General features: G+C 49.6%; 30 protein-coding genes. 10 read left to right on the forward strand and 20 right to left on the reverse strand.

Features of this window, described 5'->3' with window-relative positions; genetic code table 11:
* The first annotated feature begins 496 nt into the window (after positions 1-496).
* From HY774_08515 to HY774_08525, 3 genes are all read left to right on the forward strand, one after another.
* The gene (locus HY774_08515) at positions 497-1,150 is read left to right on the forward strand and encodes an SGNH/GDSL hydrolase family protein (GenBank protein ID MBI4748520.1); all 654 of its coding nucleotides are present in this window, start codon (positions 497-499) and stop codon (positions 1,148-1,150) included.
* 180 nt (positions 1,151-1,330) lie between these two features.
* Positions 1,331-2,311 (forward strand): hypothetical protein, encoded by a 981-nt coding sequence (locus tag HY774_08520; protein ID MBI4748521.1) that lies wholly within the window; start codon positions 1,331-1,333, stop codon positions 2,309-2,311.
* A gap of 121 nt (positions 2,312-2,432) precedes the next feature.
* Positions 2,433-5,801, forward strand: coding sequence for a CHAT domain-containing protein (locus HY774_08525; protein MBI4748522.1), 3,369 nt, complete (start codon positions 2,433-2,435; stop codon positions 5,799-5,801).
* Between the two features lie 12 nt (positions 5,802-5,813).
* Here the strand turns inward: HY774_08525 and HY774_08530 are convergent, their stop codons facing one another.
* From HY774_08530 to HY774_08580, 11 genes are all read right to left on the reverse strand, one after another.
* On the reverse strand, positions 5,814-6,662 hold the full coding sequence (locus HY774_08530; protein ID MBI4748523.1) for a hypothetical protein: 849 nt from the start codon (positions 6,660-6,662) through the stop codon (positions 5,814-5,816).
* Positions 6,655-7,443: an AAA family ATPase gene (locus HY774_08535; GenBank protein ID MBI4748524.1), complete on the reverse strand. Its 789-nt coding sequence runs from the start codon at positions 7,441-7,443 to the stop codon at positions 6,655-6,657. Before HY774_08535 ends, HY774_08530 begins: the two co-directional genes overlap by 8 nt.
* Before the next feature lie 252 nt (positions 7,444-7,695).
* Positions 7,696-9,156, reverse strand: coding sequence for a hypothetical protein (locus HY774_08540; protein MBI4748525.1), 1,461 nt, complete (start codon positions 9,154-9,156; stop codon positions 7,696-7,698).
* Positions 9,157-9,664: 508 nt separating this feature from the next.
* Positions 9,665-10,543: an ABC-2 transporter permease gene (locus tag HY774_08545; GenBank protein ID MBI4748526.1), complete on the reverse strand. Its 879-nt coding sequence runs from the start codon at positions 10,541-10,543 to the stop codon at positions 9,665-9,667.
* A 40-nt stretch (positions 10,544-10,583) separates the two neighbouring features.
* On the reverse strand, positions 10,584-11,510 hold the full coding sequence (locus HY774_08550) for an ABC transporter ATP-binding protein (GenBank protein MBI4748527.1): 927 nt from the start codon (positions 11,508-11,510) through the stop codon (positions 10,584-10,586).
* A 349-nt stretch (positions 11,511-11,859) separates the two neighbouring features.
* The gene (locus HY774_08555) at positions 11,860-12,720 is read right to left on the reverse strand and encodes an ABC transporter permease (protein MBI4748528.1); all 861 of its coding nucleotides are present in this window, start codon (positions 12,718-12,720) and stop codon (positions 11,860-11,862) included.
* Positions 12,707-13,636, reverse strand: coding sequence for an ABC transporter ATP-binding protein (locus HY774_08560; GenBank protein MBI4748529.1), 930 nt, complete (start codon positions 13,634-13,636; stop codon positions 12,707-12,709). The genes HY774_08555 and HY774_08560 overlap by 14 nt, the downstream gene beginning before the upstream one ends.
* A 264-nt stretch (positions 13,637-13,900) precedes the next feature.
* On the reverse strand, positions 13,901-14,599 hold the full coding sequence (locus HY774_08565; GenBank protein MBI4748530.1) for a DUF4386 domain-containing protein: 699 nt from the start codon (positions 14,597-14,599) through the stop codon (positions 13,901-13,903).
* A gap of 96 nt (positions 14,600-14,695) precedes the next feature.
* Positions 14,696-17,329, reverse strand: coding sequence for a FecR domain-containing protein (locus HY774_08570; protein MBI4748531.1), 2,634 nt, complete (start codon positions 17,327-17,329; stop codon positions 14,696-14,698).
* Positions 17,289-17,882: a sigma-70 family RNA polymerase sigma factor gene (locus HY774_08575; protein ID MBI4748532.1), complete on the reverse strand. Its 594-nt coding sequence runs from the start codon at positions 17,880-17,882 to the stop codon at positions 17,289-17,291. Before HY774_08575 ends, HY774_08570 begins: the two co-directional genes overlap by 41 nt.
* Before the next feature lie 262 nt (positions 17,883-18,144).
* Positions 18,145-18,921 (reverse strand): SDR family oxidoreductase, encoded by a 777-nt coding sequence (locus tag HY774_08580; protein MBI4748533.1) that lies wholly within the window; start codon positions 18,919-18,921, stop codon positions 18,145-18,147.
* Between the two features lie 327 nt (positions 18,922-19,248).
* Here HY774_08580 and HY774_08585 point away from each other — a divergent pair, with 327 nt between their 5' ends.
* The gene (locus HY774_08585; GenBank protein ID MBI4748534.1) at positions 19,249-19,767 is read left to right on the forward strand and encodes a hypothetical protein; all 519 of its coding nucleotides are present in this window, start codon (positions 19,249-19,251) and stop codon (positions 19,765-19,767) included.
* Between the two features lie 194 nt (positions 19,768-19,961).
* Here the strand turns inward: HY774_08585 and HY774_08590 are convergent, their stop codons facing one another.
* The 8 genes from HY774_08590 to HY774_08625 all read right to left on the reverse strand — a co-directional run bounded on the left by HY774_08590 (position 19,962) and on the right by HY774_08625 (position 28,707).
* A complete protein-coding gene (locus HY774_08590) occupies positions 19,962-20,333 on the reverse strand; it encodes a hypothetical protein (GenBank protein ID MBI4748535.1) in 372 nt (123 codons plus the stop codon).
* Complete coding sequence (locus tag HY774_08595; GenBank protein MBI4748536.1) at positions 20,326-21,150, reverse strand: hypothetical protein; 825 nt, start codon at positions 21,148-21,150, stop codon at positions 20,326-20,328. Before HY774_08595 ends, HY774_08590 begins: the two co-directional genes overlap by 8 nt.
* A gap of 78 nt (positions 21,151-21,228) precedes the next feature.
* Entirely contained in the window at positions 21,229-22,131 is a 903-nt protein-coding gene (locus tag HY774_08600; protein ID MBI4748537.1) for a hypothetical protein, read from the reverse strand.
* 94 nt (positions 22,132-22,225) lie between these two features.
* On the reverse strand, positions 22,226-23,104 hold the full coding sequence (locus HY774_08605) for an ABC transporter ATP-binding protein (GenBank protein ID MBI4748538.1): 879 nt from the start codon (positions 23,102-23,104) through the stop codon (positions 22,226-22,228).
* 174 nt (positions 23,105-23,278) lie between these two features.
* On the reverse strand, positions 23,279-24,055 hold the full coding sequence (locus tag HY774_08610; protein MBI4748539.1) for an ABC transporter permease subunit: 777 nt from the start codon (positions 24,053-24,055) through the stop codon (positions 23,279-23,281).
* Positions 24,056-24,334: 279 nt separating this feature from the next.
* Positions 24,335-25,924, reverse strand: coding sequence for an OmpA family protein (locus HY774_08615; GenBank protein ID MBI4748540.1), 1,590 nt, complete (start codon positions 25,922-25,924; stop codon positions 24,335-24,337).
* A gap of 307 nt (positions 25,925-26,231) precedes the next feature.
* Complete coding sequence (locus HY774_08620; GenBank protein MBI4748541.1) at positions 26,232-26,657, reverse strand: hypothetical protein; 426 nt, start codon at positions 26,655-26,657, stop codon at positions 26,232-26,234.
* Positions 26,658-26,775: 118 nt separating this feature from the next.
* Positions 26,776-28,707, reverse strand: a complete 1,932-nt coding sequence (locus HY774_08625; GenBank protein ID MBI4748542.1) for a DEAD/DEAH box helicase — start codon at positions 28,705-28,707, stop codon at positions 26,776-26,778.
* Positions 28,708-29,178: 471 nt separating this feature from the next.
* Between HY774_08625 and HY774_08630 the strand changes: the two genes are divergently transcribed.
* On the forward strand, positions 29,179-30,396 hold the full coding sequence (locus tag HY774_08630; GenBank protein ID MBI4748543.1) for an MBL fold metallo-hydrolase: 1,218 nt from the start codon (positions 29,179-29,181) through the stop codon (positions 30,394-30,396).
* Between the two features lie 919 nt (positions 30,397-31,315).
* Positions 31,316-32,065: a hypothetical protein gene (locus HY774_08635; protein MBI4748544.1), complete on the forward strand. Its 750-nt coding sequence runs from the start codon at positions 31,316-31,318 to the stop codon at positions 32,063-32,065.
* A gap of 143 nt (positions 32,066-32,208) precedes the next feature.
* Here the strand turns inward: HY774_08635 and HY774_08640 are convergent, their stop codons facing one another.
* Positions 32,209-32,511, reverse strand: a complete 303-nt coding sequence (locus tag HY774_08640) for a hypothetical protein (GenBank protein ID MBI4748545.1) — start codon at positions 32,509-32,511, stop codon at positions 32,209-32,211.
* A gap of 467 nt (positions 32,512-32,978) precedes the next feature.
* Here HY774_08640 and HY774_08645 point away from each other — a divergent pair, with 467 nt between their 5' ends.
* The 4 genes from HY774_08645 (at position 32,979) to HY774_08660 (ending at position 41,308) form a co-directional block, all read left to right on the forward strand.
* A complete protein-coding gene (locus tag HY774_08645) occupies positions 32,979-34,616 on the forward strand; it encodes a hypothetical protein (GenBank protein MBI4748546.1) in 1,638 nt (545 codons plus the stop codon).
* 155 nt (positions 34,617-34,771) lie between these two features.
* Positions 34,772-38,644: a PAS domain S-box protein gene (locus tag HY774_08650; protein ID MBI4748547.1), complete on the forward strand. Its 3,873-nt coding sequence runs from the start codon at positions 34,772-34,774 to the stop codon at positions 38,642-38,644.
* 145 nt (positions 38,645-38,789) lie between these two features.
* Entirely contained in the window at positions 38,790-39,971 is a 1,182-nt protein-coding gene (locus HY774_08655; GenBank protein MBI4748548.1) for a glycosyltransferase, read from the forward strand.
* Between the two features lie 65 nt (positions 39,972-40,036).
* On the forward strand, positions 40,037-41,308 hold the full coding sequence (locus HY774_08660; protein ID MBI4748549.1) for a nucleotide sugar dehydrogenase: 1,272 nt from the start codon (positions 40,037-40,039) through the stop codon (positions 41,306-41,308).
* Positions 41,309-41,577 lie beyond the last annotated feature (269 nt).

Raw genomic sequence — 41,577 nt, forward strand, 5'->3', positions numbered from 1 at the left:
CGTTCGGCTTTTCCTCCTTCCCGCTCTTCCTGCTTCCTCTTCCTTTCGCCTCCTTTGCCTTCTTCTTCTCTTTGTTCTTCCGCCTTCACCTGGACTTCTCTTTCTGAATTGACCTTTTTTTATTCAAACAAAGAATTGCTGGTTTTCACCTTGATCAGTTTGACCTGACCCACAATGAAATTTTTGGAATTTGCCCGGTTCATCGGTGTCAACTGCTGGCCGATGAAGTTCCGATCCGGTATGGATTGTTGAACCTCACCCCAAAGATCGTTGAGTTGAACCGGCAATTTCCCTTTGCAAATACTTATGTTTCAGGAGGTTGTGAAATCCAGGATGAATATCAAGCCGCCGTTGTGTACTGTGCCTTGTGTCGAGAAGGATGGCTGAAGGCTCAACCGCCGAATCAGCCGAAAAAATCGCAATTTGCCAGGAAGCGGTAAAGCCATCTTCCTGAATGAAAACCTGCTTTCCTCAATTCTGAACCTGAAGGAGCCCCGTGAATCATCTGGTTTTGCTTGGCGATTCAATTTTAGACAATAGTGCCTGGGCCTATAACGGGCCTGAAATGTGTGTGCATTTACGCGAACTGGTTGCTGAGGACTGGCAGGTTACGCTTCTGGCAGTTGATGGGCACACCACCCAGGATGTCGTCAGGCAACTGGAACTGGTGCCAACCACGGCCAGTTTTCTGGTCATCAGCGCTGGTGGAAATAATGCGCTGAGGTACTTACCAGTCCTGATGGAGTGTGTCACAACCACGGCTGAAGCCATGGAAAAACTCTATCAAATCATTGAAGAGTTTGAAATTGACTACCTTGAAATGCTCACGGCGGCCCAATCTTTCAAGTGCCCGGTGGCGGTCTGCACCGTCTATAATCCACGGTTTCCTGACCCAAAGTGGCAACAGGCGGTGCTGGCCACGCTGGCATTGTTTAATGATTGTATTGTCCGGTGTGCTGTTCGAATAAACATTCCGGTGATTGATTTGCGGATGGTGTGTACCGAAGAAACCGATTTTACTAACGCGATTGAACCTTCGGCCCAGGGGGGACGCAAAATCGCCGGAGCGATTGCCACCATGCTCCGGAATGTTGAATTTCACACCAATAAATCTGAAATCTTCGGGGTTGAATGGAAAACGAGTGGCTAAATACCAGTTTGTAGTCAGTAGTCAGTAGTTCGCTAAACTCTTTTTATTGAATTACTTGACTATTTTCTAATACGAGGTATTCATTGCGAAATAGGGTGAGTTTTCTGGAAATAAGCGATGAGGAACGCGTAACGTGTTTTCCGCTCAGACCAGCAGTACCGCTGAAAAGGATGGATAACAATGACGACTTTTCAAAAAGTTACAAATTACCAGTGTGGATGTTGTGGGTTTATGACCGAACAAGACATCCTGACGAGTACCAATCAAGGGTTTGCGCCAGACCTCGATGGCCGACCAGGAGAAATGAAGCGATCAACCATGCCCTTTTGGGTTCAAACCTGTCCAAATTGTAATTACTGTGCGCCTGATATCGCCACAGCCGAAGCCGGAGTCCAAACGTTTCTCAATCAATCAACCTACCAGGAGCAGCGCACCAATCCAAATTTTTCTGACCTGGCCAATCAGTTTTTGTGTGCCTCAATGATTTTAGAGCACTCCGGAAAGAATCTTCACGCAGCCTGGCAGTCCATTTTTGCCGCCTGGTGTTGTGATGATGATGGGCAAGAGCAAAACGCTATTTTCGGTCGCAATCAGGCACTGGACCTCATTTCACGAGCCACCCGGAAAGAATGGCTTGACCGGCGCGTCCAATTCGATTCGGTGGTCAGGGTTGATTTGCTCCGCCGGGTGCGTCGTTTCTCCGAAGCACTGAGCGAAATCCAAAAATTTCAGGAACTTGAGCCTGATGTGTTTCGACAGCAAATTTTAGCCTTCGAGAAGAAATTGATTTTGAATCAGGATTCAGCCAGCTACTCGACTGATGCGGCAACCGGACCGGTCACAGAAGTTCAGGATCTCAATGAAACCCTGAAGTATATTTGCAAATTCTTTGAAAAGCTTCTGACACCAACTGAACGGGAAATTGCTTTTACACAATATATCACCGAAGAAAGTGGTTGTATTTGGATCACTCGCAATCCAGATCATTTGAGAATTCTCAACCAGGGAATTGATATTTTTACCGAAAGACTTGTTCAGCGATTAAAAACTGACTACCCCAGGCGATTTATTCTAAATCAGTGCCCTCGTTGTTCGAAAGCAACCCGAACACCAGTCTCAAAACAATGCCGATATTGTGGTCACGACTGGCACGAAGCGTGATGGCAAACCATTGCCAAAATTTCACTTCTGGTTCGCAAACCGTCAGTTTTAGAGTAAGCTCGACTGGTTCACAACCCTCGTGTGCTTTCAGGTTTTCAGGTTTCACTCTCTGGAGTTTCTTATGCAATTTCCCGCACTGTTTCGCACTGGTTTGGCCATGGTTCTTCTGCTGGTTCAATCGGTTGGGATGGTGACGATGGCACATCCCACCATCAGCCGTTCGCAAACAGGTCCGCCGTCGCAAGAAAAACCCAAAATCACGGCGGTGTTGTCGGCTGGGTCCAAACTTGAACGAACCCTCACCAATGACGAATCAAACACCTTCGAACTCACCCTCAGCCAGGGTCAATATCTGGAACTGGAAGTCGAACAAAAAGAAATCAAGCTGTATGTTTCGCTGACGGATCCTGCCGGGAAACCAGTCCTGGAAATTGAGAGTGCCTATGATGTCGGCTCAACCGAGTACGTCGGGTTTCTGGCTGAAACAACTGGAACGTTCCTCATCACCGTCACGATGGATGGCACGCCACACAATCGGCCCCGCAAGTACGAAATCCGGGTGGTTGATATTCGCCCAGCCCAGCCAGCCGATGTTGAACGCGCGGCGGCGATTCGAAGCTTTATGGAGGCGAAGGATCTGGCTGATGGGACGGACCCCAAGGGCAAGCTCAAAGCCCTGGACCTGTTTGACCCGTTGCTGGTGCGATTTCGGGCCATTCAAGACAAACATTGGGAAGTCACCACGCTGATTGAAATCGCGCGGCAACTCAACAAAACTGGTCAGACAAGAAAAGCATTTGAACGGTATCAAGAGGTACTGCCGTTGCTGCTGGCCCTGAATGAAAAACACCTGGCCACCTCAATCCTGATTGATATTGCCACGCTGCACAACACGTTTGGTCAGCCCCAAAAAGCGATTGAAGCCTTGCAGCAGGCGATTTCCATGGCTCAATCTATCAATCACAAACTGGGTCTTTCCGTGGCCTACAGCAATCTGGGTGTGGTCTACCGAAATCTCGGTGAGAATCATAAAGCAGTTAAGTATCACGAGCGAGCGTTGGACCTGCGGCGTGAAACGGATGATATGGGGAATTCGGGCGCCCTGTTACTCAATATGGGGGTCGCTTATGGAACAATCGGAGAGACTCAAAAAGCCCTGGATCATTTTGAGGAGGCTCTCAGGGTTTTACGTGACCGAGATGACAAAAAAGGTCAGGCGTTTACCCTGATCAGTATGGGTCGTGAGTATATTAATCTGGGTGATCCAGCAACCGCCGTACAACTCTATCAGCAGGGCCTGGGATTGATCCGGGAATTAAACGATCTTCGGGCAGAAGCCAATGTTCTCCTGGCACTGGCCACCACGCAAAAAGAGAACGACCCACAACAAGCCCTGACAAATCTGGACGCAGCTCTCCTACTGAGCCGCAAAATCGGAGACCGGCGAAGTGAAGCCAATATACTCAGTGCTCTTGGGATATTTCACTTCAATCAAGGAAAAATCGCAGAAGCCGAACCATTCTTTTCGCAAGCCCTCAAAATTGGAGAAAGTGCCTCAAATACACTGATGATCATTGAAGCCCTGGATGGGCTGACCCAGGTTTATCTCGCCATGAAAAAGTATTCCGAGGCCAGATCCAGCATGAGCCGGGCGCTGGAACTCGTTCAAGCTCAGGGAAATGAACTGCTCGAAGCCCAGTTTTTTTATTATCTGGCGCAATTGGAATCATCTGAAAAGAACCTTGAAAAAAGCAAAACCGCGATTGAAAAGGTGCTGCAACTGGTCGAATCAACCCGCGCCAGCTTCCGAAATCAGAATTTACGCGTTTCGTTTATTGGCAAAGTCCAGAGATACTATCATTTCTACATTCAGCTTTTGATGAAGCTCCACCAGGCCAACCCGGCAGCCGGCTATAACCGCCAGGCATTTAACGTCAACGAACGCGCCCGTGCCCGCAGCCTGCTCGACATACTGACCGAAACCAGAGCCCGTATCCGGCAAGGGGTAAATCCAGAACTGCTTGAACAGGAACGAATACTCCAACAAAATCTGGCTGACCAGAGTGAGCGCCTGACCCGCCTAACCAATGGCAATGCACCGGCTGAAGTTCAAGCCGAAGAACGCAAAAGCCTTGATACCCTGGTCCTTGAATATGAATCGCTCCTTTCAAAGATTCGGAAACAAAGCCCCCGCTATGCGGCGCTGACTCAACCGGAACCACTCACCCTTTCAGAAATCCAAAAGAGCGTCGTTGAATCTGGCAGTCTCCTGCTTGAATACTCACTTGGGAGTGAACAGAGCTTTGTCTGGGCAATCAGCCCAACCCAGGTCTTTTGGTATGAACTACCAAAGCAGGAAATAATTGCAACCGCAGTCAAAAAGGTGCGCAATCTCCTGCTGACCCGGAACCAGCTTCCGGCCCATCTTCTGCGCGATCAACGTGGCGACCGGATCAAACAGGCAGAGCAGGAATTGAGCACCGCCGCTGCCGAATTAAGTAATTTGATCCTGGCACCGGTGGCGGCCCATCTGGGTACCAATCGGCTACTGATTGTGGCTGATGGGGTATTACAATACATTCCCTTTGCCGCATTGCCGGAACCGATTGGAAAAGGAACAGTTTCGGGTGAAGCCACTCCGCTGGTGGTTCGCCACGAACTGGTGAGTTTGCCGTCAGCCTCAACCCTGGCGGTGCTGCGTGCGGAAGCCACCAACAAACCCAAAGCTGATTCTGACAAACTGGTCGCCGTGTTTGCCGATCCGGTTTTTGAAGTGAGCGATCCACGACTTCGTCAGGTCCTGAAACGGTTTCCTCTCGTGGCGGAAAAGAGCAATTCCCCGCGCACTGAACCAGTTGAGATAAACCGGCTCCGGCAATTGACCCCGGTGGTCAAAGCGGACGGTCAATTCTCAATTGTCAGACTTCCCTTCACACGCCAGGAAGCCACCGAAATCCGCACGCTGGCGACAGCGGCAAAAACCAGCCTGTTCCTCGATTTTGCCGCCAACCATACAAAAGTCACCACGGCTGACATTGGAAAATACCAGTACCTCCATTTTGCCACCCACGGCCTGCTTGATACCGAACATCCCGAATTTTCCGCTCTTGTTCTCTCGCTGGTGGATGAAAAAGGCAACCGTCAAAAAGGATTTTTGCGGATGATGGAAGTCTATAACCTCGATCTGGCGGCCCAACTGGTCGTGCTTTCCGCCTGCGAAACCGGGCTTGGAAAAGAAATTCGCGGCGAAGGTCTGATTGGCCTGACGCGTGGGTTTATGTATGCCGGTGCCCCATCGGTCGTTGTCAGTCTCTGGAGCGTGAGCGATCAGGGCACTTCTGAATTAATGAAGCGTTTTTATCGCGGGCTGCTGACTGAAAAACTCCGCCCGGCGGCGGCGCTTCGCAAAGCCCAAATCGAGTTAATGGGCCAGAAAGCCTGGAATTCCCCGTTTTACTGGGCGCCATTTATTGTCCAGGGAGAATTTTAGTTTTTATCGGGATTACCGTTTTGGAATTGACGCCCGTAAAGAATTCTCCCATTTTGAGTCTCGTAGCGGTTTGATTCGTTTTTCCCACGTGCTAAGCACATATCGGTGATACTCATCAAGATTGGCTGGGAGTGCACCATTTTTTTGTTGATCAATGAGGAAATCAATTTCATTTGTAAAGTAATTAAAACTTTTTATCGGTTGTTTTCCAGTTGTCCCTCTCAATTTCTTTTCTATAGTGGAGATAAATGCAATTTCAAGTAACCGAATGTCTATTGTGTTGTACGGGGCTCCCTCCCGATCATCACGCCGGGTCCATTGTTGGTTTGTGTACGTTTCATACCGCCTGATGATATCGTCATGTGTTTTAAATATCATCATGTCATCATGTGACAGCATGCTGTCCACCACTTTATCAAAGCTGGTGGACAGCTTTTTGTCGAATCGTTCGAAGTGGTGGACAGCAAGCGTTTCCCAGAATTCTTGTTTTGTAATACCAAATTGAGCACAGAAAACATTGATTCTTTTAAGGATATCTTCATTTATTCGAATTGTTTCATGCTTACGTTGATGGCGATCACCTGGCCTTGACTTTATTTGCTGTCCACTATTTTGAGCCTTTTGCTGTCCACTGCTTTGAGTGGTGGACAGCATGCTGTCCACCGCAGGTTGAGTAGTGGACAGCATGCTGTCCACCAGAATGACTGGCTGTCCACCTACTTGAGCCTCTTGCTGTCCACCATTTTGTTTCTTCGTAGTCACACCCGGATGAACAGCTAGCGGGTCACGGCTGGATTTTTTATTGGATTTTTGGTCAAGTGCATATAGAGCGGCAAAGCCAGTGTATTTCTTCTCAGACATGGAACACCGCCTCCGAAATAGCTTGATTTACGGTTTCGAGAGAAACGGTTTTTTCTCCCTGTAATAAAGACAGCTCATGTGCTACATGGCAAATCTTAAGGACTTCACGAGGAATACCGCCTGAGACTTCATAGATCTTGTCTACTTGGAGATCAGAAAAAGGATTCTTAATTTCAGCATGTTCACACCGGAAAGAAATCATGGCACGGGTTTCCCCAAGAGTGAGAGGATCTAGTGTTGAAGGAGCAAAAATTCGGGAGCGGATAGCTTTTTTAGATGGGTCAAGTAAATTCTCTCGGAGTTCAATTTGGCCTGCTAATACAAATTGAATCAACTTAGCCTGATTGGTTTCAAAGTTTAACATTGTGCGAATCAATTCCAACATCTTAGGGTTGAGTCGTTGGGATTCGTCGATGAAAAAAACTACATTGGTACCTTTTTCGAAAGAATCAACCAAAAACCCTCGAAATGCCTGTTCCTGATCATACAGGGACCGTTTGGGCAAAATATCAAACTCACCGCACAATGCTTTCAAAAAGGCAAAGTCAGAAGCGAACGAGGGTGTTGGAATCAATGCCGCGAGCGAATCTTCCCGAGACGCATATTCTCCATACAACAAACGCAAAACACTTGATTTTCCCATTCCAATATCTCCAAGCACACAAGTAAGTCCCTGGCGGCGATCAATGGTAAACCGGACTTTATGGAGAACCGCCTTGAGCGAAGGGGTAAGGTAAAGGTATGCCGGGTTTGGACTGATTGAAAAAGGGGAGTTCATCATGAAAATAAATCTTCAAAGTCTTTATAGAATAGAACCTAATTTAGAAAGTTAAATAAAAAATTACAACTAATTTTAATAAAACTTGACAGAATTAAGCCTATTTTTTTAAGAAATACAGGTATTTGCTCATTGAGCATAGCTAACCAATCAACCTCCTCACAGCTTGTAAAAACACAAAGAGCGAGACGAAGAAATCGTCTCGCTCTTTGTGTTTCCTGTTCACTACTTACGTTTGATCCACCGCTCAGCTCATCAGATCAATTCGGCCAACCGTTCTTCGAGAAGTTCAATGCGGCGATCAAACGGCAGGCGAATCAGTTTGTCAATCAGGTCGGTATCGCCCATTTCAGCCAGGACGACCGTTACTTCCCACATGATTTCCTGCCGCCGCCGCCGGCTTTCATTCTTGGCGGGCGCTTCGTTGGGATCTTGCCATTCTTTTGAAACGGCTTCGAGGAACCGCGACTGTTCTGAATGCAGTTCGTTCACAATTGATTGAATCACGTGAATGCGTGCCAGGTGGGCATCTTCGACCGTCATGCGGTGGCGGGGTTCAGTTGCATAGCGCCGGAAGCGTTCCACAATCCGCTCGGCAACCGCCAGCGGCAACCCGGCGGCGGCGGCCATATCCGACGGTTTGGCCGTGACATACGCCGACAGCGTCGAGACTCCAGCCGAAAACAGGCGACGAATCGCCGGGCGACCCACGCCCTGAACTTGCTTGAGAATCGAGCTGATGATGACCGATTCCGGCGTGTTTAAATCGTCAGGAATTGAAAAGACTTTTGGAAGGAAATTTTCAAGCTCGGAATAGGCGTCCGTGATTTCAATGCGCAGCAAGGCATCAGTATCAATATCGTTTCCGTACGAGTTCTCAGCCTTGCGCAAAACAGCTTCAAATTCTTCCAGGTGACCTGAAAGACTGTTGTAGCCAACCCCCTGGGCCGCACTTCGAACCGATTTGCAGGCAGCCAGGCAGGGTTCAATCCAGTCACGACCTCCACGACCAAGCCGGACCTGGGCGACAAACTCACGCATCGGTCGGACAAAAACCATGGCGATTTCGGTAAAGAGTTCGCGAACGGTTTCGTCATCCTGTTCGGTCTGAGCTTCATCCCCTTGAAACGCCCCATCCAGCGTGCTGTCCAGTGATTCGCCAATCCCTTCCAGAAAATTCCCGATATCGTCTTCACCAATCGTCAATAAATCAAACGGGTCGTCATGCGGGAAGCTTTCGCGGGGCGGTGGTTCGGCTGAGAGCGCCGCCAGTTGTTCGGTACGCGACGGGACTTCCATGACCTTGCGAAGCAGATTGATCGTTGGAATCGCCTGGGCCGGCACGATCCCCCGCTCAAACCCCTGGGCCCGGGCAGCCAAACCACGAAAAATGGCTGACGCTTCACCTAGACTTTGCCGAAGCTTGGCAAAAAAATCATCTTCCACTTCGCTTAATCGCCACCCGGCCACCCGGACCAGCTCGCCCAAATCAATCATCATCGCCACGGCAATTTCGTCATAAATCGGCATGGGATGGCTTTTGAGTTGGTGGCCAAACCGCTCAGCCGCCAGGGCGATGGTGTCGGTATGGATCGCGACCTGTTCAAAATAGGAATCCGCTAGCTGATTATTGCGAACCGCCAGGCGCTCCAGGCAGTGAGAGAGTAGAACCGAACTATCATCAATGGCGGCGACAAATTCTGCGATACTGTTCATAGCAAACCGGCGCAGATGTCCCGGTTCGAAAACCGGTAATCACGCCCTCCCTTTGTTCTTATCGAAGATGGTCTCTGCGTAGAGGTGGTGCAAGTGCTGCATTAGAACTGTCCAAACCTAGCATAGTTCAACACGTTCAGCACAGCGGCGCAATGAAAATAGCACAACAGATCAAGAATGAAGAATGCAGAATTGAGAATGCAGAATTGAGAATGAATAAAGTGGGGAGTGGTGCCAGTTAAGAGTTGAAAAAAAGAACGGTTTTGAATCCGCGAAGCGGGTGACATGGCTTAAAGCCTCGGGTGGAGCGTAGCGGAATCCGTGGAAAACAGAATCGGTGGAGATGAATTCCGCCGCCCAGGCCACACTGACCGGTGCTGGGCACCACGGATTCCATTCGCTGACGCTCATTCCACCCGAGGCTTTGATTATTCCGCCCAGTTCCTGGGCTGAGAACCAAAAACCGCTTTAACCCTTAACTGGCACCACTCCCCACTTTATTCATTTCCTATTCTCCTCCGTAGCGGATTTCCATGCGGCGTAACAGCACCGAGGCCAGGGCGAGGGTAAGGGCCGTCATAATCAGCAAACCAGGAATTGAAATCCAGGCCGGCGTTGGCTCAGCCACAATCGCAAATGGCCCTTCAGACAGGGGAACTGGGGTTAAGGATTTGAGGTAATGCAAAACGCTCAGTTTCTTGAGAATTGGCGGCAATAAAAACCCAATCATTTCCCAGCCAAGAAAAGCAATTGCTGGAAAAATGGGGTTTCGAAAGATCAATCCGACCAGCAAAAACACGGCCCCATACCCAACGCAGGCAAATACCACAATGCCAAGATACAGCACGACCTGTTTGAATCCTGGACCATTGAGCAGATAGTCCATCCCCTGAGTAAACCCGCGTGGTACATACAGTAAAAATAATGAAACGGCGGTTGAGGTCCCAAATAATCCAATGGCGGCGACGACCCCGGAAATGTATTTTCCGACCACGAGAATTTCACGTCGAACTGGACACAGGAAATAATAATGCAGGCACCGGTCCACGACGTCCCCGCGGAAGAGGTTCATAAAAATCCAGGCACAGCCAAAGAAAACCATAATTCGCAGGATCAAGGTTTCAAACATCCAGGCAAAAACTTCGGTGGCAATGACCGAATTGGTCAGTCTGGCTGAAGTGAATGGGAACGAAACCATCAAAACCAGTATAAACACTGGCAACACCGCCAGGGCATACATCAGAAGCGCCCGCCGTCCCCATAAAAATTTCTGAGTTTCAAGCCGGAAAATCGCCAAAATTTGCCGAATCCAACTGCTTGCCGGGTGGGCTGTTTCAACCTGTGCAATTTGTTCCATTGAATTAACCTGTACTGGTGTGCTGCTCACGAATCCTCCACGGTGGTACTGAAATGCTCATTTTAAATAACTACCGAATCAAATACTGATACACGGCTTGCAAGTCGTCATCAAATGGGGCAATTGATTCAACGATCAGTTTATGTTCAATCACAAGCTGGGTAAACATTTCATAAAACTGGTCGGGATTGCGGGTTTTGACAATCATTCCGCCGCGATCATCATGGAGTCGGACTTCCATCACGTGTGGGGCGCCAAACAATTTCGAGGCGACCAGCGATGGTTCGCCACAGCGGATTGTAATTTGAAGCGGGAAATCGGGGATTTCACTGCGGACGCCTGACACATCGCCTTCGGCCACGATATAGCCGTTATTGAGTAGGACCACAGAATCCGAGAGCAGGTCCACTTCGTGCAGAATATGACTCGATAAAATCAGGTACATTCCCTGTTGGGCACACTGGCGGAAGATGGCAATGACTTCGGCACGGGCGAGCGGGTCGAGTCCGTTGAGCGGTTCATCCAGGATCAACACCCGTGGACGGTGCGCAATCGCCTGACCAAGCCGGATTCGCTGGCGCATGCCCTTGCTGTAGCCTTCGATTTTTCGGTCGGCGGCGTCAGTCAGATTGACTTGTTCAAGGGCAGTTTGAGTCATTTCGGCAGCTTCGGTCCTGGCAAAGCCATGCACCAGCAAAAACGAATAAATCAACTCGCGCCCGGTCATGCCACTGGGAAAGCTGTCAAACTGCGAACAATACCCCAAAATCCGAAACAACTTTTCTGGATGGTCGGGTGTGATTCCCAGCACGGAGATCTTTCCGCGAGTCGGTTTGAGCAGGCCCGTCATCAGGTTCATCAAGGTGGTTTTTCCCGATCCATTCGGCCCGACAAAACTGGTAATGCCCGGACCAAGCGACAAATTCACCCGATTGACTCCGAGCACTTCCCCGTAAAATTTCGAGATATCATCAAAAACAATCTGATTTGCATTCATCAGTGAGAACCTTTGAGAATGAAGAATGAAGAATTGAGAATTGAGAATTGAGAAAATTTATTCATGTAAGCTATCAAAATCATTGAACTTGTACGAATACTGACTCTAACGGTCTTTTCCGTACGGAAAAAACAAACTTTTGGCTGTAATTGATACACATTAAAAGAAGTTATAGGAATGTTGTCATGGAAACTTTTTTCAGGAAAAACCAGATCTTTCGAACTTTTGCATATTCCTTCCTTAGCTAACATTGAACTACCACTCTGTATATCATCTATAGCTTTTTCTGGGTTGACTACTCGCTACTCGCTACTCGCTACTCGCTACTCGCTTTATTTCGCTACTTCGCTCAATTGATAATTTCATAGGCTCGGATTTTACGGGATAGCAACCCAAGTGAAATTATAAAAAACACGATAATGGTGAAACCGGAGCCCGCCCAGGGCAGGTCCATTCGATTGGTTTGCCCAAAGAGCCCATACCAGAGCGACCCCATGGCTTCGCTCAAACTAAACAGGTATCCCCATTTGGTTTCAAAGAGTTGATTGATGACCTGGGCAAAGACAGCGGTGGCAAAATAAAACCCGATCATGACGCCCTGAATGGTAATTTTCCGCTTGATCCAGGCCGAAAGCGCCAGCGACCCAAGGCACAGGGTCAAAATCCAGACCCAGGAGCCAACCACAATGGCCATTCCCAGTCTCAAATTTTCAATGATCCAGCCTGGTCCGGCCATATATCCTTGAAAGAGAAACAACAGCAACACGGGCACCCAGGTGACCGCGGAAAGCAGAATTAACACGACCGACATTTTGCCCAGCACATATTCAAGGCGCGAAAATGGACGACTGAGATAGAGCGCCAACCCATTATTTTCGACATCTTTTGAAACCAGTGTCGGCGCCAGCATCAAGGTCAGCAGGGTCGCGAAACTGCTTTGAAACTGCGCCACGACATAAAAATAGCGCCAGTTGATCGGAATCAAATCCCTCAAGTCGAGGTTCAAAATGGCCATTGCCTCGGCATTGTGATGCAAATAAACCCAAATACTGGCCAGGAGTGGAAAAACCAGCGATATGATAAAGAGCACAATAAACAGCTTTGATTGAAAAACCGCCCGGTAGGCATAGCGGGGCAAAATCAAAAACCGCTTCCAGGGCGACGTCAATGGCCCAGTATAGGTAAGGTAGGACTGATCATAAACTGCCATTGGGGGTCACCTCCATTGCCTTCATAAAAATATCTTCCAGCGAGTCGCGTTTGTAATTCAACCGGCGGATATGAAGCTGCCGATCCGCGGCAATCTGGTACAAATCCCGGATTTCCACACCGGGCGGCAATACCAGTTTGACCCGCCGCTCTCCGATCAACGCCCATTCACACCCAAGCCGGCTCAGTCCTTCGGCAAATGGTCCGTTGGGCTGGCCCAGTTCGATTTCGATGAATTTTAAATTGGCTTTGCGCTCGGCTTCCAAATTGCACTGCACGACAATTTTGCCTTCTTTGAGAATGACAATCTCTTCGCAGGATTCTTCGACGTCGCGCAATAAATGTGAAGACAGCAAAATGCACGCCTGGCCGCTGTCGCGAATCGTGCGTACCAGCTCCAGCATGCGTTTGCGGGATGGGTAATCGAGCCCGTTGGTGGGTTCGTCGAGGATAATAAATTGCGGCCCGTGGACAATCGCCTGGGCCAATTTGGCCATTTGCTTCATCCCCAGGGAAAAGGTATCAATCGTCCGGTAGCGGGCTTCCCCCAGGCCGACAAAAAACAGGCTTTCATGGGCCCGTTCGAGCGCCACTCTCGGCGGAAGCCCTGACAGTTCAGCCATCATGGCCACAAACCCGACGCAGGACATTCCGGCAATAAACGCATCCCGTTCCGGCATATAACCGACCAGCGCGCGGATCTTGCGGTTTTCCTTGACGATATCGTGACCAAAGAGCCGGGCATGGCCTTTGGTTGGGTGATAAAACCCAAGCAACGTGTTGATGAGGGTGGTTTTCCCGGCGCCATTCGGCCCAAGCAGTCCCACGGTCCGACCACTGAATTCACTGGTTAAGTTATCCAGAATCAGCCGTTTGCCCAGTTTAACACTCAGATTCTCAAGCGAAAGTACACTCATAAGTTAGTAGCGAAGTAGCGAAGTAGCGAAATAGTGAGTAGCGAGTAGCGAGTAGCGAGTAGCGAGTAGTCAGTACCATCTGCGTTAGCGGGTGGGGTTTTTAAAAACCCGGAACCCTAACGGGATGACAAGATGACAGGATGACAAGGTGACAAGGATTTGTTTCATCCCTCATCCTTCATCCCTCATCCCTTGGTTTCATCCCTCATCCTTCATCCCTCATCCCTTGGTTTCATCCCTCATCCCTTCCGAAAACCCGGAACCCTAATCGGCGGCATCCACTTTCGGCTCTTTTGCCCCCATAATCAAGAGCCACAACATCGTTGCCATTTCACCAAGAAGCGCCGGGAAGGTAATGTTCGAAATAAAATTCTCGTACTGCGGAAATAACAATCCTGAAAAGCTCATCGCCAGATAAGCAAACCCGTTGAGGATCAGCCAGTAACTCAAAATGCGTGGAAACCAACCCGACCGCAACATCAGAACTGCCAGTGGAAAAAGCCAGAGTCCCCACAAAATCTCAGCGCCAACGAGCACCTGATGATGTAACCGCAGGAACAGCATGGCCAGGGCATCCCGTTGTGGTTTATCAAACACCGACAAGAAATCAGCGCCGCGAATGAGTATCAAGGCCGCCGCATCATTCATCACGTTGACGAAGTCAATTGTGGCGGGAATCACCCCGCCCAAAGCCACCATCAGTACCGCCAGGTTCTGGTCTACGTTCTTGAACAACCGATAAAGCGCCAGCACCAGGAACGTCAAGATGACGCCACAACACAAGTCACCGACTATCCCAAGACGAAAAAGCAACTCGTGAGCGGCAATGTTGCTGGCCGTCACGGTTGCGTTTCCTTTTACAAAAAGTGTGGTGGGGATATAAATGAGGCGAAACGGCGCCACGAGTACAAGGAGCAAATAGATAAACCCTGCCACTCTGGCCTGTTTGCGAATTGATGTCATGACAAGCTTTTCTGTTCTAAAAAGTCGGGAGACCCATCTGGTCCAGATGGGTCTCGTTTGATTTTTATCCCACCCGCTGACGCAGGTTGGTACTGACTATTTTGCTTTGTCGGGCTGGCCTTTCAGCGCCTGCAAACCGATTGAACCAGGAATGGTCAACAGATTGGTTGGGCTGAGTTTGATGATGCCATCACCACCGAGGGCAAAGATCATCCGGTCGTCGTTGACGTAGGCATAAGCCAGGGTCGGCAAAGCGGCGGCGGCCATTGCGCCAAGTTTCAGACCTTCCGGTTTCTTCGCGTTGGATGAGTCAGCAAACTGCGTGAGCATTGGCGTCAGGTTCTGGTACATCATCATCGAGAAATTGGTGTTGCCGTCTTTGGGAAGCGCGGCCATAAAGCGGGGTGCGCTCATCAGTGAAATACCTGATTCATAGTACCGCAGCGCCTGTGACACCAGTGATTGACTTGGAGCGGCAATCATATACCCGTGAGCAAACGTGTAGGTCGTGACTTCGGCAGTGCCATTTTTGCGCACCGTGTAGTACACCTGACCGTCCACCGTTGTTGAATCAAGACGAAAGGTCAGGTTTTCTTCCGGTTTGATCACCGAATTCACTTCCACAATCGCTTTGGCAAAGCTTTCCTGGAGTTTGACCGGATCATTGACTTCCAGAACCAGTTTCCAGGCTGGGGTTGGGAGCATCGGACCATCCACGGCAAAAGCCACTTCACCACCGAAGTAAGCGGCGAAATCTTCGCGGATGCGCAGTCCGTGTTTGGCTTCGAGGGCCTGCAGTTCAGACAGGAACGTTGGGTCTTCCTGCTGGAGCGTGTTAAACAATTCGGTCAGCATTCCGGCTGGGTTTTCAACCACGAAAGCTGAAACCAGGGTGGCATCCGGCGAGATAAAACTCAGGCTTCCCATTGGACCAGGGCTTGAAATCCAGGTGGCCATTCCCTTCTTCGGTTGTTTGAAGGTCACCACCGCCCGGTTGCTGGTTTCGCCGTTGACTTCCTTGAGGTTGACGATCAGGTGTTTGAAATTGCTGAATTCAGAAACTGCCTTCGAGCCATCCGCTTTGGCTTTTGCCTCAGCACCGTCGTTCATCTGGCTCAGGTCAATGGCGAGCATCAACTCAACGCCGGATTTGTATTCGGTTTCAATAGCTGACAGAAGCGAATCAGCCGGGGCCGCTTTGGGGGCATTCATCCGGTTGACAGCCTGGTTGATGGCATCGCGGTTGGTGGCAAGCACCAGCGTTCCATTGTGGATCCAGCCCAGGAGCGCAGGTTCACCCGCGGTGGTAACTGGTGTTTTTACTTCAGCGTCCGAGATGAGTTGAAATGCCAATTTTCCGGTTGTTCCCGCCAGACGTGAGGTCAGATAGTTTCGCAATCCGGCTTCATCTTTGACTTCGGCCAGCACCACTGGTTCCGATTTGACCTGATTTCCACCAGCCGCGGTAATCACGATTTCATTTCCCAGGAACCCTGAGACCGTGCGGATTTCAGTCAGAATCTGGTTATATTGAGGTGTGGCGGTCGCCGATTTTTCAGACTTCCACCAGGCAGCCAGTTCTGGGTTTTGCTGAAGGTGTTTTTCGACAATTTGCTGTGAAGTCACCAGTGATTCGCCAATGTTGGGCAACGCGAGGTAAAACACGGTATTGTCAGGGAGCATCGGCAGCAGGCGCGGTGTGGTGCGCAGACCAGGACGCGGCACTTTCTGATCCAGGTCCTGATACAGGTGCTGCAGCCCTTCGAGCAATTTGGCATAGCGGTCAGCGTCTTTGCTCCACGAAATTTCTTCCTGAATCGGAAGCGTATCAACCGAAGTGCTGGTCGTGAATTGTTGACCGGCTTGCAACGGCTGGTCTTTCCCGGCATTGCTCACCGTGCTGGTGCCTTGAATACACGACACACGTGAACCTTTGGTGCCATGATTGACCGCCAAAATCATGTCCTTACCGGAAATCAGGCTATCATCGGTTGAAATATAGAGCGCACCCTTCACACTGGTCGGAGCTTGCAAAATGATTGACCCGCGTTCCAGTTGAATGGTTGAGCCTTGAGTTGCCTGACGAAGCGAAAATTCAGTCCGTTCGTTGAGTTCAACCACGGCATTGTTTGACAGGCGGACCTGAGCGCGCGAGTGATTGCCGGTGCGGACAATCTCGCCGAGCGTAACTCGTTCGCCAACCGCCAGGCGCCGGTTGTCAGTGGCGCCGATTCGATACAGATCGCCATCCACTGAAACCACAGTGGCGGTGCCGGCATCAACTGAGGTCAGGAAAAACTGGGCAATAATCATTCCCAGCAGGGCAAAGCCGATGAGGGCTGAGGCGGCAAAGGACCATTGTTTCCAGGCAAAAGCACCGGAAACAATCTGACCTGCGGCAGGTTGGGTACGTCGCGGCGAACCGTTTTTGGCTTCTTTGAGCGCCTTACGGCAGGGAACACATTCCCGGGTGTGGTCTTCGACCAGCAGAGAGCGAGCCGAGGTCAGGCGTCCGGCCAGATATGCCGGAATCAGACTCTGAAAGTCAGAGCAGGTACGGATTTGGTCAACCGACGTCAATTCCGCCTCGGCAATTGACGTGTCAGTTCCAAGTCGCGTCCACACTCGTTGTGTTGCCTGTTCGACCTCGGCGCCGGTCATTTTCTGCGCCTGGATCTGTGAAGTGGACTTATCGAACAATGATTCCACGGTGTCTTTTTTCGGTGTCATGGTGTGTCTCCAAATATTGTTTTATTTCTTTTTTGACGCTGGCGCGTGCCCGATGCACCAGCACGGCAACGACGAGTTTGGACATTCCAAGCAAGTCGCCAATCTCTTCGTTGGTGTACCCTTCGAAAAAACGCAGCACAAACAGTTCGGCGGCAGTTCGCCCAAGTTGTGCAACTGCGGCCTGCACCACCCGGCGAAGTTCGGCATCAGCTTGTTGTGCTTCGGGATTGTGACGTTGATCGGCGGCCATATCCGCCACCTGATCTTCGAGTGTGAGTGAAGACATGCCGCTTCGGCTGCGGACGATATCGAGCGCCGCATTGATGGCGGCACGGTACAGGTAGGATTTGGGGTTTGGTGACAGGTCCAGTTTTTCTTCGCGGCTTGCCAGCCGCAGAAAAACCGTCTGCAGGACGTCTTCAGCATCAACCAAATTGCCGGTGATGCGGTACGCCGCCTGCACAACCATTTCGGAATGCTCGCGAAACAGTGTTTCGAGCGTCCCGGAAGGTCCAGACGAGTGTGGCTGTGGCAATAGCGCAATGTTTGGCACGGGTCCCTCCAGTTTTGGTTCTTGCCTGTAAAACGGGCCACGCGCCAATTTATTAACAACTGTCAAAAAAGATTTTTGGGAATTGGGATTTGGTGACTGGGAAAGATCACTTGAAAAGTACCAGTTTCACTGATTCAAGGAAGCGGCTAGCCACCTGATTGGAGCAGGTGGCTAGCCAGTACCTTGTAACTGGTGGCTACACATCAGTTTGACTGGTGGCTACATAATTTGGCGACAGATTCCAGACTTTGGTCCTTCCACCTTAAAGCGACTGGATTGTCAATCCGCCATCAGCCACAATGGTTTGTCCGGTGATGTAGCTCGCCGCTGGCAAGGCCAAAAAGGCAGCCAGCGAACTGATTTCTTCCGGTACTCCTGGACGCTTGAGCGGCACCCGGCTTTGGAAGTGCGCCATAAATTGAGGATTGGCCAGGACTGGATGGGTCAACGGCGTTTGAATAAACCCCGGCGCAATTGCATTGACCCGGATGCCATCCGCCGCCCATTCAAATGCTAACCCACGTGCCATCTGGGACATGGCAGCTTTGGTCGCGCCATAGGGGATTCCGGTCGGCAAGGCAGTCATTCCGGCAATCGAGCCAATCAAGATCACGCTCGCCTGATCGCTGTGTTTGAGGCGGGGATGGGCTTCGCGGGTCAATTCAAACGCAGAAAAGAGATTGGTGTTAAACAGACTCAGAACTTCTTCAGTGGTGTAATCAAGCACTTTTTTGCGGATGTTCGTTCCAACATTGCTCACCAGGACATCCAGTCCGTTCAATTTTTCGTCAACTGCCGCCCAAATAGCTGCTCGCCCCTCAGGTGTTCCGACATCAGCGGCCACGGTGTGAATCGGAAGATTTTTTTCACGAAATCCACACACGCTCTTTTCCAAAACCGCTTCGTCCCGAGCCACGGAAAGAACCGTCGCCCCAAACCCCAGGAATTCTTCGACAATGGCAAACCCGATGCCTTTCGAACCGCCAGTGACCAGTGCTTTGCGCCCGGTCAGGTTCCACCGGGATGAAAGATTCGACATATGGCAACTTCCTTATTCGATAAAAGATTGATCAATCGCCCCATTGTTGTTTGGCGCGATGATTCGAGCAATACAAACGGACGAAATCCTGTTTTCTTCGACCCAAGCTTGAGTTCTTATAGACACGTCTTGTCGCCAGACCGTATGATCAGCCACCGAATTCACAAAAAAGGATTCTGTTGAACGAGTTGAACATTTATGGTTCGGGTTCGTTTTCGGAGTCGCTTCACAACCACGTTTCACAAAATACTCTTCCAACCGTCGCCAAAAACTACTCGATCTTCAATTCAAAGATCATTCCGGTTCGATATTCGAAGGAGAATTCACATGTTTCGTTTGAAAACTGCAGCAACTGCATTAGGTCTGGTACTGGTCATTTGTTTGAGCGCCGCCGCCGCTCAAAAAACTGACCTGAGTGGAAAATGGGTCATGGACAAATCTAAAAGTGAAGGTCTGCCCCCTGATATGGAACAGACCATGAACATTACTCAAAAAGGCGACGAATTAACCATCGCAACCACTATTAAAACTGACCAGGGTGAGCGAACATTGACTGATACCTACAAACTCGATGGCAAGTCAGTGGAGTTCAACGCCTCTCGTCCAACCCCAGATGGACAAACCATTGAAGGCAAAGGCACCAAAACAGGAAAATGGAGTACTGAAGGAAAAGAACTGGAAATTGTTCAGGAAGAACATCTCACAGTTCCTACTGGAGAAGAAGTAACCATCAAAATCACCCGCAAATGGCACATTGCGGCTGATGGCAAATCAGTCACCATTGATCTGACGGCTGAAACGCCCAATGGCCCACAATCCACCAAGCGTTTGTTTGTCAAGCAATAGAAAGCGCGAGTAGCGAGTAGCGAGTGGCGAGTAGTCAGACAAAAAGTAAAATCAGAATTCTGGGATTCCAGGTTTGGTAAATTGAGTCTGAATCAACTGCCTTATTCAAAAAGAACCTTGGCTTGACTACTCGCCACTCGCTCTTTGGATTAACTACTCGCTACTCGCTTTGGTTCGCTACTCGCTTTGGTTCGCTACTCGCTTTGGTTCGCTACTCCTGCCCGAAACTCCCGAATCACCTCGATTTCTCCTACCAGATTCTCATTGAGCGCCTCAAGGTCCTCGGCTGGAATCCACCATTCAGTGTGATGGGCGGCGCCGACCTGTTGCGGCGGGTAGCGCTTCATAAAGCTGGCCTTGACCTCAAATCGGGTTACAAAGCCCACACCGCTTTCTTTCACATTCCACTTTTGGGCAATTTCGCAGGCATAGGCTTCGTTGGTCACCGGATAAAAGATCGGTTGTTCCGGTAGTCGCGGAGGCCACCGCTTAAATCCACTTTGGCGAACCAGTTCAAGTTCTTGTGGCCCGGTCGGGCGATAGAGTGTCATCGTTGGTTCAGTCATCGCTTTCAGGTTGGTGGTGAATCAAAACCGGGTTGGGTTTTCCTTCCAGAAACGGGCTGATGAGATTGGCCAGCCGTTGTTCCTCGGCTTCGCGTCGAAGCGCAAAATCTTTTGATTGGCGTTTCAACTCGCTGATTTCCAGATGCAGATTGTCAATTTCGGCCTGGTAGCGTTTCAAGTAGGCTTCGATTTCAGCCGTAATCTGTTGGATTTTTTCAGAATTCCGACGCTCAACATCACGTGCCCGGTCAAGCAGCATGGCTTGATATGATTCAAGGACCCGGTCCCGCCTGACAGCATCGGCAATTGGAACATCAACCGTTACCCCTTTGGCTGAAAGAGCCAGGTTGATGGCAATAATTTTGACGCTCATCGGTTGAGCCGCAATGGTTGGGTTTGTCAGCAGCTTTTCCAATTCATCAACACTCAACTGGCTTTCCGTGATTCCAGCTTCACGATAAATCTCTTCAAAGGATTTCTGTGACAGGTCATCAGCGGTTTGTTCCGGAGGTGTGAATTTTGGAAATGATTCATCGGCCACCAAATCTCCGACCCGTGATGGAGCAGATTGCCCGGCGTTGCTTGTTACTGGTTGGGTTTGCGCATTTTGCGCCGCAGTCGGTTTGACTGGTGGATCTTCTTCTTCCGGAACGATTTTGACGAAAAACCCCAGCAGTGATTTCAGGGCACCAGGTTCTTTGGCGGGTTTGGGATGAACTGGTTCTTCAGGTTTTCCGATTCCCTGTGCCATGGCTTCCATTTCGCGCAAAATATCGTCAGTGTTTCGGGGTTTGGGCGGTTGTTTTGAATCTGGCATATTCTTTGTTTCAATCCTGGGAATTAAAGGTTTGAGATACAGACTGAACAAATCGGGTCTGGAGTGAAAAAAAATCGGTCATTTCACCCGGCGGATTTGATCCCGGGCAGTGCGCGATTTGGCTGACGGCATGTCAACCGTCTGTGGCAGTGAGGAATTGGCCGACGAACCATCTGAGGAATCTTCAAAATCCGATAGCCGTGAAAAATTTGATTCGGCGCTAAGCACTTCTTCATACGCTGACCGAAATTCGTCGCTCATACTTAAATTGGTGAGCAACGTATCAACCAGGCCAGAAATGCCCGTCACATCGGTAAACGAGTACACTTCGTCCTGAATCAGGCTAAGTGAATTTTTGATGACCTGTAACCGGGCTTCCAGCAGCCGGACCAGTTCTTCGAGTTTCTTGATTCGCCCCAGTCGCTGTTTCAAGATGTTAAGGTTCTGGTTCAACGCATGACGAACCTGCGCAGATTCCTCACGTTCGACAGCTTGCTCAGCGCGTGCAATTTCACTGGTCAGTGACGTCTGCAAATTTCGGTAATTGCGGGTTGAGAGCAAATGGTGAGCTCGCAACATTCGGGCGTAGTCGTACCGAAACGACGAAAGTTTTTCGATGAGATTGGCCAATATCACCTGGGCGTTTGACCGTCCCAATTCATTGGATTTTCGTTCGATTTCCTCACAGAGCGTTCGAACTGAATGAAAATCCATCTGGTAGTTTTGGGGCAGCATTTTGACAATTGTGACTTCGGCTTCTTCGATTTCAAGAAGTTTGTCCTTGTTTTTGCGTGCCCGGATGATGCGCTGAACTCTGGAATTTTGGGCAATAAACAAACATCCAATTTCCCCAGCCAGGAGTAGCGCACCAAAGCCCAAAAAATTTACCACCAGCATCAGGAAACACATAATGCCGATAAAGGCATAATTGATCTGACTTTGCAGAACTTCAGCAACATAATTGATTTCTTCATCAGGCATAACGACACTCACCGCACTTCCTCAAGAGGGTTGGTTGGAAACTCTGAATGTGTGACCGCACTCAGACATTCACGCCTTGGCTCCAGCTATCTTCTTACAGTTTTGGAAATTCGACCATTTTTATTTCACGACGGATTTCAGAAAATCTGGGGATGTCCTCGATCTCAGGATGGTATGCCAAATGTTCGGCAATCAGGTCATAGGATTTGATGACCCTGGCACCAGGGATTGGATCCCCCTCAGTATCACGTTCCCGGCCAATCAAATAAACATGATCTGAAATAATCAGGGCTGAGGTGACATCGTGGGTGATAATAATAAAGGTATTGAGTTCATGTTTGTTGGCCACCTGGTTAATCAACCGCAGAACACTGGCAATGCTGATCGGATCAAGTCCTGAAAAAGGTTCATCCAGGATGATAAAATACCGGTCAATCATCAATTGCTGTAAAATGGCCACCCGTTGACGTTGCCCGCCCGAAAGGTAGACTGGCCAGACCAGTCCCTGCTTGACCAGTCCAAAGTCATCCAAAAAGTGAAGTGCTTTTTCCTGGGCTTCTTTACGAGTCATTTTCCCCACTCGCACAGCCGGCTCAACCAGATTGGCCAGCACTGGAATGTCTTCAAATAACGGATATTTTTGAAACACCACCCCAACATCGCCCACCTGAACCGAACGCAGGGTTGAACCATCCCCATTGGTAATCAGCACTTTTCCACTCGTCGGCTGGTCGAGCCCGGCGATCAAGCGCAAGGAAGTGGTTTTTCCAACCCCGGATGGTCCAAGGAGGCTGACAATTTGGGGTTTGTATCGAATATTTTCAATCGTCAGCGACAAATCCCGGAGCGCCACAAATTTGTTGCCATCATCCATGGGAAATTCTTTGCAGACTTTATCCAGGATCAAAACCGGACCCAGGGTCTCGGCACCACTGGTCAATGGCCCGTCAATACAAGGCGATAGATTTTTCATATGTGGAGACTCATTCCGCTTAGGGTTCAGGGTTCAGGGTTCAGGGTTTTCGAAAGGACTATGACTCAAGGTACCCACGTCCCATATCATTTATGTCCTTTTCGTCCTTTTTGTCCTTTTTCTCGAAAACCCGGAACCCGGAACCCGGAACCCGGAACCCGGAACCCAGCGGCCTTAGCCACGTTCGGCTATGGTGCTATAGGGGAAAAAGGTCCGTTTCAAAACGCCAAAAATCCAGTCTTCCACCACTGCAATCACGCCAATAATCAAAAGGCAGCCATACACACGGGCCAGGTTATTGGTGGCCGAATGGGCATAGATCTGGCTTCCAAGACCACCTTCGGTGCGGTTAAAAGTTTCAATTGAGGTAATCATGACCCATCCAATGGCCGCATTTTGAGCAATCGCGTCAATCATTCGGGGCAGTGTCGGACGAACCACAACGGTGTAAAAGACGTGCCAGTCGCTATATCCAAGAACTTTGGCCAGTTCATATTTCATCCGGGGAATCTCAACAATGACAGCGGTCATGCTGGTCACCAGGAAAAAGGACATTCCCGTCGTCAGCATCGCCACCTTCATTGACCAACCAATGGCAAACAGGGTGAGAAACACCAGATTAAAGCCAATGATTGGAATATAGCGAAGCCATTGAACAAACCGGTTCAGCGGTTCAAAGAATGGAATCACGCTCAAATAAGCGATAAACAATGAGATAACGGTTGAGTATATGAGCCCAACGACATTGAGTTTAAGGGTAACGGCAATATCTGAAAGCAAGCGATACTTCGCCCACATTTCATAAATGGCCTGGACAACTTCCTGGGGATAAGGAAGGGCTTTGTTTGGACTCAGCACCCATACCACAAACACTGCCACGGTCCACAGGACCACCAGGTTCGCACGTACAAAGAACCCAATTTCGCCATAGACTTGAAAAAGCTTTTTCACCGAATCTTTCATGGATTCAACCATTTGTTGTCAGTAGCCAGTAGTCAGTAGTCAGTAGTCAGTAGTCAGTAGTCAGTAGTCAGTAGTTGATAAGTCAGTAGACAAAACCCGGGTCGTTGAATCCGTCGAATTCTTGAAAAGAATTGTTCCTAAATGATTCAAATAAAACAAAATACACTTGACACGAATTCCAAAATCCCAACACTCGACTACTGACTACTGACTACTGACTACTGACTACTGACTACTGACTACTGACTACTGACTACTGACTACTGACTACTGACTATTGATGTTGATGCCCGTGGTATCTGACTCCTTGAGCCATTGCCAGACTGACTGGGCCCGGTCACGTGACAGTCTCAAATTTGTATTGTCATCGCCGGTATTATCTGTGTGGCCTTCAATTGTAATTTGAGTGTCCGAAGCCCTGATCAGCAAGTTTCGAATCTCTTGCAGGACAGCCAGTTCCGAGGGTTTGATTTTGGCGGAGCCTGAATCGAAGGTGATTTGATAATTGGCTTTGACGACCGTTCCCGGATTTGTCGTTCCAGTCGGAAACTGTGCCTGATAGACCGGTGTCGAACTGCGTTCGTCGGTCATTTCCTTAATAAAACTGAGGTCCACGACCTGAGCAACTGGAGTGAACGCCTCAAGTCGTTGTGGCATCAGCTTTTGCAGCCGTTTGGCGTGATCGAGGTAGGTAATGCCGAAAATACTGCGCTCAATCGGCTGATTGCTTTCCAGGCCGAACAAATGGCGCACATCAGCGATATTGTTGACCCGTGACCCACCTAGCGAAACCCCGTTTTCGGTCGCACCGTGAAAATATTTGTACCAGAAATTCGGTCCGCGCCCGTCCAGATTGAAAATAACTGAATTCAATGTGGCGACACGGGTTTTCAGGTACTCGTCATCGGCTTTGATCCGCTCGTTGGATCGGGCAATACACCGCAGAAGTGTTTGGACATAATCACGATGTTGATTGATCCAGTCAGCATTGCCAAACAGGATATGGGGCATCATGTAGCTATATTCTTTGGTTGAAACAATCTTTTGCAGCTTTTCGGTGGCGTTTTTGTAGGTCACCGTTGATCGCCCCTCAACCGCCATCACATCGCCTGGAGTCCAGGTGGCAACGGCATCAATCTGGTGCTCTTCCTGTTGCCCGGTTTGCCGGTTCTTAAGGCTGACTTTGGTGTTTTTGACAAATTTCTGAGCCGCTTCGATATGATCGGTGGCATTGACAAAGTTAACCGCCGCTGGGTCATACACGGTTTCGTCGGGATTGATTGGAATCTGGTTGTCAGCCGCCCAATCAACCGTCACATTCCAGTCACAATATGGCACCGCAGTGACCACCAGTGCACCCCGCGCTTTTTGGGGATCCTCTTTCCACGAAGCCGGCCCCATCAAACAATCTTCGCCAAACGAATAGCCGCTGCTCCAAACGACTTTGGCTTTGTTGCCACGCAGCAATTTGTTTGCACCGGCAATGTCAACCGCCGCCTGATCGCCCGTCGTCGTGACAAATTGCATTTGCCCGGCAGCCAGAGCTTTGATTTGTTCAGAAGTATCATTTTGAACAATCAACCGGGTATTGGTGATGCCAGCCTGACAGAGGCAGCTTCCCGAATAATCACCTGATTTTCCAGGTCCGCCCACTGCATCAATAATGCCGCTGGTGGTTTGCCATGTCCAAATCCCAATTGTAACTTCCGGATTGTCGCTGGTTCGCTCCGGTGGTTTTACCTGAGATGCAGGAAAATCTTTGACCTCAGTCGGAAGTTTCTCTCGCGGGTCAAGCACAACCGACCCAACTGGTAAATCCCCAGTTGGGTTCACGGTTCCCTTAAATCTGTCTAACATTCCCAACCGATCCAACCCAAAATAGGTTAAACCCAGTAATAGACCAACAATCAAAATAACCGCTCCAGGACCAAGCTGAACGCGACCGATTCTCATGTCGTTAAGTCCCTTTATTCGAAAAATTAAGGGCAAGGAGGACGCTCCAGAATCTATACCTGTCAGGGGAAAATTGCAACAAAAACCGTAGTTTGGGGTTATTGTACAGAAATATGTGATTTGGGCTGGATCTGGTACCAGGCACAAAAAAGGCTGAGCCAATCACAATGTGTTGTTGGCTCAGCCTTCGACAAAAGCAGAAAAAACCAGGTTACCTGGACCGTTGATTGGTAATCAGCAACGTGGCTTCATATTGGGAAGGGTCAATCACGATTCCGGCTTTTGGATCTGGACTTAATTTGACAAACCTGACCGTGTAGTTTTTGAACTTCACTTCCTGGGGTTCCACCCCAGTGTTGAGTTTGAAATATTCGCCGATCCGCTTCCGTTTATTGATCGCCCCAATACCGATCACAATTTCAGCATTGCCCTGCCAGATGCATTCAACATCAACGGGGCATCGGCTATCGCCTAATAATTGAGAAAATTCAAGTCGGAGCTTTTCGCCATCCACGACAACCTCCTGACCCAATTTCACCGTGATTTCTTTTTGGGTCGGTGTGGTTTCTTTCTCGGCGGCAAAAAGCGGTGATACGCCGAAGCTGATGACCATGCAAAACAGTAAAATAAACTTCATAGGAGCAATTTCCTTTCAGTCAAAACACGTTTTTATTGTTGTAAGTGTTGGTGGGTCTAATGTGTTTTGTCGGACTGGGAAGAGTTGCCGGCACTATACACCAGGTTGCAATCAAATTTCACTTTTTCTTTCGCTTTCTCGGTTGATCATGGCCAAAAAGTGATGCCATGTCGTCCCACCGGCCAGTTTTTTCGCCTTTTGAACTGGCTGATTTTCCAGGTTTGGCTGGTTTTGAAGTGGAACCTGATGCGGCCTTGGATTTTTTAAACGGTGGTTTTTCGCTGGTTGGGAACGGGCTTCCTTTTCGGGTATCCCCTTTGAAGGGCGCCGGTTTGAAAGCGGGTTTGGTCTCTGGACGAGGGGAAGCCGTTGGTTTGGCTGATGGGACAAACGGTTTCTGTTTCTTCGGTGCGGATGGCGAAGGTTCAGACGGTGGAACCTCGATCACCGCATCCGGATCAGGTCGGAACCCGGCGATCCGATTCCGGATCTGAGTACGTGCCATGCGTTTTAAAATCAGATTCTTGTAATGTTCAGGGACTTCGACGTACGACCAGTCGTCATATATATCAATGGCGCCGATGGATTTTCCAGGAATGCCGGCTTCGTTGGCAATGGCGCCGACGACATCACTTGGACGCAAACCGTGGTTATTCCCGAGATCAAGGAAGAACCGGACCATTCCAAATTCGACTGCCGGAAGCGGCTCTTTATTCGCTTCAGAAACCTGTTCAAGTTGACGGTCACCACGTGCCAGATATGAAGCCGCGGCGGCCACTTCGGCCACATCGAGTCCTTCATCCGCCAGCTCTTCGATCACGGAAAGATACAGTTCAAGATCAACTTCGGCCACGGTCTTGCGAATGGTCTCTTTAAACAATTCGATTCTGCGGGCGGCAATATCGGCCTTGGTCGGCAATTTCATCGGCTCGATGCGCTGGCGGGTATAGCGTTCGATTTCACGCAAAAGCCGAACCTGACGCGGTGTGACAAACAAAATCGCCTTTCCCTGGCGTCCGGCACGTCCAGTGCGTCCAATTCGGTGAACGTATGATTCCGGGTCATAGGGGATGTCATAATTAATGACGTGTGAGATACGGTCAACATCCAGCCCGCGCGCCGCGACATCGGTTGCCACCACAATTTCAACCTGCCCGGCCCGCAATCGCCGGATCACGCTTTCGCGATGGATCTGGCTCATATCGCCGTGCATGGCTTCGGCAGCATAGCCACGAGCCTGGAGTTTTTCAGTCACCGTGGCCGCCTCGATTTTGGTGTGGGTAAACACCAGCGTGGCGGTTCCTTGTTCGGCTTCGAGAATTCGGGTCAGAATATCGAGCTTATTGGGAATTGAAACGTTGAGGTACCGCTGTTCAATTCCTTCAACCGTCAGGGTCTTCCGTTTAATTTCGACATTAACAGCCTGTTTCAGGTAACGATCTGCGATTTTACGGACTTCGTTGGGCATGGTGGCCGAAAACAGCGCGGTTTGGGCCCGGCCTTTGGCCTGTTCCAGAATCCATTCCACGTCTTCCAAAAAACCCATTTTCAGCATTTCATCGGCTTCGTCGAGGACAACCGTTTTGAGCGAATCAAACACCATCGTCCCACGGCGGAGGTGGTCCATAATCCGGCCAGGTGTGCCAACCACAATATGAACACCCAGTTCCAGCCGGCGCGATTGCCGCTGAATGGGTTGCCCGCCATATACTGGAAGGACCTGCACGGCGCCGATGTATTTCGAGTAAATATGAATGGCTTCAGCGACCTGCAGAGCCAGTTCGCGAGTCGGGACCAATACCAGCGCCTGCAGAGTGACCGGAGAGGAAAGATTCAATGAATCGAGAATCGGCAAGGCAAACGCCGCTGTCTTTCCAGTTCCGGTTTGTGCCTGACCAATGACATCCGAACCTTCTTTCAAAGCTGGGATGGTTTGTAATTGAACGGGGGTGGGAGCTTCGTACCCAACTTCCTGTAACGCTTTGAGCAACGGCAATGACAGCCCAAGGGCTTCAAAACCTATCTCTGAATCTATGTTCTGTATATCCATGTTTCTTTCTGAACGAGGTTCGACTTTCTTCAAATATGAAAAATTAAGAGTGCATTGAATACATAGCACGAGTTGCCAATCTAGGGAACGCTGGCAGAACCTGGGGCTGAAAATCCTTGGGCTCAGGGCTTGGGGCTGAAGACATCGGGCTGAAGAATTGGTTTTATTTCATCCCTCATCCTTTATCCCTCATCCCTTTCTGTGCTCCGAGCTTGCGAGTCTTCAGCCCCAAGCCCTGAGCCCTGGTTTTCTCAGCGCCATCTACCCAAACTTCCTCAAATCGGATATAACTTCTGTACCAGGCTGATCAAGATTAAAAAACAAAAAGAGCGTGTTCATTGGTAATACCATTTTGGAATGGAATCCTCGATTTATCGAGTAGCTAAGTAATTCGAATAAATAGATTTGGTGAACTACTGACTACTGATTACAAAACTGGTATAAGAATGACGCTCAAAGAGGTAACACAAGATGAACTTCTGGAAAAAATTGCAGCCCGGTAGCCCAAATCTGAAACAACCGCAATTGGTTTGTTTTCTGCCGGTACTGTTACTAACCCTGCTGTTTGTGACCAGCACCACCCAAACCTGGGGACAAACCAAAAAATCGAAAACCCAACCTACTCGGGGGCCAGCCACTGAATCACCAACTTCCCATGCAAAAGGAAAACCGGAACCGATCACCGTCAACACCGTCGAAATCCAAAAAGTTGCTGAAGGGGTTTATGCCGCTATCCGGAAAGAACCGCCGGGGCTGATGTTTAACGGCAATTGCGTGTTCATTATCAACGATGAAGATGTGGTCGTTGTGGATACCACCATCACACCCAGTTCAGCCCGGGAAGTCCTGGCCGAACTCAAAAAACTGACCAGTAAACCAGTCAAATATGTCATCAACACCCACTGGCATGATGACCACATTATTGGAAATCAGGTGTATCGCGAAGCATTCCCAGGGGTTGAGTTCATCGGACATGCCAGTACGCTGGTGGATTTGCCAACCATCGGTGCCACAAATCGCCAACAACTCCAGGAAGGCGCCCCTGGGTTTGTCGAACAGATCCGCGCTACCATGGCCAATAAAAAAAATCTCGTCGGTGCTGACTTGACTGAAGAAGAACGGATCAGCTTTACCAGCGATATCGAACAGGTCGAACGATACCTATCTGAAATCCCAAAATTTCAGGTTATTTTGCCTACCATCACCATCCAGGACAGTCTGACCCTCCATCGGGGCACCCGAACGATTGAAATCCGGCACCTGGGGCGCGGTCATAGTGGCGCGGACCTGGTGGTGTATCTGCCCAAGGAACGGATCGCCATCACTGGAGACCTGGTGGTCTGGCCCGTGCCGCTGGTTGGGTCAACCTCCTACCCGGCTGAATTTGCCGCCGCGCTTGAAAAACTGGTTGCGTTGCAGCCGACCGTGATCATTCCCGGCCACGGCCAGGTTTTGCCTGATGACACGTACCCCAAACTCTTGATTCGGCTGTTGACCTCAATCAAAGAGCAAACCGAAGCTGCCGTTGTCCGAGGCGAAACCCTGGAGCAAACCCGCAAAAGCGTCAATCTGGATGAATTCAGAAAATTGATTGCTGGGGATTCACAACTGAAGAACTTCATCTTCAGGTTTTATGTCAGCGACCCAGGAATCACAGCCGCCTATCAACAGGCTTCCCAGAAGAAATAATTTCAGTTTGTAGTCAGTAGTCAATAGTCAGTAGTCAAGTGTTGGGATTTGAGAGTTTTTGTCAAATGTATCTGGCTCTATTTACGCTATTTATGAGAAATTCTTTTTAAAATCCTATGGACTCAACTATCCGAGTTTTTATCTACTAACTACTGACTACTGACAACGGATGATTGATTAGAAAACCATTGTTTTAAGTAAACGGATTTTTTCTTTCCAGGCGCTGATTTTATGAGAGATTTCCCTACAACTTCAAGCATATTCAACCTTGCAATGAACGAAGCTCGGTGAATTTGGTCTCAATAACTCAAAAGGCAAATCGTGTTTATTTGCCCGTACAAGCATTTAAATTCTCTGAACCTACACCATTCCCTACCTTCCAAAAGCCGCTCAAAACTCAAATAAACGCAATTAAACATCTGTTGAGGGAACAGCAATTCTTTATTTGGAGGTCGGGAAGGGTTAAGAGTTGCTGCCTTTAGGCGGCCCCAGTGTCTCTTCAGACCAAATTTGGGATATGAAACCCGCCTGAAAGCGGGGCTCTTGACTTTTTCCCGCTTGATTGAAGTCGGTGAGTCTTCCAAATTCGTGTCCTTTTGGGGTTGAAATCGAGAAACCATTCAAACAAAGAATAGCTGTTGAGGGAAACATCTCACCCCCAATTTTGAAGTTTTTGGATTGAACCCAAAGAACGGACAGGGTAAAGGCTGGGCCAACATGGGGTAAGGGATGGACCAACCACAAATACGTTGAACCCAAGCTGTATCTGGTCGCCCAGTTTGAACGCAAAACCAAAGCGCTGTTTAAGGATCTGGGGATAAACGCCACCCGATACGCCAGGCTTTCAAACCGGGTCGAAGCCATTCAAAAGGCAATCACGGAGCTGCAAGGATTAGATATTCAAAATGGTGTGTTACAAATGATCTTGGAGGAAACCCAGGATGATGACTACAAGTTGATTGCCCTCATTACGGATGTCACCAAAGCTGAAGATCGTCCAACCCAGGACCTGTCGTTTTTGGAATCAATTAACGATTCCTTTCATTTTACCGACCCGGAATCACTTCCGCTACCTCCAGTTCAACCAGTTGAAAAAGAGGCTCCGGTTTCAGCCGAAGCGTTGCTGGTCATAATGTTTGAATTGTTTTCAAACACGTTTCAGATCAACCGCAAGAAACCCTCGCGCAAAGAGATTCAGTTAGCCAGGGAGTGGATTGACCAGTATCAATTCTCATCTATGCAAATTGAAGGGGTTATTACTTTTGCGTTCAGGGAAGCGACGAAAACCAATTACAAAATCCAAAATCTGGCTGGTTTGGAGCAATATATCGAGCCCTTCTGGACCCAATCTACCTCTAAGAATTTCCCCCCTCAGTTTTTTACAGAACCATCTGGCTCCATCGATACAGATCAACCCCGCGAGGCGCGTCCACTTTTTCCAGAAATCCCAGACGGAAAAGAACAGGCATTCCAATACTTGATCGGGTTGTCCACGACAGAGCAAGAGTACTGGTGTCAGGCAGTCCGCCGCCTCTTAAGCCAAAAAGATCCTCAAACTCTCAAGCAGATTCCCCAGTTTAATCGTGAAACCCAAAACGAAACACTTCTCGCCAACGCCGCCAAGTATTTTACCGATGCCGTATTGAGCATTACTCACAGTAGTCAGTAGTTATACCCTCAACCCTAAATGATAAGTACCTTGCCATAAGGTTACAGAGATGTTTGGATTGGGGAAGTGATTGATTCCTTTCGTGTATTTCGTGTATTTCGTAGTTAAAATGTCTGGAAATTTTCAGCGAAGCACTTATGACTTCATCGCTCGATGCGGATTGCTTTTCCGAATATGCAATTATGACCAACCCAGCCATTGATCCGCCCGCGATTATTTCCAATCAAAAAGCGTCCCTGTTGAATCGCTTTAATCAAGTGCAGGTAATCCGTGCCCTTGACTCGAACGAAGACAACATCCCCGACCTCAAGGGTTTCGACTGGAACTGGTGCCACGGTGACCAGATCTCCGTCATTGACCTTTCCGGTCATGGAATGACCTCGCGGTCGGATTTGTACTGTCTGACCTTGTTTTAGTTGTTCGATTGCGTATTTAGCCCAACTCATTGAAAGCTCCAATTTGGAGGTTATGATGCGCACGGTTGAAGCTTGACAAATCTTTACAGTTCTTCTGGAAATCCCCCTGAGGAACCCACGAACTGGAACTGTGCCTAACCGTATCAACTCATCATAGCATCGAATCGTTATTTTGACAACTCCAGCCAGTTGCGAATTATTCTTTTATTTATATTCTTGAAAATAAAAAATTTATTGTTTTAGACCTGCTCAGGATTGGGTGCCGGCCTGAGTTGATTCCAGGTCCAAAAGATCTGGATTATCCGCATCTCACCCAAACCATCAGGGGTTATAACTAAGGTGAAAGTGATTAGAGCCTTTTACAATTGATCATTATCATCAGTCGCTGACTTACCACAATTTCTGCTTGCCATCCACTACCTTGTTCAATACACTAGGCATTCACCGCAGTAACAATTCTTCTCTAAAAACCTTTCCAACCCAAAAGTGCTATTACGATGAGCTACAATTACCAGTGCTTCAATCCATTTCGCAACGTACAGGAAGATGCCCCAGGCAGGCGAGAGTTACGGCGGGCGCTCTATCAGGCAATCAAAAAGCAGTTTGGTTTTGTGCCAGATCCAATCAAAATTGAACTGAAGCGACTCTCACCGCCTCAATTGGAATCGGTGATTGATATTTTGCCTCAATTTGCTTCGGTAAAATATTTAACCACACATATTCAAGAACTCCCACAAATGGGCGGGGCCCCGGCTGATCGAGGCGGCTCTCGTGAAATGGGGCCGTCTGAAAGTGTCCCTCAGCCTGAACGTCTTCCTGGTTCATTTGAAACATCTCAAACCTATCAACCTCCTTCACATCCGATCCCGGTTTTTGCCGAACTTTCAGAACCAGAATCCGAACCGGTTCCGGAACCTGCGGCGGCTACCCGGTTTGAGCGAATTACCGATGATGACGATGCGGCGGCAAGTGAGCCGACTGAATCCGTTACCCCGTCGGAACCCGTGGCCGCCAGCTATACCCGGTCGCCGGTGTTACCACCTCCGATTCAACCCCGGCACCAACCGTATACTCCGATTCCACAATCTGTAAAACCTATGACCAATCAGCCAAACTATCGCTCAGACCAGTATTCCCGTTCGGATGTGGTACGCTCTACCCTGCAAGTTACTTTGGACACCAAAACCATTCATCTGGTTTTTGAATTTGACAAATATTCAGATGCCGAAAATCAGAGAGGGATTCGATTCCTGTTGTCCATTGATGAAAACGAGCTGATTTTTGCGCAGTTTTTGGCTCAACGAAACCGGATTGAGCCGCTTGAAGCTCGGGTAGCGGCAGCGATTCAGACCTATTTCAGAGATGCTGAAAAAGTACTGTCGGGGGCTGTTGCTGCCCAGGCACAGCCGGCTTCCGTGGTTGAACCGAGTCCCGTGGCTCCGGTGCCGGTTCCCGTGGCCCCAGCCCCAACGCCGATGCCAGTGGTTGCGGCAACCCCAGTCGAAATCCTGACCCCAGTCCCTGATAGGGTTACGGTTGAGGCTGAATCGGAGAAGGCTGAATCCTCAACAACTGATAAACCCCGACGTTACCGCCGGACCAATGCCGAACTTCAAGCCGCGGGGGTTAAGGTTGAAAAGCGCACCCGTCTGACACCCCAGAGTATTGATTTAAATACACTGAAATTTGATCCTCGCATGGCTGCCATTCTCAGTTTTGATGAAGCCAAGGAGCTCAATATTGCGGCAGTTGGATTTATTCCAAATTCAACCGACGTGCTCACCTTGTTTGTTGAACCTGAGGGAAAAGTACGAATTTACACATTCTTCAACCGGGTTACCAATCGAGCGGCTCTGGCGGCATTGATTGGTATTCCAGCCAAAGATCGAGAAAAGGTCAAAATTCGCACGTTGCGAGTACCCCAGGAATTCCTCGATGAATTTCTGGCCAACGGTGCCACGGCGGTGGTGCCAACCAGTAAACCCACACCGATTGTCATCACTGAAGAGTCCGACGACCCATCGAAGCCAAGTCGGCGGCGGTTCATTGTTCCAAAAGAACACGCCGGTCGCCCAACCCCAAGCGAAGAGCTGCCCAAGCGGAAACGTGGCCGCCCGGCAGGCTCTGGAAAGTAAGTCGCGACAGTACTGGTTCAAGTTGGAAAAAAGAACGGGAAGTTTTGCGAAACAACATCAAGTGCCGGGAGCCCCCCCAACCCTTTGTTCGCACCGCTTCCCGTTCTGGTTTACCCTGGGCTCTCGTTCACTCCTCCTGTTATTTTACGCAAATAATGTTTGTCTCCTCACCTCCCATCCAAGAAGCCACGAGCGTTTCAATTTGTCTTATTTGTAATTCCAATATAATCCCGGCCAATGTTCTGACCCAACTTTTAACGATTGGAGAGGTCACCAAACATTCGTTTGAATCACTTCAGGTTGGAAGCCAGACGTGTGTCTATGTCTACTGGATTCAAACATCAGAGGACCTTCGGTCCTGTGGCCGAACACTTGGAAAACAGTCTGCTCGATCCGTGATCGTGGTGCCTCCGGCCCTGACTGATGGTGCAATCCAGCTTTTTGAGAACCATCCGGGGATGACACTGATTTGGGAAGATCGGTTGCAACTCCTGATTCCCGTGATTCGCCGACTCGTTGTTACGTTGCGCCAGGTGCCGTCTCTGCCAACCCCTGAGTACCTTCGACCAATCAGTCCTCCGCTTCCAAACCTGCAGGAATCCAGACTGAAAGCCCTGACCAGTGTGATTCCAGATACCTGGTTTCGGATCAGTCGCGAAGGGAAATATCTTGATTTTGGAACGCCGTCGCCGGAACTCCTGGCGCTGTCGCCCGAAACACTGATTGGGTCCACGATTGATGACCTTCCCATTTCACCCGAACTCAAACAAAGATTCAAAACGGTGGTTGATCAGGCATTTCAAACCCGACACCTCCAAACCCTTGAATATGAAATGGATGTTCCAGCCGGTCGAAGGTATTTTGAACTCCGCGCCCTGGCAAGTAGCGATACGGAAGCAATTTTAATCGTCCGGGATCAGACCGATGCCCGGCATTCCGCCGAGACAATCCGAATCAGCGAAGAGCGACTTCGTTTTGCCCTGGAGGGCGCCCAGATTGGTACCTGGCACTGGGACATCGTGACCAATGAGATGGAGTGGTCAGACCGGTATTATGCCATTTTTGGTCTCTCCCACGATTTAAAACCCAGCCTGGAACTCTGGGAAGGTATGTTACATCCAGATGATCACGACTGGGTGATTCAGGCGCTTGGAACAATGCTTGACCATGAGAATGAAAGCAGTGCCGAATATCGAATTCTCCGGCCAGATGGTTCAGTTCGCTGGGTGAATGTGGTTGGTCGTCTCGGTCGTCAGCCCGATGGATCCCCATTACAAATGGAAGGAATCATCTTTGACATTACTGATCGTCAATTAGCCCAGGAGAAAATCCGCCAGAGCGAAGAATGGTTTCGAACCCTGGTTCAGCATTCCTCTGACATTGTGGCTGTGATTCAACCCGATGGCACACGGCGGTTTGTCAGTTCCGGTGCCCGGCGTGTGCTTGGGTATGCCCCCGAAGAGTTAATTGGTAAAAATGCCTTTCAAGGAGTTCATCCAGAAGACATGGCTCGGGTTGAACAATCATTTCGAACTGTTTTGACCGAACCTTCGCAGACAGTTCAAATTGAATTCCGGTTCCAGCACCTCACTGGCCACTGGGTTGACCTGGAATTGATCGGTGAAAATTATCTGGAAATTGGTGGTGTTGAAGGCGTTGTGGTCAACATTCGCGATATTACCGCCCGCAAAAAAGCCCAGGCGTTACTTCGCCGGAGTGAAGAAAAATTCGCTCAGATTTTCCACGACAGCCCAATGGCCATTTGTATTATTTCGCTTCAAACGGCTGAAATCCTGGATGTCAATCAGGCGTTTTTGGATATTTCCGATTATGCCCGCCAGGATCTGCTCCATCAAACGCCGGCTGATGTCGGACTCTGGCGGTCAATGCGAGGGGTGGAACGGTTGCGGGAAAAACTGGTTGCTTCAGGTGGGTTGTTATCCTTTACGGCTGAATTGCGCCGCCGGACAGGCGAAATTCGGATTGTGGAAGGCCGCTCAACCCTGATGGAATTTCCCGAGGAACTCTGTGCTTTGACCATTTTTGTGGATACCACGGAGCGGTTTCGGATGGAGCAGGCGCTACGGGTCAATCAGGAACGCCTGACCGAGACCGGTCGCCTGGCCCGCGTCGGTGGCTGGGAAGTCAATCTCGGGGCTGAACGGGTGTATTGGACGGAAGAAGTCTTTCTCATTCACGATATGCAGCCTGGGCTTCAACCAACCAGGGAAGAAGCCTTTGGATTTTATCCGCCAGATGCCCAGTCAGTGTTACATGTGGCTGTGGAGCGGACGATTCAGACGGGAATTCCCTGGGAACTTGAACTCCCCTTGATTACCGCCACCGGGCGGCAGATTTGGGTTCATTCGTTGGGGCATGTTGAATATCGTGAGGGACAACCATACCGGCTTCACGGAGCCGTTCAGGATGTAACCGAGCGTCACCTGCGCGAGGAACGGATGCGGTTGCTCGAATCAGCCATCGAGCACGCCAATGATGCCGTTTTTATTACCGAAGCGGAACCGATTGACCCACCGGGCCCGCCAATTGTGTATGTCAATCAGGCATTTGTGGATGTCACCGGATTTGAATCATCAGAAGTGATTGGTCTGACCCCGAGCATTTTAAAAAGTCCACGCACCAGGCTTGAAGATCTGGAACGCTCGCTTGAAGCACTCCATCGGCGTGAACCGATTACATTTGAAAACATCACCTCTCGCAAGGATGGGTCTGAATTTTGGGGGGAAATCTCAATTTTCCCGGTCATTGATGTCACTGGCAAACATACCCACTGGGTTGCCATCTTGCGCGATATTACTGAGCGGCATGTGATCGAAGACCGTCTCCGGCAGTCCCAACGGATGGAGACGTTGGGGCAATTTTCCAGCGGCGTGGCCCATAACTTCAACAATTTGTTGACGGTCATTCGTGGGTATGCCGATATGCTGGCCAGACTTTTTAAGACCGAGCCTTCAACCCTGGAGATGGCGCTCGAAATTCGACGGGCTGCCGACCGGGGTGCCGAACTGGTGCGGGAACTGATGGCCTTTGGCCGCCGCACCGAAGCCAATCGGGCTATTATTGATGTGAACGAAGTGGTCCTGGAAACCACCAGCCTGATGCAGCGACTGATTGGGCCGCACATCCAGGTTGACCTTGATCTGGACGAATCCTGTCCCCATATTTGTGCCGATGCCAGCCAACTGACCCAGGTGTTGCTCAACCTGGCAGCCAATGCCCGCGATGCCATGCCAACCGGGGGAACCTTAGCCATTCAAACCAGACTGGTATCGGTTGATGAACAGGCCCTGAGCGAGTTGATTGACCGACCAGGAAAAATGGTCGTCAGCACCAATCCAATCACCACTGGCAAGAAGGTGAAAGTGACGGTTCGCGATATCGGCACCGGAATTCCTCCAGAGGTGCTCAAGCGAATATTTGAACCATTCTTTACCACAAAGGACATTGGCAAAGGTACCGGGTTGGGGCTGGCAACTGTTTATGGGTTTGTAAACGGTTCAGGTGGATTTATTGAGGTTTCTTCTCGACCTGAATATGGAACCACATTCCATATTTACCTGCCCAGTGCCGATCAAGAAACACTCATCGGGATTGATTATGATCCACTCTTGCCCAACTTTGAGGTTGGTACCCAGACGGTGCTGGTAGTTGATGATGAGCCCGCCGTTCGCAAAATGGTGAAAGAACTACTCCATCAAAATGGTTTTCATCTGCTGGAAGCTGGTTCCGGTGAGGAAGCCCTGGCCCTGGAACGCTCCTACAAAGGCACGATTGATTTGATTTTAAGTGATTTACTGATGCCCAAAATGAATGGGTATGAGCTGGTTGCCCGGTTTTTGACCCGACGGCCAACGGCACGGGCACTGTTGATGACCGGAGATGGCTCCCGGATTACTGCGGAGAACGAGCATACCCTGTTGCCCTTGCTGGCCAAGCCCTTTACCGAAGACCAGCTCCTGGCAGCGGTCCGGCGCTCACTGACAGGCAAACACATTCGAATGACTTAAAGTTTGCCCAAAATATCGCCGCCTTAAACCTGGGGGCGATTCAGAAAACATCGTCATCAAGAGAATGGTTGAACAGGTTGAAACACATTTTAGGCTATCTAATCGCTCCTCCCAGTAAATTTATCGCAAGGCGACTCAATAGTTGATGAAAATTGGAATTTACAACCGCTACATCAATGCTCTCGGTGGAGGAGAAAAACGTACCCTGGCTCTGGCTGAACATTTGAGCCATCGGCATACCGTTTCGCTCATTGTTCCTTATTGCCTCGACAAGCCGTTTTTGGAAGGCTACTTCAACATTGATCTGGGGCGGGTTCGGGTGGTCGTGTTGGACTCAAATTCCAGGTCAGGGCTACCCCACCGGGGAAGCGTTGAAGCTATTTATTTCAATCAAATCAAAGCCATGGAACTCGATCTGCTGATTAATAATTCACACCAAAGCCACCTGATGTGTCCCGCAAGCCGGGGGATTTATATGTGTATGTTCCCGCATCAAGTCTGGGGAAGTCCATTGGAATGGAAAACGCCGTTCACACTCCTTGATTCACTGTCCATTCGATGGAAAAGCCTGATGTCTGGCCAAACCCTCAAAGCGGTCAATTCTTATGATGTCGTAACCGCAAATTCACAATTTACTGGACACTGGATCAAGCGGCGCTGGAAACGCCAGTCTGAAGTCGTTTATTCCGTCTGCGAACGGATGGCGGAAGACGTTGATTTCTCACAAAAGAAGCCTGTTATTCTCAATGTCGGGCGGTTTATTGGAGATCCTTGGAAATTTCATCACAAACGCCAGGATGTCTTGCTGGAAGCATTCAAACGGTTCCACCTTGCACAGTGCCAGGGCTGGGAACTCCATTTTGCCGGAAGCAGGCCGAATGATGCCGCCGGTCACGAGTTTTTGGAGACCTTAATCGCTTCAGCCAACGGATTTCCAGTCCAATTTCACCCAGGCATTCCCTTTGAGGCGTTGCGACAATTGTACCGGACGGCCTCGATTTACTGGCATGCCACCGGATATGGTTGTTCAGCCGAAGCCTATCCAGAGCGTCAGGAGCACTTTGGCGTCACGACCGTGGAAGCCATGTCGGCGGGCCTGGTTCCGGTGGTGATCAACTCTGGCGGCCAACGGGAAAGTGTGCGTCATCAAGGAAATGGGTTTCTCTGGAATGACCTGGATGAAATGATCGAACTGACCCAATCTCTGATTCTGGATCGGGAGCTCCGCGAACGGCTTGGTGTGCAGGCTGCAACGGATAGTAAACAGTTTTGTCGCGAAGCTTTTCTGGAACGAATGGACCGAATTCTTGAACGGCTGACAACTTAAATCGTGTCCTCTGCTATACTCCGCCAACTCAACAGAGGGAAGAAATGAGGGAGACCTGAGATCAAATGCGCGTACTGACCTGGGGACTGGGATATGTGGGGTTGGTTTCATCCGCCTGTCTGGCCCAATTAGGCCATGACGTGATTGGCATTGACTCTGATATCGCCAAAGTTCAAGCACTCAACCAGGGAAAAAGTATCCTGGTTGAACCCGGATGCGATGAGATTGTGAGCCGAAATCTCAATGCAGGCCGGCTGAAGGGAACAGTTGAGGCGGATGTAGCCGCCAACTGGCCGGAAATTTTGCTGGTTTGTGTTGGAACTCCGGGCGACAGTGATGGCAATTTTATCCTGGATGACCTCAACCTTGTCACTCACACCATTGGCAACAGGTTGCGGCAGTCAACTTCATTTCAGGTGGTGGTTGTTCGGAGTACCGTCTTTCCTGGAACCACCCGCGAAATTCTGATACCCCAGTTCGAAAAATACTCTGGCAAAAAGGCGGGCGAGGACTTTGGTGTTGTGTTCAACCCTGAATTTCTTCGTGAGTCCACAGCCATCAAGGATTTCTTTGAACCCCCCTACATTCTGATTGGAGAACTGGATGCTCGTTCTGGACGGATGGTGGAGCTTCTCTATGAACCAATGAACGCCAACCGGATTCGAGTCAGCCTTGAGGAAGCCGAATGCCTGAAGCTCGCCAGCAACGCATTTCACAGCTTAAAAGTCGGATTTGCCAATGAGATTGGCCGTTTATGCGATCGGTTGACCCTGGATAGTCAAAAGGTGATGGATTTGGTCTGTGCCGACACCCGGCTCAATCTTTCTTCCGCGTACTTAAATCCAGGGTTTGCGTTCGGTGGTGCTTGCCTTCCGAAAGATTTGCGTTCGTTGACGGCTGGCGCCCGCCACATCGGAGTTGAATTGCCAATTCTGGAAGCCGTTTTGCCAAGCAATGACCTTCATCTGGAGATGGTGCTCAACAAAGTAACCGATCACAATCTTGGGTCCGTCGGCGTCCTGGGGCTGAGCTTCAAATCGGGTACCAATGACTTGAGGGAAAGCCCGGCGGTGGAGTTTGTTTGTCGTCTCCGTAAAAAAGGCGTGATGGTTTGGGTTTTTGATCCGGATGTGAAACTAAGCCGACTCACCAGGGCAAACAAAGAATTTCTCATGGAAAAACTGCCGGACATTGAAACGATTGTGTGTCCGGACATCAATCTCATTCAATCACGCTGTGAAGGAATTGTGGTTACCCGGCCCCAGCCTGAATTTCAAGCCTTCATTCGCCACATAAGGCTGAGCCATCCTCAGATACCTGTCATTAACTTTGGATGATCAATAGCCATTCGGAGATAATGGCTATTGATCATGGGATTCGACCTGCTGATGTGCGTAAACTCTGGCTCCAGCACACTGGCCGGTGTGGGTATGCTCAACTATAAGGGGTCATCTGTTGAATTTAACTAACGTGAGTTCGACGTAAGAAAAACGAAAAAATAACCAACAACTCTCATTTTTGGTATCATTTACAAAATGAAAATTCGGTGGTGGACACCAAAAAGGAGAGTGTTGGTATGATGTTGATAGATCTTTTTTGCGCGATT

Source organism: Acidobacteriota bacterium (genome assembly GCA_016208495.1).
In the GTDB taxonomy this organism is placed as follows: Bacteria; Acidobacteriota; Blastocatellia; order Chloracidobacteriales; family Chloracidobacteriaceae; genus JACQXX01.

Bases quoted from the DNA above. Each gene is read 5' to 3' on its own strand.
- HY774_08550 (MBI4748527.1), bottom strand. From the start codon at position 11,510: ATGAATGCAAATCAGATTGTTTTTGATGATATCTCGAAATTTTACGGG.
- HY774_08570 (MBI4748531.1), bottom strand. From the start codon at position 17,329: ATGACACCGAAAAAAGACACCGTGGAATCATTGTTCGATAAGTCCACT.
- HY774_08590 (MBI4748535.1), bottom strand. From the start codon at position 20,333: ATGACTGAACCAACGATGACACTCTATCGCCCGACCGGGCCACAAGAA.
- HY774_08535 (MBI4748524.1), bottom strand. From the start codon at position 7,443: ATGATGAACTCCCCTTTTTCAATCAGTCCAAACCCGGCATACCTTTAC.
- HY774_08655 (MBI4748548.1), top strand. From the start codon at position 38,790: ATGAAAATTGGAATTTACAACCGCTACATCAATGCTCTCGGTGGAGGA.
- HY774_08645 (MBI4748546.1), top strand. From the start codon at position 32,979: ATGAGCTACAATTACCAGTGCTTCAATCCATTTCGCAACGTACAGGAA.
- HY774_08630 (MBI4748543.1), top strand. From the start codon at position 29,179: ATGAACTTCTGGAAAAAATTGCAGCCCGGTAGCCCAAATCTGAAACAA.
- HY774_08560 (MBI4748529.1), bottom strand. From the start codon at position 13,636: ATGAGTGTACTTTCGCTTGAGAATCTGAGTGTTAAACTGGGCAAACGG.
- HY774_08615 (MBI4748540.1), bottom strand. From the start codon at position 25,924: ATGTTAGACAGATTTAAGGGAACCGTGAACCCAACTGGGGATTTACCA.
- HY774_08625 (MBI4748542.1), bottom strand. From the start codon at position 28,707: ATGGATATACAGAACATAGATTCAGAGATAGGTTTTGAAGCCCTTGGG.
- HY774_08520 (MBI4748521.1), top strand. From the start codon at position 1,331: ATGACGACTTTTCAAAAAGTTACAAATTACCAGTGTGGATGTTGTGGG.
- HY774_08620 (MBI4748541.1), bottom strand. From the start codon at position 26,657: ATGAAGTTTATTTTACTGTTTTGCATGGTCATCAGCTTCGGCGTATCA.
- HY774_08555 (MBI4748528.1), bottom strand. From the start codon at position 12,720: ATGGCAGTTTATGATCAGTCCTACCTTACCTATACTGGGCCATTGACG.
- HY774_08660 (MBI4748549.1), top strand. From the start codon at position 40,037: ATGCGCGTACTGACCTGGGGACTGGGATATGTGGGGTTGGTTTCATCC.
- HY774_08650 (MBI4748547.1), top strand. From the start codon at position 34,772: ATGTTTGTCTCCTCACCTCCCATCCAAGAAGCCACGAGCGTTTCAATT.
- HY774_08530 (MBI4748523.1), bottom strand. From the start codon at position 6,662: ATGTCTGAGAAGAAATACACTGGCTTTGCCGCTCTATATGCACTTGAC.
- HY774_08540 (MBI4748525.1), bottom strand. From the start codon at position 9,156: ATGAACAGTATCGCAGAATTTGTCGCCGCCATTGATGATAGTTCGGTT.
- HY774_08580 (MBI4748533.1), bottom strand. From the start codon at position 18,921: ATGTCGAATCTTTCATCCCGGTGGAACCTGACCGGGCGCAAAGCACTG.
- HY774_08525 (MBI4748522.1), top strand. From the start codon at position 2,433: ATGCAATTTCCCGCACTGTTTCGCACTGGTTTGGCCATGGTTCTTCTG.
- HY774_08635 (MBI4748544.1), top strand. From the start codon at position 31,316: ATGATCTTGGAGGAAACCCAGGATGATGACTACAAGTTGATTGCCCTC.
- HY774_08565 (MBI4748530.1), bottom strand. From the start codon at position 14,599: ATGACATCAATTCGCAAACAGGCCAGAGTGGCAGGGTTTATCTATTTG.
- HY774_08585 (MBI4748534.1), top strand. From the start codon at position 19,249: ATGTTTCGTTTGAAAACTGCAGCAACTGCATTAGGTCTGGTACTGGTC.
- HY774_08600 (MBI4748537.1), bottom strand. From the start codon at position 22,131: ATGCCTGATGAAGAAATCAATTATGTTGCTGAAGTTCTGCAAAGTCAG.
- HY774_08640 (MBI4748545.1), bottom strand. From the start codon at position 32,511: ATGAGTTGGGCTAAATACGCAATCGAACAACTAAAACAAGGTCAGACA.
- HY774_08605 (MBI4748538.1), bottom strand. From the start codon at position 23,104: ATGAAAAATCTATCGCCTTGTATTGACGGGCCATTGACCAGTGGTGCC.
- HY774_08595 (MBI4748536.1), bottom strand. From the start codon at position 21,150: ATGCCAGATTCAAAACAACCGCCCAAACCCCGAAACACTGACGATATT.